Consider the following 53,720-nt stretch of genomic DNA (forward strand, 5'->3'; position numbering starts at 1 on the left):
TTGCCCGGGCCAACAGTCCCGCGCAACACCCCCTTGGCAGGGTGCGCCTACCCGGGTGCCCCTTGGGGGTTCGTTTGCGGCTGCGGGCCGGTGGGTGGGTTGTGCCCACCCTCCCCCAGCTACCGCTGGGCGGTGCCCCCTCACCATGCGGAACGCCTGCCCACAACGGTGGTGGCTGGGCTGGGCCCCTCGGGTGCGGCACGGGGCGGGCCCACAACAGTGGGGTGAGCCGTCGCCGTCGGCTTCCCGTGGCAGGGGTCGGCCTGTACCGCCAGGTGCGGGCACACAGCGTGGGAACAAGCGGAGGGGGCACCGGCCGGAGGTTGGCCACCGGGTGGGAGGGGGTGCGGTGGGGTGTCCCCGCAGGTCGAGCAAGTCACCGGCGGAGAGCCGTAAACGAGACCTTCACGCCGAGGAGACACCCCGGCGCGGCGCCGACCCCCACCACACAGGCACCCCATATCCACGGTCGCAACCAAGAATCACGCGGCGCCAGCCGCAAAGCACCGCACCACACGCCGCGCCGAAGCCACCGGCCCGCACCCGAAAACGGCGCCCAGCCCAGCGCAGCGCCCCGTGCAGCGGCACAAAAATGTTGTGGGCAATCGTCCCGCGGGCGGGACGGGTGGGCACAACCCGTGCCACCGGCCCGCAACACGCGAACGAAACCCCAGGGGGCACAGCGGGGCGCACCCCTGTGAGGCCGGGCACCCCGTGTGACCTTCACCCCGCACCCCGTGAAGCGGCGCGGACCAGTGAAGGGGCAACCCTGTGTTTCATACCGCAACACGCGAAGGGGCCGTCAGCGCTGCGGGGCCGGGAAGGCGACGGGGCTGCGGTTGCCCGCGTGGTTGACGGCGCGGACGCCGAAGAAGACGTTGTCCTTGGAGAGGTCAACGGTGTGCCGTGTCACGTCGCCCACCGCGATGACGTGCTCCCACTCGGGCGCCGTCGTCTCGCGCCACACCACCTCGTACCCGGCGAGGTCCGGCTCCGTGCCCCGGTCCCACACCAGCTCGGTGGAGTTGGTCAGCGCGGTGGTCACGATCTTCGCGCCGCGCGGGGTGCCGGGTGCCTGAGCGAGGGTCCACAGGGCCGCGCCGTTCACGCGGGCCACGCGGGTGATGTAACCGAAGTCGCAGAACTCGGGCAGGTCGCCGTACTGCTTGCCGTCCTCCACGCGCACGTCCTGGTGCTGGTGGGCGTAGTCCTCGGCGGGCTCGGTGAAGCGGGCCGCTGGAAAGCCCTGTTCGAGGAAGGGGATGTGGTCGCCGCCGCGCAGATAGCGGTCGCGACGGTAGATGACGCGGACGTTCATGCCCGTCGCGGTATTGGAGGCGACGTCCCGCACGAAGCGTGCCAACTGCCGGGACGGCGAGTCGTTCTCGCCGCCGACCGACCTGCGTATGTCGGCTTCCTCGGGTGTCTCGGAGGTGGGCACACCCTCGGCGAACAGCCGCAGGGTGCGCGGGTCGCGCGTGCCGTCGTCGGCCGTGGAGCTGCCGACGATGTCGTTGGTGAACATGCCCCGCACGTCCGTGTCCGCCGAGGCGAACAGCTCCGCCATGTGCCCGGCCCCGTACAGCCCCTGCTCCTCGCCCGCGACGGCGGCGAAGACGACCGTCGCCGCCGTGCGCCGCGTGGCCATCACGCGGGCCAGTTCCATGGCGACGGCCACCCCTGACGCGTCGTCGTCGGCGCCGGGCGCGTCGCTGGTGGCGTCCATGACGTCGGAGGCGCGGGAATCGTAGTGGCCCGAGACCACGTACACGCGCTCCGGCGCGACGGAACCGCGCAGTGTGGCGACCACGTTGGTGATCCGCGTCGCGACGGGGATGCGCGACGCGGGCTCCTGCACATAGGACTGCTTCTCGACGGTCATCCGGCCGCCGGAGGCCGCCGCGTAGCGCGTCATCTGTGCGTGTATCCAGTCGCGGGCCGCGCCGATGCCGCGCTCCGGGTCGTCCTGCGAGGAGAGGGTGTGGCGGGTGCCGAAGCTCGCGAGCTTGCGTACGGTCGCCTCGATCCGGTCCTGGTCGATCTCCCGCAGCAGCGCGCGCAGTTCCCTGCCGGGCGGCTGTGCGGTGGGCGGTGTTCCGCCGCCGTCTCCGCCCCCTGGCGCGGGGGCCGCGTGGGCGGTCTGCGCGGTGTGGCCCGCGAGGCCCGCGCCCGCCGCCGCGACGGCGACCGCGGAGAGGACCGTTCTTCGGTGCGTGCCCTCGGGCTGCTGCGACATGGAACGTCCCTCCCACGGCCGACGGTGCGGAGCGGTGGCGTCGTGACGCAGCAATGGTCATGTACATCGCCATCCCTGGCAAGGTCACACGCGGTCACGCCTGACAAGGCCGCGCGCGACGGCCCCGCGCGTCCCCTCGGCCCCACATCTCGGGGCTCGGGGCTACGGCGTGATCGCGCCGAGCAGTGCCCGCGCGCACAGGTCCCGCACCTGCTCCCTGCTCAGCTCGGACCCGGACCCGGACCCGGATTCAGATCCGGGTCCGGACCCGGACTCCGGCTCGTCCAGCCACTCCAGGCAGACGGAGACGAGGAAGGCGAGCCACCCGCGCACGGCCAGCCGGAGCGTGGGCAGATCGGGGGCACCGCGGGCGGTCTCCGGGTCGGCGGCCAGCGCGTCCATGATCTGCCGCTCCTGCGCTGCCAGCCCCTGCCGGTAGACCTCGCGCACGACGGGGTCGCCCGCCGCCTCCGCGCGGTGGAAGGCGCGGAACCCCTCCGCGTGCGCCTCCACGTAGCCGAGGAAGGCGTCCAGACCGAGACCGAGCTGCTCGCGCACCGGCACCCCGGGCACCGCGGCGGTCAGCCGCAGCATGCGTGCGCTCTCGCGCCGTACGACGGCGGCGAAGAAGTCCCGTTTCGTGGGGAAGTAGTGGTAGAGCAGCCCTCGCGAGACCCCCGCGATCTCGGCGACCCGCTCGATCCACACGTCGTCGTACGGGCTCTGCGCGAAGAGCCGGGCCCCCACCGAGAGCAACTGCTCCCTGCGCTCCTCCGTGCTCAGCCGACGGCGCGTGCGCTGTCCCTCCCTGGCGGCCATGCGCCACACCGTACTTGACGTGAGTTCAACAGCCGACCCACACTGAGGAGCGCTATTGAATCGATGTCCAATAACTTCACGTGGCACGTAGCGCGTGGCGCACAGCACGCGGCTTCACGGCAGCTTCAACGAACGGGCGGGGCGGGCGAGATGGCGGAGACGGGGCAGAGCCAGAGCACGGGACCGGGTGGCGAGGCGATACCCAAGGGCTTCCGCAGCGCGGAACAGGGCTGGCCCGAGCTGCACCGCATCCCGCACCCGCCGTACCGGGTGCCGCTGCTCGGCGATGTGCTCGGGGCCGGGGTGCGCACCCCCGTCCAGGACTCGATGCGGGTGGCGCGCCGCCTGGGCCCGGTCTTCCGGCGCAAGGGCTTCGGCAAGGAGATCGTCTTCGTCTGGGGAGCCGAGCAGGTCGCCGAGCTGTCCGACGAGTCGCGGTTCGCCAAGCACGTCGGCCTCGGCGTGGCCAATCTGCGCCCGGTGGCCAGGGACGGCCTGTTCACCGCGTACAACCACGAGCCCAACTGGCAGCTCGCGCACGACGTCCTGGCCCCCGGCTTCAGCCGCTCCGCCATGCAGGGCTACCACCCGCTGATGCTCGATGTGGCCCGCGGCCTCATGGAGCGGTGGGACGCGGGCGAGGCGGCGGGCGATCCCGTCGACGTGCCGGGGGACATGACCAAGCTGACCCTGGAGACCATCGCCCGCACCGGCTTCGGCTACGACTTCGGCTCCTTCGAGAGGTCGCGGCCGCACCCCTTCGTCACGGCCATGGTCGGCACCCTCTCCTTCGCGCAGCGCCGCAACGTCGTGCCGCCGCCGCTGACACCGCTGCTGCTGCGCGGCGCGACGAAGCGGAACGCCGCCGACACCGCGTACCTCAACCGCACCGTGGACGAGGTCATCGCGCGCCGCCGCGAGGGCGGGGGAGGGGACGAAGGCGCGGGCGCGGGCGGCACGGGAGACCTGCTGGACCGGATGCTGGAGACGGCGCATCCCGAGACCGGCGAGCGTCTGACCAGCGACAACATCCGCCGCCAGATCATCACCTTCCTCATCGCAGGGCACGAGACCACCTCGGGCGCGCTCTCGTTCGCGCTCTACTACCTTGCCCGCAACCCCCAGATCCTCGCCCGTGCGCGCGAAGAGGTGGACCGGGTGTGGGGCGCGGCGCCCGAGCCCGCCTATGAGCAGGTGGCCAAGCTGCGATACGTGCGGCGCGTGCTCGACGAGTCGCTGCGCCTGTGGCCCACCGCGCCCGCCTTCGCGCGCGAGGCCGTCCGGGACACCACACTCGGCGGCGAGCACCCCATGCGCCGGGGCGCCTGGGCCCTCGTGCTGGGCCTGATGCTGCACCGCGACCCCGCGGCCTGGGGGCAGGACGCGGAGGAGTTCGACCCGGACCGTTTCGAGCCCGCCGCCGTACGGGCCCGTCCCGCGCACGTCTACAAGCCCTTCGGCACGGGCGCCCGCGCCTGCATCGGGCGCCAGTTCGCGCTGCACGAGGCCACACTCGTGCTGGGCCTGCTGCTGCGCCGCTACGACCTGCACGCAGAGCCCGGCTACAGGCTGCGCGTCGCCGAACGCCTCACCCTGATGCCCGAGGGGTTCACGCTGCGGCTGACCCGCCGGAGCGGCCCCGGCCCGGCGGCGTCGGCATCGGCTCCGACTCCGGCCTCGGAACCGGAATCAGCACCGGCACCGGCACCGGCCTCGGACGACGCCGAGCCGCCCGGTCAAGGGCAGTGCCCGCACAGCGCGGTGCTCACGACGCCGCGCCGTGCCACACCGTCGTGACGTTGCAGAACTCGCGGATGCCGTGTCCGCCCAGCTCCCGCCCGTAGCCGGAGCGCTTCTCGCCGCCGAAGGGCATGCCGGGGTGCGAGGCGGTCATGCCGTTGAAGAAGACACCGCCCGCCTGGAGATCGGCGACACACCGCTCCTGTTCGGCGGGGTCCTCGGTCCACACGTTGGAACTCAGCCCGAACGGCGTGTCGTTGGCCAGCTCGACGGCCGCGTCCAGATCAGGGACGCGGTAGAGGGAGGCCACGGGGCCGAAGGTCTCCTCCTGGTGGATGCGCATCTGGGGGGTGATGCCGGCGAGGATCGTCGGCTCGTAGAACCAGCCCGCCGTGCGGTCGGCCGGCCTGTGGCCACCGCACAGCACGGTGGCGCCCAGCTTCTTCGCGTCCTCGACGAGTTCCTCCAGATCGGACCTGCCCTGCTCGGAGGAGAGCGGCCCGACGTCCGTCGCCTCCTCCAGCGGGTCGCCGACGGTCAGCGCCTCCATGCCCTCCTGGAAGCGGCGCGCGAACTCGTCGTAGACGTCCGTGTGCACGATGAAGCGCTTGGCCGCGATGCAGGACTGCCCGTTGTTCTGCACGCGCGCCGTCACCGCGGTCTTCGCGGCGCGGGCGATGTCGGCCGAGGGCAGTACGAGGTACGGGTCGCTGCCGCCCAGTTCCAGCACCGTCTTCTTGATCTCGTCGCCCGCCGTGGCGGCCACCGCGCGCCCCGCGGGCTCGCTGCCGGTGAGGGTGGCGGCGGCGACGCGGCGGTCGCGCAGGATCTTCTCGACGGCGCCCGAGCCGATCAGCAGCGTCTGGAAGCACCCCTCGGGGAACCCGGCCCTGCGGAACAGCTCTTCCAGATAGAGCGCCGTACGCGGCACGTTCGAGGCGTGCTTGAGCAGCCCGGTGTTGCCCGCCATCAGCGCGGGCGCCGCGAAGCGGACGACCTGCCAGAGCGGGAAGTTCCACGGCATGACGGCCAGGACGACGCCGAGCGGACGGTAGCGCACATACGCGGCCGAGCCGCCGCTGTCCTGCACATCGTCGGACGCCGGGTGCTCGTCCGCCAGCAGCTCCGCCGCGTGCCGCGCGTACCAGCGCATCGTCTTCGCGCACTTGGCGGCCTCGGCGCGCGCCGCCGCGACGGGCTTGCCCATCTCGGTGGTCATGGTGCGGGCGATCTCGGACCGGTCCTCGTCCAGCAGGTCAGCGGCCCGGCGCAGCAGTTCGGCGCGCTGCTCGAAGGTGGTGGCGCGGTGCTGTGCGAAGGCCGCGTGGGCGCGGGCGATCCGCTCCTCGACCTCCGCCTCGCCCAGGGCGTCGAAGGTCTGGAGCGTCTCTCCCGTCGCGGGGTTGACGGTGGCGATGGCCATCGGATTCCTCCTCGGAGCGGTGGTGCGGTTCCTGCTGTGGGTGTGGCTGTGGCTACTCGGCGGGCGCGGGGGCCCGTGCGGCCAGGGCCGGGATGATGCCGCCCGCGAGCACGTCCTCGCGCTGCCGGGGCGAGAGGCTGTGCCGTACGGGGTACTCCTCGTCCCTGGTCAGGTTCCGTACGCGCAACGAGGTGCCCTCCGCGCCGAGTGCCTTGCGCAGCCCCTCCAGCCGGAGGGTGTCGCCGCTCCCGACGCGCTCGTAGTCCTCACCGTTCTCGAACTCCAGCGGCAGCACGCCGAAGTTGGCGAGGTTCTGCCAGTGGATACGTGCGAAGGACTTCGCGATCACGGCGCGCAGGCCGAGGTGGCGCGGGGTGATCGCCGCGTGCTCACGGGAGGAGCCCTGCCCGTAGTTGTCCCCGCCGACGACGAAGTGCGGGCCTTCGGTCTCCCGCCCCCTGCCCGGGTACTCCGGGTCGATACGGGTGAAGGTGAACTCCGCCAGCTTCGGGATGTTCGAGCGGTACGGCAGCGCCCGCGCCCCGGCCGGGGAGATGTCGTCCGTGGAGACGTTGTCCCCGGCCTTGAGCAGTACGGGTCCCTCCAGCGTGCCGGGGAGCGCGTCCAGCTCGGGCAGCGCGGAGACGTTCGGGCCGCGCTCCAGCTCCACGGCGGCGGCCTCGTCCGGGGCGGGCGGCGCCTCCAGCATGGCGGTGTTGACGCTGGCCCGCTCGGGCAGCTCCAGCCGCGGCGGCGCGCAGCCGGTGTCGGCGGCCCAGTCGCGGGGGTCGGTGATGACGCCGGTCAGCGCCGAGGCCGCGGCCGTCTCGGGCGAGCAGAGCCATACGGCGTCGCCCTCGGTACCGGAGCGGCCCCGGAAGTTGCGCGGGAACGTGCGCAGCGAGTTGCGCCCGGCGGCAGGGGCCTGGCCCATGCCGATGCAGCCCAGACAGCCGCTCTGGTGCAGCCGGGCACCGGCGCCGATGAGGTCGAAGGTGCCGCCCGAACGGGTGAGGTCCTGGAGGATCTCCCGCGAGGTCGGGTTGACGTCGAAGCTGACGCCGTGCGCCGTGCTCCGCCCCCGCACCATGGCGGCGGCGACGGCGAAGTCCCGCAGCCCCGGGTTGGCCGAGGAGCCGATCACGGCCTGCCCGACGGGCTCGCCCGCCACCTCCCGCACCGGGACCACATCGCCGGGCGAGGAGGGCCGGGCGATGAGGGGCTGGAGGGAGGAGAGGTCGATCTCCTCGTCGAGGTCGTACACCGCGCCGTCCTCGGCCGCGAGCGGCGTGTAGTCCTCCTCGCGGCCCTCGGCACGCAGGAAGGCGCGCACTGCCTCGTCGGAGGGGAAGACGCTGGCCGTGGCGCCCAGCTCGGCGCCCATGTTGGCGATGACATGCCGGTCCATCGCCGTCAGCGAGGCCAGCCCCGGACCGTGGTACTCCAGGATCCGGTTGACGCCGCCCTTCACCCCGTGGCGGCGCAGCAGCTCCAGGATCACGTCCTTCGCACTCACCCAGGGCGGCAGCTCCCCGGTCAGCCGTACCCCCCAGACGTGCGGCATCCGCACGTACAGCGGGCGGCCCGCCATGGCGAGCGCCACCTCCAGGCCGCCCACGCCGATGGCGAGCATGCCGAGCGAGCCCGCCGCGCAGGTGTGCGAGTCGGATCCGGCGAGGGTCTTGCCCGGGACGCCGAAGCGCTGCATGTGCGTGGGGTGCGAGACGCCGTTGCCAGGCTGCGAGTACCAGACGCCGAAGCGGCGCGCGGCGGAGCGCAGGAAGGCGTGGTCCTCGGCGTTGCGCTCGTCGGTCTGGAGGATGTTGTGGTCCACGTACTGCACGCTGACCTCGGTACGCACCCGGTCCAGGCCCAGCGCCTCCAGCTCCTGCATGACGAGGGTGCCGGTGGCGTCCTGTGTGAGGGTCTGGTCGACGCGCAGGCCGATCTCCTCACCGGGCTCGGCCCTCCCCTCGACGAGGTGGTCGGCGATGAGCCGCTGCGCGAGTGTGCCGTGTGCGGGTGTTTCCGGGGCTGCTGTTTCCCGGGTGCGCCCGGTCTCGCCGTCCCGCCTGTCCGGGCCCGCAGCGTTCATGGGAGGTCTCCCTTCGCGGTCCGCGTCCACGTCCGTGTGCACGTCTCCGGCCGACTGGCTCCGTCGGCCGTGCGACGTCTTCGGCGGGCCACGACGCCTCACGGCACTGCGGCTCCGCGCGCTCGCGCTGTCCCCCATCTTCGGCCCGTTTCCGCGGGCCCGCGCGTTCGCGGCGGGTACCCAGGGGCGCGCCGCGAATGCGTGGCTCTTCGCGCACGGGGACGTGCGGGGAGTGCGAGGGCGCACGGGGTGCCTGGGCCGTACGGGACGGGCGCGCTCGGGCCCGCACGCGCCAGGACGGGTCCGCACGGGCGCACGCGAAAGCCCCCGCCGCGCGCCACGGGGTGGCGGGCGGCGGGGGCTCGGCCCGGAGCGGCGGCCCCTGCTGGGACCCGCGCGCTACGAGCGGTGGTACTGGACCGGCGTGGCGACCTCGCCGCCCAGCTCCTTCGCGGCCCGGCGCGCCCAGTACGGGTCACGCAGCAGCTCGCGCCCGATCAGCACCGCGTCCGCCTTGCCCGAGGTGAGGACCTCCTCGGCCTGCCGGGGCTCGGTGATGAGGCCGACGGCCGCCACGGGCAGGCCCGTCTCGTTCTTGACGCGCTCGGCGAAGGGGACCTGGAAGCCGGGGGCCGCCGGGATCTTCGCGTCCGGCGCGTTGCCGCCGGTGGAGACGTCCAGCAGATCGACGCCGCGGGCGAGCAGTTCCTTGGCGAACCGCACGGTCTCGTCCGCCGTCCAGCCCTCGCGGGGGTCCTCGTCGTTCTCGCTGAGCCAGTCCGTGGCCGAGATGCGGAAGAGGAGCGGCAGCTCCTCGGGCCACGCGGCGCGCACCGCGTCGACGACCTCCAGCGCGAAGCGTGTGCGTCCCTCGAAGGAGCCGCCGTACTCGTCGGTGCGGTGGTTGGTGTGCGGGGAGAGGAACTCGCCGATCAGGTAGCCGTGGGCGCCGTGCAGCTCGACGACCTCGAAGCCCGCCTCCAGGGACCGGCGCGCGGCGTCGGCGAACTGTCCGACGATCTCGGCTATCGCCTCGGTGCTCAGCTCGTCCGGCGTGGTGGACGCCCCGTCGAACGGGAGGGGGCTCGGGCCCACCGGGGTCCAGCCGTGCTCCTCGCCGGGGGCGATGGGGGCGCCGCGGTCGACCCAGGTGCGCTCGGTCGACGCCTTGCGCCCGGCGTGGGCGATCTGGATGCCGGGGGTGCTTCCCTGCGCCTTCAGGAAGGCGGTGATCCGCTTGTATCCCTCGGTCTGCGCGTCGTTCCAGATGCCCAGGTCGTAGGGGCTGATGCGGCCCTCGGGGCTGACAGCCGCCGCCTCGGTGAGGATGAGCCCTGTCCCGCCGGTGGCGCGGGCGGCGAGGTGGGTGAAGTGCCAGTCGTTGGGGACTCCCGCCTCCGGGCCGTCCGGGGCGGCGGAGTACTGGCACATCGGCGCCATCCACACGCGGTTCGGCACGGTCAGCGACCGAAGTGTGAGGGGCTCGAACAGTGCGCTCACGGCGCTCTCCAATCCAGGGTCCTGGGCTGCGGAACTGGAAGTACGATAACGCTCGTAGTACGGCGGATGTCAAACTACGATGGTTCTCGTAAGATGGAGGCCGGTGAGAGGTTCGGTGAGCGCCCGGAGAAGCGGGCGGCGAGCCGCCTAGACAGTCAGGGAGAGTGGGCCGCAGCCATGCCGACGACGACATCCGCTGTACGTGAACTCCCGCACCCCGCGCGGGAGGAGATCCGCCTAGAGGCGGTGCTGCACGCGCTGGCCGATCCGATGCGGCTGTGGGCCGTGCGGAATCTCTCCGCGTTCGGCGAGGGGGAGGGGCAGGGGGCCACCTGCTCCCAGGTGGACATGCCCGTTTCGCCCTCCACCAGCACCCACCACTTCCGTGTGCTGCGCGAGGCGGGCGTCATCAACCAGTGCTACCGGGGCACCGCCAAGATCAACTGCCTCCGCCGCGCCGACCTCGACGCGCTCTTCCCCGGCCTGCTGGACGCGGTCCTGGCGGGCTCGGCCCGCGAGGAGGGGGAGCGGTCCGCGTAGCGGTTCGCATTGCGGTTTGCCGTTTTTCGGGTGGGGCCGCGTGGGTGGGCGCGGCGTGTGGGGGTCGTTAGGCTGCGGCGATGGAACGGGTGAATGACTACGACAGCTTCGCCGAGGCGTACTCGGCGGAGAACGAGAACAGCCTCGTCAACGCGTACTACGCGCGGCCCGCGATGCTGGCCCTCGCCGGAGACGTGACCGGGCGTCGGATCCTGGACGCGGGCTGCGGCTCGGGCCCCTTGTCCGAGGCGCTGCGCGATCGCGGCGGCGTCGTCACCGGCATCGACTCCAGCGCCAACATGCTGGCGCTGGCCGAGCGTCGGCTCGGCGCCGACGCGGACCTGCACCTGGCAGACCTTCGCGACAGCTTGCCGTTCGACGACGGCGCCTTCGACGACGTGGTCTCGTCGCTCGTCCTGCACTACCTGGAGGACTGGGGGCCGACGCTGGCCGAATTGCGGCGCGTGCTCAGGCCCGGCGGCAGGCTGATCGCGTCCGTCGACCACCCTTTCGTGGCCTACACGATCCAGGACCCTCGGCCCGACTATTTCGCGACCACCAGCTATACCTTCGACTGGACGTTCGGCGGGCGGACTGTCCCGATGAGGTTCTGGCGCAAGCCGTTGCACGCGATGACCGATGCCTTCATCGCCGCCGGCTTCCGCCTGTGCACCATCAGCGAGCCACAGCCCGACCCGGCCGCCCGCGAACTCTTCCCCGACGGCTTCCGTGACCTCTCGACCAAGACGTGTTTCCTGTTCTTCGTCGTCGAGGTACCGCCTTCGGCCACCGGTTCCGACGGCTAGCTCTCCTGCTGGGCCGCGTCCATGTCCATGTGCACGACCTCCCACAGGTGGCCGTCGGGGTCCTGGAAGCTGCGGCCGTACATGAAGCCGTGGTCCTGGGTCTCGTTGGAGGCGCTGCCGCCGGAGGCGAGGGCCTTGTCGACCAGGTCGTCGACGCGCTCCCTGCTCTCGACGCCCAGACACAGGATGGCCTCGGTGCTCTTGGTGGCGTCGGCCACCTCCTTCTGGGTGAAGCTCTGGAAGAAGGGCTCCACCAGCAGCATGGCGTAGATGTCCTCGCTGATGACCAGGCAGCCCGCGTTGTCGTCGGAGAACTGCGGGTCGAAGGAGAAGCCCAGTGCGGTGAAGAAGCTCTTCGACTTCGGAAGGTCCTTCACCGGCAGGTTGACGAAGATCTTCGTGGACATGGGCGGTGGCCTCTTCTCTCAGCAGGTGTGTGGTGTCGCTGTTGAAGGAGTAGACCGGGGCCCGTCGCGAAAGTCATCGGTGTCTCGACGGGAAATCCAGAAACTTCACCGGGCCTCCCCGCAGGGCCCCGTCGAACCTGAAGTTCGCCTGTTGTTTCCGGCGTCAACTGCAAGCCGTATGCCGGTAGTTCACCGAAACGTGTGGCTTGTCGGGTAGCCGAAACGTTTTCCTGGCCTACGCCCCGTGCCCCCGGCTTAGCGTGTTGCGGGCGTCGCCCCGGACCCCGGTGACCCGAGCCGCTGTCACGAGGGAATGGGCCGCCCGAGAGTCCGGGCGCCGAGGGAGGGTTGTGGCCATGCGTCCGGAACATCGTCGCACTGGGGGCCTGTCGGGAGCCGGGAGCGAAAGGATCGCGTCGGGCATCCACTTCTCCGCACGTGTCGTCCAAGCGGGCCGCGTCACCACGATGCGCCTCCAGGGGGAGATCGACATCGTCGCGGTCCTCGAACTCCACCCCGTGCTGCGGGAGTTCACGTCGCGCCCCGCGCCCGCGCTGGCCATCGACCTGCGCCCCGTCACCTTCATCGACTGCACGGGCCTCACGATGCTGGTGGAGATCCGCCGGTACGCCTCCGTGCGCGGGGCCCGGGTGGGGGTCGTCTGCGACGATCCGCGTGCTCTGCGGACCATGGCGGTGGTCGGCCTGAGCACCGTCCTGTGCCCCGGGCCCACGCCGGAGGCGGCCCTGGCGGCCGAGCGTGCCGGCGCCCCGCTCCCGGCCGGGACCGGCGCCCTCCGTGACACCGCCCGGGACGCGGGGCCCGCCGCCAAGAGGCCCGGTACGGCGTCGTCCACCGACACGAAATCCACCGCGAGGCGCGTCACGGAGTGACGCGGAAGGGGGGGCGGTGCCCCGGCCGCGCCCCCGCACCTGGGGCCGGGCGCGACCGGGGCACCGGAGCGTGGGGCGAGTGGCCCAACCGCGTAGCCCGGGCAGGGGGCCTGCCCGCGTGGGCCGACGGTTTCGGCCGGTGCGTGGGGGTACTCCGGGGGACTGTGTCCACTCTCCTTGGAGGTCACCCCAGATGAAGGCCGTCGCCGTCCGGTTCCCCCGCGAGGAGAGCGCCGGGGAGGAATCCGGGGCCCTCGCCGCGACCGCCGACGCCGCCTACGCGCGCTGAGGGCCGCCGTGGACCGGAACCGGGACCGGAAGGGGCTCAGGTGGCGGCGGACGGCGGGTGCCGCGTCCGAGGTGCTGCTGTGGTGGCTGGCGCTGACCGGGCTGTGGCTGGTGCTGATCACCACCGTCGACGCGCTGGAGACGGCCGTGGGCGCGGCCTGCGCCCTGCTCGCCGCCGTGGCCGCGCGCGCCGCACGCAGGGCGGCGCGCGGGTGAGCGCGGCCCAGGCCGTGACGGCCGCCTCGGACGGCTGGCTCGGCGCCGCGCTGGTGCCGCTCCTCGCGATGGCACCCGTGCTGTGGCGGGTCGCGACGGGCGGGCCGCGGGAACGGCTCGTCGCGCAGAACCTGGCGGCGCTGGCCGCGGCCCTCACCCTGCTGCTGGCGGCCCAGGGCTTCGGGCGCCCCGCCTACGTGGACCTGGCGCTGGTGCTGTCCCTGCTCGGGCCTGCGGGGACCCTGGTGTACGCGCGTTTCCTCGGCGGCGTGCCGCCCGCGCGGCCGGTGTACTGGGCCGCGGTCGTCGCGGTGCCGCTGACCGTGGTGCCGCTGTGCGTCGCCGCAGGGCCCGGCAGGCAGTTGGTGAAACTGCTGGTCGTCGGCGCGCTGCTGGTGGCGGGCGGCGTGGTGACGAGCGCGGGCTCGCGCATCCCCGCCGACGGAGCGGGCGACGGGACGACCGCCCCTGGAACGGCCGACGGGCGGGGGAGCGCGGGATGACCGATGTGCTGATCGCCGTCGCGCTCGTCCTCGTGGCCGCAGCGGCCACCGCCGCCGTCCTCAACCGCGACCCCGTGCGCCAGGCGCTGGTGCTCTCCTTCCTCGGCATGGCCCTCGCCCTGCTGTTCACCTTCGTGCAGGCGCCCGATGTGGCCCTCTCCCAGCTCGCCGTGGGCTCCGCCGTGACCCCGCTGATGATCCTGCTGACGGTGCGCAAGGTGAAGCGCGGCGAGAGAGAAGGAGAGGAAGAGGAAGAGGACGTAGCGGAACGGGAAGCGGAAGGGGGCGGGGGACGGTGAGCAGGAAGGGGCGGCTGTGGCTGTTCCTCGCCGGTGCCGCCGTCGTGGCGGTGCTGCTGGGCGCCGCCGCGTTCGCGCTGCCGCCCTTCGGCGGCGACCACCACCCGTACGGCGACCGTGCCGTACGCGCCGCGCTGGCCCACCGCACCGCCAACGCCGTCGCGGCCGTGAACTTCGACCAGCGCGCGTTCGACACGCTCGGCGAGGAGAGCATCCTCTTCTCCGCCGTCCTCGGCACCGTCGTCCTGCTGCGGCAGACCACGGGCGAGCGGCGCCGGCGTCCGCGCCCCGCACGGGTGCCCGGCACCGTGCGACGGTTCGGCCTCGCGCTGCTCCCGGTGACGCTGCTGACCGGCCTGTACGTGGTGGCGCACGGGCAGCTCAGCCCCGGCGGCGGCTTCCAGGGAGGCGTCGTCGTCGCGACCGCGCTGCACCTGCTCTACATCGCCGTCGACTACCGGGCCCTGGAGCGCATCCGTCCCATCGGCCTGTACGCGGTGGGGGACGCCGTCGGCGAGGCGGCCTACGTGCTCACCGGGCTGGCCGCCGTGCTGGCGGGGTCGGCGTTCCTCGCGAACGTGCTGCCGCTGGGCACGTTCAACACCCTCTCCTCCGGCGGGACGGTGCCGCTGCTCAACGCCGCCGTCGGCATGGAGGTGACCTGCGGGATCGTCGTGCTGCTCGCCCGCTTCCTGGACCAGGCGGTCGAGATCGAGGGGGCCTCCGGAACCACCACAGGCCCAGCAAGCCCTGCCGACCCCGCCGAGCCAGCCGCGACGGAGCGGAAAGGAGACCCCGCGTGACCGTACTGCCGTACCTCGTCGCCGGATGGATCTTCCTCGTGGGCGTGTACGGGCTGGTGACCAGCCGCGACCTCATCCACGCGGTCGGCTGTCTGGCCGTGACCCAGTCCTCCACGTACGTCCTGCTGCTCGCCGTCGGCTACCGCGACGGCGGCACCGCGCCCGTCTACTCCGACGCGCCCACCGGGGCACGCGTCGTCGATCCCGTCGTGCAGGCGCTCACGCTCACCGACGTCGTCGTCGGCGCGACCGTGACCGCGCTGCTCCTCTCTCTCGTCATCCAGTTGCGCAAGCGCCACGGAACCGTCGACCCCGACGGCCTCTCGGCGCTGAAGGGGTGACGGGCCGCACGTGATCCCGCCCGGGCCCGCCGCGGCCTCCTCCGCAGCCCTGCCCCTGCCCCCGGTCTCCTCCGTGCCGTCGCTGACCGGCGACGCGGCGGGGCTGCTGCCGCTCGTCGTCGCGCTGCCGCTGCTCGGTGCGGCGCTGCTCGTCGCGGTCGGCAGACGGCTGCCGCGGATCGCGACGGACGCGCTCGGCAGCGTCTTCGCCGTCGCCACGGCCCTCGTCGCCGTCCGCGCGCTCGCGGGGGTGGCGCACACCTCGCCGTACGCCGTCGAGTGGCTCGGCGGCTGGCGCCCCACCGGGCAGGGCGATGGCGGAGTCGGCATCGCGCTCGTCGGCGACCCCGTCTCGCTGGGGCTCGCCGCGCTCACCTCGCTGCTCGTCGTCGCCGTACTCGTCTACTCCTGGCGGTACTTCGAGGAACCGCCCCGCCGCCAGTCCGGCTCCTTCCCCGCGCTGATCCTGCTCTTCCAGGCCGGGATGTGCGGCTTCTGCCTCACAGGCGACCTGTTCAACGCCTTCGTCTTCTTCGAGCTGATGGGCGTCGTCGCCTACGCGCTCACCGGGTTCCGCGTCGAGGAACGGCGCCCGCTCCAGGGCGCCCTCGCCTTCGGTGTCGTCGGCTCCCTCGGCGGCTACGCCATGCTCCTCGGCATCGGCCTGCTGTACGCGCGCACGGGAGAGCTGGGGCTCGCGCGGATCGGGCGGCAGCTCGACGAGGGGCGGCCCGACGCGCTCGTACTGGCCGCGTTCGTGCTGGTCACGACCGGGATGCTGGTCAAGGCGGCGGCCGTGCCCTTCCACTTCTGGCTCCCCGACGCGCACGCCGTGGCGCCCACCCCCGTCTGCCTGCTGCTCTCCGGCGTCATGGTGGAACTCGGCGTCTACGGCGCGGCGCGCGTCTACTGGACCGTGTTCGCGGGGCCAGGGGGCGTACCGGCCGGGACCCTCACCCGTACGTTCCTGGCCGTCGGCGTCATGACGGCGCTGCTCGGCGCGGTCATGTGCTGGCAGCAGCGGCATCTGAAGCGGCTGCTGGCCTTCTCCACCGTCGCGCACACCGGGCTGTTCCTCGTCGGACTCGGTGTGCTGACGCCCGAGGGCACCTCGGGCACCGTCCTCTACGCGCTCGCCCACGCGGGTGTGAAGGCGGCCCTGTTCGCGTGTGCGGGCATCCTCCTCGACCGCTACGCCTCCGTCGACGAGCACCAGCTCTACGGGCGCGCCCGCGAACTGCGCCTCACCGGCGGCCTGTTCCTGCTCGGCGGGCTCGCGCTGTGCGGGCTGCCGCCGTTCGGCACCTCGCTGGGCAAGGCCGTCGCGGAGGAGGCCGCGGGACACACGGCGCACTGGCTCGTCGTGCTGTTCGTCCTGGTCTCCGCGGTCATGGGCGGCGCGGTGCTCAGGGCAGGGCTGCGGATCTTCGCCGGGGCGGGGGCACGCGCCCGTGGCGAGGAACCGGCGGGCAGCGCGCGCACGCAGGGCGACGAGGACCCGGAGACCCGTACGAGGCTGCGCCGGATCCCCGCGACGATGCTCGCCGTCCCGGCCGTCCTGCTGGCCGCGTCCCTCGCGATCGGGCTGGTCCCGGAACTGGCCGCGTTCGCGGGGCGCGCCGGGCACCTGTTCGCCTCGCACGAGATCTACGCGGCGGCCGTACTGGACGGGCGCCCCGCACCCCAGCACGCCGTCTCCCCGGCGTCCCCGCCCCACTGGAACCTGTCCGGTGTGCTGCTCGGGCTGCTCTCGGCGGGGCTCGCCGTCGCGGGCGCGCTCATCGGCCTCCGGCGCGGCGCGCCGGGCGGGCACCGGGACGAGGGCGGCCCGCTGCCGTGGCTGCGGCGCCTCCAGTCGGGGCACATCGGCGACTACGTGGCCTGGACGGTGGCGGGCATGGCACTGCTCACGGTCTTGGCGGCGTGGTGACGGTGCGGGGTGCTTTGCGGGGTGCGGGTGCGGGGCGCGTCGGTGGTTGCGGCCGTCAGGTGCGGGTGTGTCCCGGCCCGTCCGTCAGCGCCTGGTGCCGGGACCCGGATCCGGGCCGTCCGCGTCGGCGGTCCGTGCGTCGAGCGCGCCCGGGGTGCCAGGGGCGCCGGACGCGCCCAGTGCCCGGAGGCGTTCCAGCTCGCGCCGGTCGCGCTTGGTGGGGCGGCCAGCGCCGCGTTCGCGCTGGGGGACCGCCAGCACCTCCTCGCGCGGGGGCGGCGGCGGGCTGTTGTCGACGAAGCACTCGGCCGCCACGGGCGCGCCGACCCGCTTGCGCACGAGCCGCGACACGACCACGACCCGCTCCCGCCCCGCGTGCCGCAGCCGCACCTCGTCCCCTGGCCGCACGGGGTGCGCGGCCTTGACCCGCTCGCCGTTGACGCGCACGTGCCCCGCGCGGCACGCCGAGGCGGCCAGCGAACGGGTCTTCGTGAGCCGCACGGACCAGATCCAACTGTCGACCCGGACGGTCCCGGTCCCCTCGTCTGAAGCCATGCCCCGACTCTAGAACGACTGCCCGCCGTATGGCGGGTGCGGCTGGCGGAGCGCTGCGGGGGTTTCAACGCGTTCAACACCCTCACGGCCTGCGGGACCGCCCGTGACGGTCACCGGGATATAAACTCTTATATGCCAGATGAGTGATTTTTCGGCGGTCTTCAATGAACGAGAATAAGGGATACTCCGTCCACTGGGAGTGGTATGTACGTTCAGTTACTCGGGCCTATACGACTGGTGGACGATGAGGGCGTTTCCGTCCGTGTTCCGGGTGAGAAACTGCGGGTGATCCTGGCGTCGCTGGCTCTCTCTCCGAAAACGCCGGTAGCGGCCGTGGACCTGCTCGACGAACTCTGGGGGGCAAGGCCGCCCCGTACCGCCGAGAATTCACTCCAGTCGCACATCGCAAGATTGCGACGCATTCTCGCAGAGGAAACAGGGCGACCGGAAGCCCGTGACATCATCCGGACCGCGGGGCCCGGCTACATGCTCGCCATCGACCCCGATGACGTCGATGCCTTCCGGTTTACTCGTGCCGTCGATCTTTCCGCGCAGTATGTCCGAAGCGACCCCTCCCGAATCACCGGAGTCCTCGATCACGCACTGGCGATGTGGCGCGGCCCGGCCCTGCTGGATGCGGGGCATGGGATTATCTGCCGCACCGCGTATGCCCGTCTGGAAGAGGCCAGGCTCATCGCGCGTGAAATGGTCGTCGAGGCTTACTTACGGCTCGGCATGCATCAACGGGTCATCCCCGACCTGAAACAGCTCCTCTCGCAGCACCCGCTGAGAGAGCGCTTCTGCGAGCAACTCATGATCGCGCTGTACCGCGCCGGCTGCCAGGCTGATGCCATCAGCACCTACCACCGCATCCGGCGGCACCTCTCCGCGGAACTCGGCCTGGAGCCGGGGCCGGGTATGCAGAACACGCTGCGGGAGATCCTTTGCCAGGAGGAGGGGGCCAGTCTCTGACCGGGGGTACGACCGGGGGTACCGGAAGGCTCGTGCCGCCCGGTACCTCACACGGTGTTCGTCACTCGTAGAAGCTGCCAGATGGCGCCGGGCCGGGCCCTGCCCTCGAAGGCCAGGTACTCCGGCGTGACCAGGTGAGGGTGCCACTTCTTCTTGTAGCTCAACTGGCTGGCGGCCGGATAGAGCGCCTCTCCTCTTTCGGCCAGAAGGCGCATGAAGGCTCCCGTCAGTGGACTGCTCGGCGCGATCATGTGTGCCGCATCCAGGCCCGTGAAGGGCGTGAAGCCGAAGTGCAGCCACTCGGCCCGCTCCCGCATGAACAGTTCCAGCGCCGTGGCATTGATCGCCTCAGCGGCTCCTGGCCGGGCGTCGTGGCGGCGGCGGCTCAGATCGTGCAGCCAGCCGGGCCGCTCGCCGAAGACGGGGGAGTAGGAGATGTAGGCGGTCGGACGCCTTCCGTCGGTCGCCATGAACAGCCGACGGTGCTTCTGCGCGGGACCTCCGACCTCGCCGACGAGGAATCGGATCTCCTTGGTGTGCTTTCCCTTGCTCCGCAGCCAGAACCTGTCTATCTCTTCGATATGGCCGACGTGTTCGTCGTACGACACCTCTTCGACCTGAAGGCCGCTCCTTCGTGCCTGGGATATTTTATTGCGCAGTTTCATGAAGCGGGACCCGCGCAGTGTGAAGTCCGGCAGATGCACCGAGTAGGAAGAGCCCACCTGGTTGATGGTGAAGCCCTCCGACGCATACAACTCCGCTTCCCTGGACTGTAGTTGCACACACGCGATGCGACGCTTGCCTGCGCGCGCATAATCCTTGAACTCTCGTAGGGCCTGTGCCTTTCGCTCCCACGGTCCCAACACCCCCGCGAACTGGACGAGGTAACGTCCCGACTCCCGGTAGGCGATGACATCGCCCGTCGAGGCCGTGAAGAGCTGATTCCCCCTGTTCAACGCCAAATAGGAGCTGGGGTTCTCTCCATACCCCTGCACCGCACGCAGGGCGTACTCCGCGGTTTCGGCTTGTGAGCCGCTTAACTGTCCCATCACGCAACCACCTTCCTCGGAAGAGCCTAACGAGGGGACGGCAAATCCTGCTGAAACCGCGGTTTCAGCGGACTTCAGGCCGTCTACCAGGGGCCACTGGAAGGATGGACTACATGGATTCCCAGTCCACCGACGCGTACGACAGCGCAATCGAGGAGTAGATATGGGAAGTGCTCAGTTGGCTCATCCGCTTTCACAGGGCCGGTCCTTTCCTTCTGAGAGGACGGGATCGATGTACACGTACCATTCCTATGTGGGGGGAAGGCAGGTGGAGAGCGAGGAGTGGGTTTATGTGCTGGACGCGGACTGCCTGCTAGAGGATGTGTTCTCAAGCCTGACGCTGAAGCGGAAACTGGAGAAGGGCCGCATATCTCCCGATGACCGGTCGGCAGCGGTCGTGGGCCGCGTGGCTAAGGCCGACAGCGACACCGTGGAGATGGCGGTGGACGCGGCGTCCCAAGCCACCGTGGCCTGGAGCACGTTCCCCCTGGAGACCCGCATCGAGGAGCTCGGCAGGCTGCTGCGCACAAGGATCATGGAACGCGCCGAGGAAATCGTCGCCGTCCTTGTGCTGGAGGGGCATCCGCTCGCCCTGGCGCAGTGGCAGGTATCCGGGATGCTAGAGGTATTCAGTCCGGAAACCCTCGGTTTCTACAAGTCCCAGATGTGCCAGGAATTCCAGAGCGGAGCACGGCGCTTGCTGGTCCGGCGCCAGCCGGACGGAGTGGTGTGCCTCAACCCGCCGCAGAATGCGCCGCTTTCCAGCGCGCTACTGGGCGTGGCGTCTGTGATGGGCGGCAACGGGCTTGTGGTGCGGGCCCCCCGCAGCGCCCCGCTGGGCGTGATGTACGCCATGCAGGAAATCGTCGCTCCAGCGCTGGAGGAAATCGGCGCTCCCGCAGGGGTCTTGAACGTGGTCTGTGGGAATCCCGCGCCGATGCTGAACTCGTGGCTGCGGCATCCTGCGGTGGACGACATCTTCTATTTCGGGAGCAGCGAGGGCGGTCTGAAGTTCGAGGCGCGCTGTGTGGCCGAACGGAAGAAACCCATTCTGGAGCTTGCTGGAAACGACACCGTCACGGTGTGGAAGGACGCCGATGTCGGTCTTGTCGCGGAGGCTCTCACCGAGAGCTTCTACGGTTCGGGACAGCTGTGCATGGTTCCCAATCAGGTCCTGGTGCACCCCGATGTCTTCGAGCCGCTGCTGGAGAGCCTGCTGCGGGAGGTCGGCCGCATTCGACCCGGGCATCCGTGGGAGCCCGACGTCCTGCTGACACCGGTGCTGCGCAACGAGAAGTTCTTCAGGTGCCTTGAGGACGCGCGCGCCAAGGGCGCCGAAGTGGCGTGCGGCGGGCACGCCATACGGCTCGACGGGACACCGGATCCTACCGGCATCTTTCTGGAGCCGACCGTCGTGATCGTGCGCGGCCTGGACCGTGCGCGCCAGGTCGATGCCGTCCGGCACGAGACCTTCTTTCCCCTGCTGCCCCTCGTAGTCGGAGACCAGGCTGCGGATGCGGAATTGCTGGATTCCTTCATCGGCTTCGTCAACTCCAATGAGTACGGGCTGCGCAATTCGCTGTGGGCGCAGGACCCAGATGTTATCGAGCGGTTCACCGCCAGGACCACGACCGGCGGATTGCTGAAGGTCAACGATTCCCACATCGGATTTCTTCCCTATCTGCCCACCCATGGAGGGACAGGGCTCACCGGCGGCAGCTTCGGAGAAGCCAACTACCCCATCTTGCGCACCTCTCATATCCAGGGCGTGAGCATCAGTCCCGGATCCCGCCCCAGGAACGCAGTCTTCGGAGCCTGGCAGGAACTGGTGAATCAGCGCCCGTGAGCGCGCACTTACTAAGGAGATGACGCCATGCGCTCATTGAAAGCGGCGCGGCAGACATGCGAGGAGTTCCTGCCCGGTCTCCTCGGCGAACTCGACGGAATTCCGCTGAGCGATCTGGAGCAACCGGGCAGCCCGGCCATCGAGTCCTTTCGCCAGCACGGAGGAACCGGCCTGGTCATCCCCACGGCTTACGAGGGCAGCGGCGCCGATCCCCTTCAGGCAGTCGCCGTCACGCGCGCACTCGGGGCGGCTGCTCCCTCGCTGGCTGTGGCGACCACCATGCACCACTTCTCCGTCGCCACCTTGTTCTCGCTCGCGGACAGTCTCAAGAGCAGCGGTGTGGAGTGGGGCTTGCTGGAGGGAATCGTCGATCAGAAGCTGCTGGTCGCATCCGGGTTCGCGGAGGGCCGGCCGGGCAACGGCATCCTGAGCCCGACGGTGGAGGCCAGGGCCGGGGAGAAGGGCTACTACATCAACGGCTCGAAGAAGCCGTGCAGCCTCTCCCGGTCCATGGACCTGCTCACCGCCAGCACCGCCCTGCCGAACCCGGACGGCAGCCGCGACATGGCCGTCCTGCTCGTGTCCCCGCAGACCGAAGGGCTGAGTATCCACCCCTTCTGGACGAGCTGGGCGCTGGCCGGGGCCGAGAGCGACGAGGTGCGCCTGACCGAAGTGTATGTGGAGGAAGCGCAGGTCATGCGCACCGAACCTGGGGAGAAGGGCGAGCTGGATGAGCTCCAGACCGTAGGGCTCCTCTGGTTCGAGTTGCTGATCACGGCGTCATATCTGGGCGTGGCCAGCGCGTTGGCGGAGCGTGTGCTCGCTGCCGCGCGAGGCACCGACACCGAGCGGGCGCAACTCCTCACCCGGCTGGAGACGGCCACACTCCTGACCGAGGGCACCGCCCGCATGATCGCGTCCGGGGCTGTGGGAGACGAGGCGCTCGGCAAGGCACTTATGGCGCGGTACGGAGTCCAGGACGCCCTGCGGGAAGCCGTCGGCTGTGCGGTGGAGCTGCTTGGCGGGATGGCGTTCATCGGCACTGGCGACATCGCCTACCTGGCGGCTGCCGTGCATGGCCTGTCCTTCCATCCGCCGTCGCGCTCCAGCGCCACCGAACCCCTGCTTGAGCACGCGGCGGGTGAACCGCTGCGCCTGACGTAAGGAGTTGTGATGACCACCCTGGCGAATCCGCCGGCCGCCGACGGTGAAGAGGTCGCTGATCTTTGCCGCAGGCACCTGAGCAAGGGACGAGCCACACTCGGCGAGCTGTTCGGCGGACACCTGGAGACCGACTCCCGGGGCGCGTGGGTGACCAGCGCCACCGGCAGGCGGTTCCTGAACTGCGGCGGTTACGGCGTACTGCTCATGGGAGCTCGCCACCCTGCGGTGGTGCGACGTGTGGAAGCGCAGTTGCACCGACACCCGGTGGCGACCCGCCTGTTTCTCGAACCCCAGGGGGCCCACGCGGCCGAAGCACTGGTGCGCACGGCACCGGCCGGTTTGGAGCGGGTCCACTTCGCGTGCTCCGGCGCCGAGGCGGTGGAGGCCGCCATCAAGATCGCCCGTACTCGGGGCAAGGATCAACTGATCGCCGCACACGAGGGGTACCACGGCAAGACCATGGGCGCCCTGAGTCTCACGGGGAAAGAGGTCTTCCAAAAGCCTTTCCGGCCGCTGCTGCCCGGCGTCCACCACACACCGTACGGGGACGTCGAGGCGCTGGAAGAACTCCTCAAGACGATGCCCGGTCGCGCATGCCTGATCCTTGAGCCGGTCCAGGGGGAGGCCGGGGTGGTCCTGCCGCCGCCCGGGTACCTGCGCGCGGCCCAGGAACTGTGCCGCGCCTACGACGCGCTGTTCGTACTGGACGAGATCCAGACGGGGCTCGGTCGGCTGGGATCTTGGTGGGGAGCGGACGTGGAAGGTCTGGAGCCGGACGTGCTGTTGTCCGGCAAGGGCCTGGGAGGCGGTGTTCTGCCCGTCTCCGCGGTACTCGCGACCCCGAGGGCGTTCGCCGCCTTCGACATGGACCCCTACCTGCACACCTCCACCTTCTCCGGTACCCCCCTCGCCATGGCCGCCGTGCAGGGGGCGCTCGCCGCGATCGAGGAAGACGATCTCGTCACCCGGGCCCGCGACCTGGGAGCCGGCCTCCTGCCCGAGCTGAACCGCATCGCCCGGGCGCACTTCGGCACGCTCGTACGGGAGGTGCGGGGCCAAGGGCTGCTCATCGGCGTCGAATTCACCGAGCCGGGCCCGGCAGGAGACCTGCTCATCGAACTCGTCCACCAGGGCGTCGTCGCCAACCACTCGCTCAACTCGCACCTGGTGCTGCGCTTCACCCCGCCCGCGATCCTCACCCCCGCGGAGACGCAGCACCTTTGCCAGGCATTCGACAGCGCCTGTCGCGTGCAGGCCGCACGCTACAACCCGACCCGCGAAGGTGGCACCGCCCATGCGCAGCGTTGACGTCGCTCTCAGCCTTCCCGAAGCCGATCCGGAAGAGGTGTACGAGCGGGTGAAGCAGTTCGCCCGATATCCCGATCTGGTGCCCGAGGTCCGATCCGTCGTCACCCATGAGATCACCGAGGGGAGGGCGACCAGTGACTGGGAGGTGTACTTCCGCAACGGCATCCTGCGCTGGAGCGAGGCGGACGAGTTCGACCGGAATGCGCTGACCATCGACTTCGCACAACTCGACGGAGACTTCGAGCTGTTCACCGGCACCTGGCGGATCTCCGCGACAGAACGGGGGGCCCGGGTGGATTTCCAGGCCGACTTCGATTTCGGCATGCCCAGCTTGCAGGGCATTCTCGACCCGGTCGCCGAACGGGTCATCAGGGAGACCATCGCCCGCATCGTGCTCGGCCTCTTCGGGACCGGCACCGTGCTGGACGACGCGGCCCTGGCACGGGCCGTCGAGGCGGCCTCGCCCGAGACACGGGCAACCGCCTAGGGGCCCGTGATGGATACCCGGAACTTGTTCATGACCCCCGTAACCTCAAGGCTGCTACGTGCCGAGTGGGGCCTTGGCCTGCTCGTTTCCGCCGCGCTCTTCATCGGCCACCTGGACGAGGTCCGCTGGCTGCCGGCCGTTGTCCTGTTCGTCTACATCGACCTCATCGGCTACTTGCCCGGCGCCATCCGGTTCCGCCGCGCCGGCGGACGGGTCCCCAAGGTCTATTACCTCCTCTACAACGTGATGCATTCCCTGGTCACCCAGGGGCTGGTGGCCCTGGCATGGACCTGGGTGTGGGGTTTCGAGTGGGCGTTACTGGCGCTGCCCCTCCACCTGTTCGGTGACCGGGCGCTGTTCGGCAACTACCTGAAGCCTTTCGGGGTGAAGTTCGAGCCCTATGCTCACCCCGTCTACGTGCGCTTCCAAAACGAATTCGCCGCCCTGCCCGGGGCAGGCGAGGAAAAGGAATCCGGGACGGTGGCATGTCCCTGACGAAGAAGCGTCGCACGGTAACCACCGCACCCGCGCCCTCCGACTCCGCCCGCGCCGCCATGCGCAGCTTCGTCACCGGAGTGTCGGTGCTGACCTGCGGCACGGCGGAGGAGGTGGAAGGGGTCACGGTCAGCACGCTCTCCGTGATCCCCGGCGAGCCCCCGATGGTGTGCGCGGCGCTGCGTGGCGGCAGCCGCGGGCTCTACGCCCTGCTGCACGCCCAGACGTTCGTGGCCAATGGACTGGCCGCGGATCAGGAGCCGCTGGCCCGGCACTTCGCCCAGCGGCGGCGCCCCAGGGGCCTGGGGCAACTGCCACCGGAATCGTGGACGGCGCGTGCGCCGGAGGAGGTGCCGCGGTTGAGCGGCGCAGTGGCCTGGCTGGAGTGCCGTCCCGAAACCGCTGTTCCCGCGGGGGACCACGAGCTGATCGTCGCCCGCGTTCTCTCTGCGGTTCATACCAGCGGCGCCCCGCTGGTGAATTTCGCCGGCGTGCTGCACTGCGGCCCGCTCATCGCTTCCGACATGGAGAGGAATCCCTGATGGCATCCACGAACATCCCGGTCGAGGCGGACTGGGAACACGCGCCCTCACTCCTGGAAGGCGCTGTGAATCTCGAACTGTCCCCCGCCGCATGCGGGGTGGAGTACTGGCTCGGCGCGGTCCCCAGCGGCACCTTGCAGGGCAACGTGCTCGGCCACGCCGATGATGTGCGGCCCCTGGAGGTGGTGAGCAGCCCGGGGCCCTTGAACAGCGCCCTCGTGCAGGAGCTGGCCTATCGCTCGATCGCGGAGGCGAAGGTCACGGGGGCGATCGGCCACATGGTGGCCCTGGCACCGGACAACGCCTGCATGGAGTTCTATGCGACCCAGCTCATCGACGAGGCCAGGCACGCCATGGTCTTCCGTAACCATCTGCTGCAACTGGGCGTGCCCGAGGAGGAGCTGTTCTCCGCTGTCGAACGCGCGGCCGCTCAGGACCGGGACCGGATTCTGGAGCCGCTGGAGGAGTTCGGGCTGCGTATTCTGCGCGATCAGCGGGACTTCCTCGGCGGCGTTCTGGTCCTGACCGTCCTCCTGGAGGGCGTACTCGCTCCGGCCGCCGAGCTGAGCGAGCGTAAGTGGCGGGTCTTCGATCCGGCAGCGGCGGACATCGAACACGGCGCCGGAATCGATGAGATCCGGCACCTGACCGTCGGCAGCTTCATCGTGCGCGAGCACCTGCTCAAGAACCCGCAGGACAAGCAGCGCTCCCTGCAACTACTGGAGGAGGGGTACGCGCTGTGGGACAAGTTGCCCACGACCCAGCAGCTACTGCGCCGTGAGGAGCTCTTTCAGCGGGGGATCGAGGAGCACGGTCATCTGCTGGGCGATTACCAGGTCTGGCCCGGGCGCCGCCTGGTGGACACCACCGCGCAAGAACGAGTGGAAACCGGGCAGCAGTGGGCCCGGCACATGCAACAGACCCGGCTTTCCTACATGGGTCTGGACGAGGCCCTGTGAGCCTTCTACGCACCGATCCTGCTGGAGGGCGAGGCGGCCACACGGTGTGTGGAGGGGGCCGGCCCCTGAACGTAGCCGCGCGGGTCGGCCAACAGTGTTCGGCTATCGAGGAATCTAGGAGTGTGGAATGAACAGCACGTACGACCGTCTCACGGGCCTGCTCGCCACGGGATTCGGCATCGAGGCGGGGGAAGTGACCCCGGAGAGCACCTTTGAGGACCTGGAACTCGACTCACTGGCGCTGGTGGAGCTGGCTCTGGCCACCCAGGAGAAGTTCGGCGTCTCCCTCAGCGAAGACGACCTGCGAACGCAGAGCACGCTGGCCGAGGCTGCCGAGGTCGTCGACGCCAAGCAGGCGAGCGCCTGATGGCCTCCGTCGACGCCCCCTTCGACGCAGCCGTCACCGGAATCGGCATGATCACGCCAGCCGGTGGGGACACCGCAGCGACCTGGGAACGCGTACGGGCCGCGGCGGGCACGGCTGCCCTGCCCGTGCCGGCCCTGGCAGGCAGCCGTGCCGACTTCGGCTGCTGGATGCCCGGCTTCGACGCGGCAGCCGCCCTCGGGCGGCGCAAGGCGTGGCGCCTGGACCGCAGCAGCCAGCTTGCGGTCGCCGCCGCTGACGAAGCGCTCGCGGCCTCGGGCCTGGACCCGGCCTCCTGGGACGGCGATCGTGTGGGCGTCGTCCTCGGCTGCGGTGTCGGAGGTGCAGGCACCTGGGAGAAGCAGCACAACGTGTTCTTGGAGCAGGGGCCGCAGCAGGTCTCCGCCATGCTGGTCCCGATGTTGGTCGTCAACATGTCGGCGGGCTATGTCGCCATGCGCATCGGGGCCCGGGGCCCCAACTTCGTGACTGCCACGGCCTGCGCTTCCGGTACTACGGCGGTGGGTGCGGCCCGTGAGCTGCTGCGCAACGGAACCTGCGATGTCGTGATCACAGGGGGCGCCGAGTCCTGTCTCGTCCAGCCCATCATCTGCGGATTCCAGCAGATGGGCGCACTCTCTGGCCGCCGCGACGAACCGACGGCCGCTTCACGGCCGTTCGACGTGCACCGCGATGGCTTCGTACCCGCCGAGGGAGCCGCCGTTCTGGTCCTGGAACGCCCCCGAAGCGCCCGCGAGCGGGGGGCCCGCATTCACGCCTACATCAGCGGATACGGAGCATCGGCCGATGCCCATAACGCCACCGCACCCGACCCTGAGGGGGCCGGAGCGGAACTGGCGCTGCGTGCGGCGCTGCGCGACGCGGACTTGGCACCGAGCGCGGTCGACCATGTCAATGCGCACGGCACGTCCACGCGGCTCAACGACGAGATCGAGGCCCGGATGATACGCCGGGTGCTGGGCGAGGGGCCCGTCGTGACGTCCGTCAAAGGAGTGGTGGGCCATTCTCTCGGCGCCGCGGGTGCGATCGAGGCCGCATTGACGGCGCTGGCGATGGAACAGCAGGTCATCCCGCCTACGGCCAATCTCGAAAGCCAGGACCCGAGGATCGACTTGGACGTCTGTACCAAGGCGGAGCGGTCCACCCGTGTGGAGGCCGCGGTCAGCAACTCCTTCGGCTTCGGCGGGCAGAACGCGGTATTGGTCTTCACCAGAGCTTGATCGACAGTGCAGGGCCGTGGGGGTGGCGCGTACTGGGACGGCCGAAGGCCGAGTCGATCTCGTCGGATGAGGAGCGGGCTGCGCCGAAGGGGCGGGTACGGCGCCGTTCCGCTCCGCAGGCAGCAGGCATGGGCCCTGCGGTAAGGCAAAAGCAAAAGGCTAGGCCCACATCTCCCTCAGCACGCAGGCCAGTTCGTTGGCGGAAAGCTCCTCCAGGTGCCCCAGCGCGTCCGCGCCGGCTTCCGTGGCTCCGGTGCGCAGCAGCTTTCGCCGTACGAGTTCCCGGTGCCGTAGCCAGGACGACGAGCCGACCGCCCCCAACCCGTTCCTGCGTTCTGCTGTGAGTTCACGCCCGTCATCCAGGTGGACGGTGATGCGGCAGCCGATGTTCTTCGATGCGTGCTCAAAGGTCCTGGCGGGCGCACCGGCGTCCTTGAGCAACCGCTTGACCGGCGCGTCGGCCAGCCGTGGGTCCCACGCCCGCGCGCGCTCCCCGGCCTGGCGGAGGGCTTCGCCCACGGGAGCTGTCGAGAGCATGGCTGCCCGGCTGAGGTCCTCGTCGTGGTGCAGACGGACCCTTCGCGCCAGTCGCCATCGACGCGGTTCGTGCACCGCTTCGCCACTGAGATCCTCGACGGTGACCGCGCCGGTCAACAGCGCCGTGGCCACGTTGTAGGCGAGGCTCATGTTCAGCGCCGCGATCGGCGAGTTCCCCTCCCGCAGATAGCGGGCCGCGTGGCGGTCCATTTCCAGGACCAGGCTCGGAGCGTGTACGTGGATCTCCGTGATCTGCTGTGTCGCGTCGTCCAGCTGACGGTGCAGGTGCGCCGCGCAGTCGATGGGCGCGTCCACGGTGACGGCGGCCGGGTGCACCTTGAAGGACACCGTCTCTGTGTGCCACCGCTCCCCGAGCCCGGCCACCACCGCCTCTGGGATCGGAGCGTGCGCGAAGGTGTGGAGAAACCCTTCCGGGTGTTCGAGCAGTTCCGGGAGACCGCGCAGCCCCGCCACCGCGGCCGAGGCGGCGTCCAGCGCCGTGCGTACAGGCGTCGCGGCCGACAGCACCTTCGCATCGCTGCCGAGGTACGCGGGCAGCATCGACCAGGGCGGCGCGGACAAGGCGAGCGCCCAGGCGTGGCACAGGATGTTCTCGTGGCAGTGCCCGGTGGCGAGCAAGCGGGCCGTCGCGGCACCGGACAGATGGGCCTGCGCGGCGGTCTGACCGCGGAAGCGGCCCAGCGTGGTGGCCGCCGTGATGCGAGCGGCACACTCGTTGGCCACGATGACCGCCTCAAGGAGCGCGCGGCCGTCCAGCCGTGCGGCCTCCTGAAAGGCGAGGGGGACGCTGACCGTGGAGTGGGAGAGGTGGCCAGCGTAGAAAGTGTCCTCCATGTAGAGGCTGGAGGAGAGCGCGGCCAACACGGCTGCGGTGCGCTCTGGCTCGGCAGGTGAGGGAGAGCCGAACGCGGTGGTGAGTTTCGCGCCGAGAGGATGCCCGGCGGCTGCGCGTACGGCTGCGATGTGGGAGATGACCTGGCTCACCGCGAGCTCCCTCACGCGCGGAGGAATCAGCGGGAGGCTCGGGCGGCTGGCCCAGTGGGCCAGAGTGCGCAAGAGGGGTGTGTTGTCACCCTGTTGGGTCTCGTGCGGCTTCACGACGTCCTTCCTGATGGCGTGCGTGTGATCCATGGCGCCGCAGGGCGGGTGTCAGGTGACCGCGAGGGGGGACAAGAGCGGGAGCGCTCCTGGAAGGACCCGGAGCGAATAGCGCGGGTGGCCCGAGCGCACCAGCTCACCGTCCCGTTCGAAGGTGAGCGGCTTTCCGTCAAGACGCTCGATCTCGACCCGTCGGCCCCGCCCGTAGACTGCGCCGGGCCATTCGGTGTCGCTGTCGATCTGGCCGGTACGGCCGCCGTCTTGGACCAGCCTCATCAGTTGAGCGTTCTCGAAGCGCCCGGTCAGCACGCACACGTCGAGCAGTCCATCGTCGAGAACCGACCTGGGCAGCAACAGGAACCGGCCGGCCCGGTAGCGTCCTCCGCCCACGTTCGCCAGTACCACGCTGCCCTCGTGGATGACCTCTCCGTCGACGGTGATCCGGCTTGGGTGTGGCGCGAAGGTGCGCAGCGTGATGGCCGTGGCCTCCTGGTAGCGGTCACGTCCGGAACACCCGTTCACCGCGGCGGCGGTCTCCAGGGCCTCCGCCGCCAGCCCGGAGCAGGCGCCGAGGAGGACGGTTTCGCCGGTCTCCTCGATGCGGGCCATGTCCACAAGACGGATGTGCGGTTCCGCGACGTCGAGAGCGGACCGCATCGCCTCTTGCCACGGACGGTCCTGCCAGACTTCCCGGTAGAAGGAGTTACCTGTCCCGGCCGGCACGATGAGCAGCGCAGGGCGACGTGAGAGGCTGCGCCGGGAGTCCAGCAGACCGCCGGCTGCCTCGCTTGAGGTGCCGTCGCCGCCGACGGCGACGACGACGTCAACTCCCTCGGCTCCCGCCTCTGCCGCGATTTCGCGCGCGTGTCCGGCATGGGCGGTGCGGGTGTGACGCACGGTACCGGCCAGTTCGCCGCACAGATCCTCGACTTCGTCGAGCAGCGACCGGGAGGCACTGCCCGCCTGTTCGTTCGCCACGATCACTGCGCTCCGTGCCCACCGGTTCATGGCTGCGCGTCCCTTCGGCTGAGATGGCCGACGGGCCGGCGGCACGCATCTGGCGGAGAGAGCAGGATTTGAACCTGCGAGGGGTCAGACCCCAAGCTGGAGCAGAGCCCAGCTCCCGTTAGGCCGCTTCGGGTATCTCTCCTTGCCGGACACCGCCGGGGCCCGCCTGGATGGCCCGGCGAGAACAACGTTGGCACGAGAGCCTTGTAGGCCGCTGAAAGCGGTCTTTCAGCGGGATCCGCGCAGCCGAGGGCGGCCGTAGCGGGGGTGTACGGGGGCATTGAGGGGTGGTGAAGGCGCCCAGCGGTGCCGCCCCGGCCTCCGCAGTGAGACGTTTCCCGCGATCGGCATTCAACACCACGATGATCGAAGGCGCGTGGGAACCGCCCCTTGGCGCGCTGATGCCCCGCCCCCCCCACAACGCGGAGAGCCGTATGGACGGCAGGCTCGTCACCGAAGAGAACGATCCGCACTGCATAACTGCGATCAAGGCAAGGGAAATGCTCGCCGGAGCCCCGTGGAGAAGACTGGTGGTGCTCGGAGACGAGGTGGCCGCCGGGCACAGCGACCCGTGCGATGGATATGCCGCCTCTTCCTGGGCCGACCGCCTGGCCGCCGCGCTGCGGTCCACGCAACCGTGCCTCGCCTACCGCAATCTCGGCCGACGCGGTCTGTCCGTGTCCGAGATCCGCGCCGGACAGGTGGCGAAGGCGCTGGCGTTCAAGGGCGACCTCGCCGCGGCCGTCGTCGGAGTCGACCATGTGCTGGGCCAGTCCTTCGACGCCGACTCCACCGAGACCGAGCTGAGCAGGATCATCGGCCCGCTCCGCGACGCCCGTGCGGATGTGATCGTCATAGGACCGTTCGACATCAGCAGGTCAGGGCTGATATCGGAGACACGCAGGCCCGAAATCAACCAGTGTCTGCGGCAGTTGGCGCATCGCACCCACGAACTCGCCGTGCAGCGTGGGGCGATGCACGTGGACCTGGCGTCGCACCCGGCCAGCGCGGACCCGGGAATCTACAGCCGGGACGGTCGGCACTTCAGCGCACGCGGCCACGCCGTCGCGGCGGCGACAGTCATCCGGCATCTGGCCGACCGCCTCTCCGGCCGCGGGACCAGCGTGTGAGCGTCGAGCGCGGTCGTGAGTGGGGGAGTGGGCGCGTGCGCGGGCGATGGCGCGATGCCTTTGTGGGTGCCCCTTGGAATTCCCTTTCCTGTGAACCAGGGGCCGGATTCACAGGAAAGCACCGGAAAACACAGGTGTCGCACAGCGAAGTCTTATCCGCCTCCTGTTTACGGGGGGCGCGACGTGCGTTAGGGGGAGCGTAGAAGGTGCTGTGACCAGGGAATGTGTGGTCGTCGAGCGGTTCCTTGTAGCGCATGAGAAAAGGCTCAGCGCCAATTCATGGGAAGCTCATCGGAATCGGTTCGACGGTGCTGAATGGTGCGGTAGCGTTTTTCTTGTCGCAGCCGGAAGGCGCGGCAGGAAAACACTCTTCCGAGAAAAGGAGAAATCCATGAGCTTCCGTAAGATCACCCCGGCCAAGCCCGCCCACAAGCGTCCGGCCCACCGTGACGAGAAGCCCGGCAAGAAGCAGCAGAGGAAGCAGCCGCGTCGCCGTCCGGTCGGCCGTCGCTGACGTCACCGCACGAGGCGGGCCCGCGCACGGCGCGGGCCCGCCTCGGCCGCGTCCGGCCCATGAGCCGGTGCCGCCAGGGACGACCACACGAAGAGGAGGCAGAGCAGTGACGGCGTACGAGACGGACATCGGTGCCCCGCACCCGCACCCGCACCGCGAGGACGCCCCGGCGGACAATCCGCACCCCTCCACGTCGCACCCCTCCGCGCCGCGCGTGTCCGTGCGGGTCGCCTTCCGCCGCTTCTGGCCCCTCACCCGTGGTGACCGCGGCTGGCTGCTGGTGATCTGCGCGTGCGTCATCCTCGCGGCGCTCGCCGAGACCGCCTCGATCCTCCTCTTCAGCAGCCTCACCGACGACGCACTCCAGCAGGGCTCCCTCAGCGCCTTCTGGGGCCCGGCCGCGAAGTGGCTCGCCCTCGCGGTGTGCGGCGCCGTCGTCGGCTACCTCGGCAACTCACTGGCCGCGTGGACGGCGGAGCGCTTCGTGATGCGTCTGCGCGCCCGCGTCTTCGCGCACGTACAGACGCTGCCGCCGCACTTCTTCCAGCGGCACCGGCAGGGCGACCTGGTGGAACGGCTGACCGGCGACGTGGAGGCGATCGAGCGGATGGCCGTCTCCGGTGTCGTGGAGACCGTCGCCGCGCTCTTCAGCGCCCTCTTCTACGCGGCGGCAGCGCTCTGGCTCCGCTGGGACCTGGCCCTGGTCACCTTCGCGCTGGCGCCCCTTTTCTGGCTGGCGGCCAAGCGGTTCTCCGGGCGGCTCAAGGCCGTCTCGCGCAGGGAGCGGGAGGCGGACGGCGCGATCACCTCCGTCGTCGAGGAGTCGCTGGGCAACGTGCTGCTCACGCAGGCGTACAACCGGCAGGCGGCGGAGGAGAAGCGGCTGCGGCGCGAGGCGCGCCGCTGGATGCGCGCCACCGTCTCCAGCGCGCGGATGAACGAGCTGTACGAGCAGCTCGTCGAGGTCATCGAGACCGTGTGCGTGCTCGCCGTCATCGGCCTGGGCGCGTGGGAGATCTCCGAGGACAGGATGACGCTCGGTCAGCTCCTCGCCTTCGCCGCCTTCATCGGCTACCTCTACCCGCCGATCCGCTCGCTCGGCCAGCTCGGCCTGACCGTCACGGCGGCGACGGCGGGCGCCGAACGCCTGCTGGAGATCCTCGACTCGTCCCCCTCGGTCACCGATCCGGCCCCCTCGCTCACCGACCCGGCCATGCGCCACCCGTCGGCCGCCACCGCCCCGTACCGCCGCGCCCACGGCGTCGTCGAGTTGCGCGACGTCGGCTTCCGCTACCCGGACGCCGACCGGGACGCGCTCACCGGCGTCTCCCTCACCGCCGCACCCGGCGAACTGCTCGTCATCACGGGACCCAGCGGCGCGGGCAAGTCCACGGTGTCGCAACTCCTGCCGCGGCTCTACGACCCCCACTCGGGCTCCGTACGGCTCGACGGCGCACCCCTGGACACCCTGTCGCTGGCCTGGGTGCGCGAGAACATCACTCTGCTGCCGCAGCGCACCCTCGTCCTGCACGACACCATCGCGGGGAACATCGCGTGCGGCCGTCCCGGCGCCACCGAGGAGGAGGTGGTGCGTGCGGCGCGGGCCGCCGACGCGCACGACTTCGTCATGGCGCTTCCCGACGGCTACGGCACCCGTATCGACCCGCACACCGCGCGGCTCTCCGGCGGCCAGTTGCAACGTGTCGCCATCGCTCGAGCCATGCTGCGCGACGCGCCCGTCCTCGTCCTGGACGAGCCCACCACCGGGCTCGACGCGCTCGCGGCGCGACGTGTCATCAAGCCGCTGCGGCGCCTCATGGAGGGGCGGACCACCATCGTCATCACCCATGACCTGGGCCTGGCGCCCGACGCCGACCGCATCCTCGTCCTCGACCACGGCCGGGTCACCGAGAGCGGCACCCACGCCCAGCTCCTGGCACGCGACGGCACCTATGCGCGCCTGCGCGACTCGCAGCACGCACCCGCGCCCCTTGCCGCCACCCTCACCCCGCACCCGTGACACACGTGTGCCCCCTCCCACCGGACGGCGGGGGAGGGGACACACGGGGAACGGGGTGAGCGTCAGCGGTTGACGCAGGTGTTGCCCGCGGACGGGTTGAGAAGCCCGATCACGTTGATGCTGTTACCGCAGACGTTGGCACCGATGTGGATCGGCACCTGCACGGCGTTGCCGGACAGGACACCCGGCGAGTGCTTCACGCGCGCCCAGGCGTCCGCGTCGGCGGAGGCGGCACCGGCACCGCCCAGAATCCCGGCGGCAGCGAGGGCGCTGGCCGCGATCACGGTACGGATCCGCATGTTCTCTCCCATCGTGGGGTTGGGCTGACGTCCTGCATCAGAACCCGGCGGCGGAGTCCCGACGGGGCATTGGTCCGGCCGTGGGCGTGGCCGCACAGCCCCTGTCGGCCCCCTCCGTGACGCCCCGCGCTCCGATGGAGCAACGGTGTTTAGGAGAGGGGGACGCGGTGGTACTGGGGCCGGGTGATAGCTCACATCAGTTTGCGGGTGGACGGTGCGGACCGGTCGCTGACCGTCGACACACGTACCACGCTGCTCGACGCGCTCAGGGAACGGCTCGCGGTCACCTCACCGAAGAAGGGGTGCGACCACGGCCAGTGCGGCTCGTGCACCGTCCTGCTGGACGGCAGGCGGGTGGTCAGTTGTCTGGCACTCGCCGTCGCACACGACGGCGCGGAGGTGACCACGGCCGCCGGACTCGTCGACGGGGACGGCGAGCCGCACCCCGTGCAGCGCGCCTTCCTCGACCACGACGGCTACCAGTGCGGTTACTGCACCCCGGGCCAGATCTGCTCCGCCGTCGGCGCGCTGGAGGAGGCCGCTGCCGGACACCCCAGCCACGCGACGCCCGCCGGGGACCTGGCAGCGGAAGGCCCCCGCGCCCTGGACGACGAGGAGATCCGCGAGCGCATGAGCGGCAACCTGTGCCGCTGCGGTGCCTACGTCAACATCGTCGCGGCTGTCAGGGAGGTGGCGGACCGGTGATCCCCTTCGAGTACAGCAGGGCGACGGACCCCCACGCCGCCGTCGCCGCCGTCAGGGAACGCGCCGACGCCGTCTTCCTCGCGGGCGGCACCAACCTCGTCGACCACATGAAGCTGGGTGTGGCCGGTCCTGGCATGCTCGTCGACGTGTCGCGGCTGCCGTTGGACCGCGTCGAGGAGCTGCCCGACGGCGGGCTGCGCGTCGGCGCGACCGTACGCAACAGCGACCTGGCGGCGCACCCGCTCGTACGGCGGCGCTACCCCGTACTCTCGCAGGCACTGCTCGCGGGCGCCTCCGGGCAGCTGCGCAACGCGGCGACCACGGCGGGCAACCTGTTGCAGCGCACCCGGTGCGACTACTTCCAGGACGTCACCACGCCCTGCAACAAGCGCGAGCCCGGCTCCGGCTGTTCCGCGCTCACGGGGCACAGCCGCAACCATGCCATCCTCGGCGCCTCGGAGCTGTGCGTGGCGGTCCACCCCTCCGACATGGCGGTGGCCATGGCCGCGCTCGACGCCACCGTCGTCGTACTCGGCGCGGACGGCGAGCGCCGCATCTCGCTGGCGGACTTCCACCGGCTGCCCGGCGACGCGCCGGAGCGGGACACGGTGCTCGGGCACGGCGAACTGATCACGGCGGTGGAACTGCCGCCACTGCCGTACGCGGCGGCGCACTCCGCCTACCGGAAGGTGCGCGAGCGGGCCTCGTTCGCCTTCGCGCTGGTCTCCGTGGCCGCCGCGCTCGACATCGACCGCGAGGTCGCGGGCGCTGACGGGATCGGAACGGTACGGGACGTGCGGATCGCGCTGGGCGGCGTCGCGCACAAGCCGTGGCGCGCCACCCGCGCCGAGGAGGCGCTGCGCGGGACCAGGCCCACGGAGGAGAGCTTCCGGCGAGCGGCCGACGCCGAACTGGCGGCGGCGCGCCCGCTGGCGGACAACGGGTTCAAGGACCGGATGGCACGCAACACGATGGTGTCCGTGCTGCGCGGACTGGCCATGGAAGGCGGCTCTGGCATGGAGGAGCGAGCATGACCAGCACCGGCATCGGCACGGGTACGGGCATCGGCACGGGTGCCGGCACCGGCGTCAGCACCGGCGCCGCGAGCCCGGAGGCCGGGGCCGCCGTCGGCGCGCCGCTGAGGCGGCGCGAGGGCCGCGCGAAGGTGACGGGCACGGCTCCGTACGCCTTCGAGCACCCCGTCGAAGGACCGGCCTACGCGCACGCGCTCCAGTCCACCGTCGCGCGCGGGCGGGTGACGTCGGTGGACAGCGCGGCGGCCGAGGCGCTCGACGGCGTCGTGGCCGTGCTCACCCACCTCAACGCGGCCCGGCTCGCCGACTCCCAGGATCGGGAGCTGGCCATCCTCCAGTCGGACGAGGTCCACTTCCGCGGCCAGCTCATCGGCGCCGTGGTCGCCGACACCCCCGAGACCGCCAGGCACGCCGCCTCCCTCGTACGGGTCGGCTACGAACAGTGGCCCCACTCGACCGAGATGCGCGCCGACGACCCCGGCCTCTACACACCCGACCAGGTCAACCCCGCCTTCGACACGGAGAGCGACGCGGGCGACCTGGCGGCGGCCCTGGCCACGGCCGCTGTCACCGTCGACGCGACGTACTCCACGCCCATGGAGCACAACAACCCGATGGAGCCGCACGCCAGCATCGCCGTGTGGGACACGGGCGAGGGGGAGGCCGGGGCCGGGGTCGGAGACGGGGACGGGGCGCGGCTGACGCTCTACGACTCCACCCAGGCGGCGCACGGCGTCCGTCAGACCCTCGCCCCCGTCCTCGGCCTCCCCGCGGAGCGGGTGCGGGTCATCTCCCCGCACGTGGGCGGCGGCTTCGGCTCCAAGGGCATGCCGCACGCGCACAACGTGCTGGCGGCGCTGGCGGCCCGGTGCGTGCCAGGCAGGCCCGTCAAGCTCGCGCTCACCCGGCAGCAGATGTTCTCCCTCGTCGGCTACCGCACCCCCACCCTCCAGCGGCTCCGGCTCGGCGCCGACCGGGACGGGCGGCTGACGGCGCTGTGCCACGAGGTGGTCGAACAGACCTCGCGCATCAAGGAGTTCGCCGAGCAGACGGCGGTGGCCTCGCGGCTGATGTACGCGACGGACAACCGCCGCACCAGCCACCGCCTCGCGGCACTCGACGTCCCCGTCCCCTCGTGGATGCGAGCCCCTGGCGAGGCGCCCGGCATGTTCGCGGCCGAGGTCGCCATGGACGAACTCGCCCACGCCTGCGGACTCGACCCGGTCGAGCTGCGCGTGCTCAACGAGCCGGAGACCGAGCCGGGTTCGGGCAAGCCCTTCTCGTCCCGGCACCTCGTCGAGTGCCTGCGCACGGGTGCCGAGCGCTTCGGCTGGGGCGACCGGCGCGCGGAGGCGGGGACGCGGCGGGAGGGCGACTGGCTCGTGGGCCTCGGCGTCGCCAGCGCCACCTACCCCGGCTACGCCAACGCGGGCTCCGAGGCCGAGATCGAGCACACGGGCGGCGGCCGGTACGTCGTCCGCATCGGCGCCGCCGACATCGGCACCGGCGCCTGGACCGTGCTCGCGCAGATCGCCGCCGACGCGCTCGGTGTCGCCGTGGACGACGTGCGCACCGAACTGGGCGACACCTCGCTGCCCACCGCGACCGTCGCGGGCGGCTCCTCGGGCACCACGTCCTGGGGCTCGACGATCGTCGGCGCCGCGAAGGCGTTCCGCGAACAGCACGGCACAGAACCGGCCGAGGGCGCCCGTGCCCGCGCCGGGATGCCCGAGAACCCGGAGCGTGAGGGCTACGCCGTGCACTCCTTCGGCGCCCACTTCGCGGAGGTGCGGGTGCACGCGGACACGGGAGAGGTGCGGGTCCCGCGCATGCTCGGCGTCTTCTCGGCCGGGCGGATCGTCAACCCCGTGCTGGCACGCTCCCAGTTCCTCGGCGGCATGGTGATGGGGCTGTCGATGGCACTGCACGAGGCGAGCGTGGTGGACCACGCCTTCGGGCACGTCGTCAACCACGACTTCGCGGGCTACCACATCGCCAGCAACGCCGACGTCGGCGACCTCGACGCGATCTGGCTCGACGAGGAGGACCCCCGCTCCAACCCCATGGGCTCACGGGGCATCGGCGAGATCGGCATCGTCGGCTCGCCCGCCGCCATCGCCAACGCGGTCCACAACGCGACGGCGATCCGCGTCCGCGACCTGCCCATCACCCCGGACAAGCTGCTGCGCTGAACACCTGCCAGTGCGGCGGCGGGCGCGCGGCGGCGGGCGCGTCACGCCGCCGCGCGGATATCGCGTTGCGCGGGCCGGGGACACGTGCGAGGTTGCCGGGATGATCGACGCTGAGCTGACCGGCCGCACCGTCCTCGTCACCGGCGCCGACGGCGGCATCGGCGCGGCCGTCGCCACCGGGTTCGCGGCGCAAGGCGCCCGGATCGCGCTGCACTGCCTCACCGGCGAGAAGCCGCTCCCCGACGGCGTCACCCGCGAGCACAGCGCGGGGGACAGGGAGCGCGCCGAGCGGCTGGCGCGGTGGCTGACGGAACACGGTGGCGCCGAGGCCGCGCACGTCGTGACAGGCGACCTCTCGCTGCCCGGCGCGGCCACCGGGCTGTTCGACGCGGCCGAGGCGGCGCTCGGGCCCGTGAGCGTCGTGGTGAACAACGCCGCGCACTGCGAGTCCCCCGACGACACCCTCTCCCTCACCCACGACGGGCTGCACCGCACATACGCCGTCAACGTCTTCGCGCCCGCGCTGCTCACGGCCGAACTGGCCCGTCGCCGACGGGAGTTGAGCGCCGCAGATGCGAGTGCGCGGGACGCCGCCGTCGTCGGCATCTCCACCGACGCGGCCCGCGCCTTCCCGGGCCAGGTGGGATACGGCACCTCGAAGGCGGCACTGGAGGCGTTCACCCGTGCAGCGGCCATCGAACTCGGCCCGCTCGGCATCCGCGTCAACGCGGTGGCACCCGGGCCCGTGCAGACGGGCTGGATGCCGGAATCCCTCGTGCGCGAGGTGACCCCCGCCATCCCGCTGCGCCGGGTCGGGGAGCCCCGCGACATCGCGGACGCCGTCGTCTTCCTCGCCTCGGCCCAGGCGCGCTGGATCACGGGCCAGGTGCTCCAGGCCGCCGGGGGCCACGCGCTGTGACCGTCGCCGCGGGCACGGAGCACCGGCCCGTGCTCTGACGTATCGTCAATCGAAGGCGCCGCTGTAGGCGTTGAGCGCGGGTTGGCCGCCCAGGTGTGCGTAGAGCACCTGGGAGTCACGGGGGATGTCACCGCCGCGTACGAGGTCGATGAGCCCCGCCATGGACTTGCCCTCGTACACCGGGTCCAGGATCACGCCCTCCAGGCTGCCCGTGAGCCGGATGGCGTCGAGGGTGGAGGCGACGGGAACGCCGTAGCGGTCCCCGGCCCACCCCTCCAGCAGGACGATCTCCTCGTCCCGCAACTCCCGTCCCAGGCCGATCCGTTCGGCCGTCCCACGGGCGATCTTCTCGACCTGGGCGCGGGTCTCCGCCGCCTTCGCCGAGGCGTCGATGCCCAGGACCCGACGGGGCCGCTCCTGCGCGGCGAAGCCCGCGATCATCCCCGCGAGGGTGCTGCCGGTGACGCCGCAGACCACCACCGTGTCGAAGAAGACGCCCAACTCCCGCTCCTGGGCTTGGACTTCCTCGGCCCAGCGGGCGAATCCGAGCCCGCCCAGCGGGTGGTCCGAGGCCCCGGCGGGAATGGCGTACGGGGTGCCGCCCGCCTCCCGCACGTCCTCCAGGGCCCGGTTCCAGCTCTCTTTGAAGCCGATGCCGAAGCCCGCCTGCACCAGCTCCACCCTGGCGCCCATGATCCGCGAGAGCAGGATGTTGCCGACCTTGTCGTTGACGGGGTCGGGCCAGTCCACCCAGCTCTCCTGGACGAGCACGGCCTTCAGACCCAGCTTGGCGGCCACGGCGGCGACCTGACGGGTGTGGTTGGACTGCACTCCGCCGATGCTGACGAGCGTGTCGGCGCCCTGCCGCAGTGCGTCGGGCACCAGATACTCCAGCTTGCGGGTCTTGTTGCCCCCGAACGCCAGGCCGCTGTTGCAGTCCTCCCGCTTGGCCCATATCCGCGCCCCGCCGAGATGACTGCTGAGCCGGTCCAGCGGATGCACCGGACTGGGCCCGAACAGCAGGGGGTAGCGGTCGAAGTCGTCCAGGGACATGGGGCCTCCTCTTTCTCGATGACGGCGGTGACGGTGAGGGCGCCGCCTCCGGTCCAGCTTGCAAGGTGCGGACACCTACCGGCGCCGGGGGATCCGTCCCATCGCCGCGTACATGTTGACGTCCGTGTCGACGATGGCGGGCTCTTCCGAGGAGTCCGCTCGTCCCTTGACGATGGCCGGGCCCATTTCCGGATGCCACCGGTGCATGGGCACCACCCCCGGCTCCAGCAGTGTGAGCCCCGCCCCGGTCATGAGCCGGGCCACCTCGTCCCGGCTCCGCAGGAACATCGGGGTTCCGCGGCGGGTGTACTCCTCCGCCATCGCCGTGACCTCGTCCGGCGTGATGTCGGCCGTCGCGGTCGTGAGCGCCACATAGCTGCCTGCGGGCAGCCCACGCGCGAGTCCGGCCATCAGCGAGGCCGCGTCCTCCACGAACTGGAGCATGGCGATGACCGTGACGCCGACCGGCCGTGACAGGTCCAGCGTGGTCCGCAGCTCCGCCGAGTCCAGCACCGCCGACGGGTTCCGCATGTCGGCGTCGAGGTAGGCCGTCCGGCCCTCCGGCGTGCTGGTCAGCAGCGCGCGGGCCCGCGCGAGCACGATCGGATCGTTGTCCACGTACACCACCCGCGACGTCGGGTCCACGGACTGCGCGATCTCGTGCGGGGTGGGTGAGGTGGGTATTCCGGTCCCGATGTCGAGGAACTGGCGGACACCCGCCTCCGCCGCCAGCCACCGCACCATCCGGTGCATGGTCGCCCGGTTGATCCGCATGCTCACCGGCAGCCGGGGCCACGCCCGCACCAGGGCCCGCGCGGCATCCTCGTCGACCGGGTAGTTGTCCTTTCCGCCCAGGATGAAGTCGTAGACCCGGGCGGAATGCGCATGGGTCGTGTCGATCTCTTCGCTCGGTTCCTCGGACATTCCAGGCCCTCCGTAATGATCTTGACCGCTCACTCCGACGCTGATCGGCCGTGCTCACCCACTGCCTCCGGAACCAGTCGGCAAACGTCCCGCCTCCGGACCGCCTCCGGACCGCCTGCGGACCGCCGCACCGGGCGGGCGGGGGAGAAAAGCGGCCAACTCGCGGAGGCCCGGGTTCCGGGCATTGCCGCCCGGTGGGACCGCGCCTACGTTGGGAGCGCTCCCAAACCGCCCTGGCCCATGCCGGGCCACGGTGGACAGCGGGAGAGGCATTCCTCACGTCGTAGTCCGGCGCACTTCCCACCGTCTGGCGTGCACCGGCGCGTACATGACTCCACCCTCGGCAGGGGGCCATTGCCGTCGATGCGCGTCTTCCTATGGAGGTCCCCACATGCGCATTCACCGACATCGGCCCCGGGCGTGGGCAGCCGCGGTCTTCGTGGCCGTGGCGAGCCTGAGCGCCACCACCCTCAGCACACAGGCAGGGCGCCACCGGAAGCCCCGGCGCCGCCGCACACCTCGCCCCTGCCGGGGAGGACGACGGTGCCGACTGCGTCGTGCCCGACCCGGGCTCCCTGACGTCCGACTCCCGGCTCCCCGACCCCTTCACGAAGATCGACGGGACGCGCGTCTCCACCAAGTCCGACTGGCGGTGCCGACGGGCGGAGATCAAGAAGCTGGCGGAGCGCTACGTCTACGGCGAGAAGCACACGAAGCCCGCGACGGTCACGGGTTCGGTCTCGAACTCCAGCATCACGGTGAACGTGTCGGATCAGGGAAGGAACGCCAGCTTCTCGGCGGGGGTCCAACTGCCGAGTGGCTCGGGCCCGTTCCCTGCCGTCGTCGTCCTGGGCGGGTTCGGCGCGGACACCGCCACCATCAAGGCGTCCGGTGCCGCCGTCATCACCTTCGACCCGCTCGCTGTCGGCCGGGAGGGCACACCGCGCAGCAACAAGCAGGGCGCCTTCTACAGCCTCTACGGTTCATCGAGCCCCACCGGGCTGCTCATGGCCTGGGCGTGGGGAGTGAGCCGGATCATCGACGTCATCGAGCAGTCGAACGGCAGCATCCTCCAGGCGGACGGGATGGGCGTCACGGGATGCTCGCGCTACGGGAAGGGCGCCTTCACGGCCGGCGCCTTCGACCAGCGGATCGCCCTGACCATGCCGATCGAGTCGGGTACGGCGGGTGCTCCCATCCTCCGCGGGGTCGCGGGGGAGAGCGGTGCGCAGCCGCTCAGCAGCGCCTACTCGGAACAGCCGTGGACGGGTGACGCGTTCGGCTCGTTCACGGGCAACCCGGCCACGCTGCCGGTCGACACGCACGAGATCGCGGCCATGGTCGCGCCGCGCGGGCTGTTGATCATGGAGAACCCGCACATCGACTGGCTGGGCGCGAAGTCGGGAAGCGTGGCGGCACTGGGTGCGGCGGAGGTCTACAAGGCGCTCGGCGCGGGGAGCAACATCTCCTACTGGTCCGACGTCCAGGACGGTAACCACTGCGCTTCCAGATCCGAGTGGCGGACCCCGCTCCAGCAGCACATCCAGAAGTTCCTGCGGAAGACGGGCAACGAACCCGGCGTGTTCAGGGTCTCGGGCAAGAAGTCCGGCAACCTGTCCGAATGGAGGAACTGGCAGACCCCGGTACTCACCGATTAGGCGGTTCCCGCTGGCTCTTGGCGGTCCGGGCGGGGCCGGGCAGGTCCCGTACCCGCCCGGACCGTCCCGTCGGAAACCTGGGGAAACCTAGGCGGACGCCGCCGAGCCGTCATCTGCCATGTTCTGCCCTCCCCTGTCCGGAGGACGCCAGGCGGAGCGGCCTTGACGGGCCCAACTGCGCGCCTGCATCCCGTAGATGGGCGAATCGAGCCAGTACGCGTCGGTCAACTGGGCGAAGTGCTGTTCAGGGACGTGGAGAGGTTGCTCGTCGCGAGAACGGGCCGGTGCGTTGTCCATGACCTGAGCAAACGGCGCCCAGGAGAGCGGGACACCCGTGGCCAGGGGGTTTCACCGTACGGCAGTGTGTTCGGTCGCCCCGCGCCTCACCTCATCCTTCCGGGTGCTTCGGCGCGAGCGCGGCCCGTACGGCCTCCAGCGGGTGTATCGCGCCGCGCCCGGTGCCGTGGGCGATCTGCTGGCGGCAGGACGTGCCGGTCGCGACGACCACCGTCTCGGCGTCCGCCGCCTTCACCGCGGGGAACAGCCGGTCCTCGCCGACGGTCATGGACAGCTCGTAGTGCTCCGCCTCGTAGCCGAAGGAACCGGCCATGCCGCAGCAGCCCGCGTCCAGCTCCCGCACCCGCGCGCCGGGGATGCGCCGCAGCAGGGCGACCGTCGCGGCCGTGCCGACCTCCGCCTTCTGGTGGCAGTGGCCGTGGTAGAGCAGCTCGCGCCCCGAGGGCCAGGCGTCCTCGCTCAGCCGCAGCCTGCCGTCGTCGACGGCCTCCAGGATCAGCTCCTCCGCCTGCCGCACCCGCCCGGCCAGGTCCCGCACGGTGGCCTCCTCGGGCAGCAGCCGCACATGCTCGTCCTTGAGCGTCATCAGACAGGACGGCTCGCACCCGGTGACGGGCGAGCCGGGCGGCGCGGCCGAGGAGACGGCGCGCGCGAGGCCGCGCGCCGCGCTCTTCGCGTCCTCCAGCAGCCCCTTCGAGAGCGCCGCGCGCCCGCAGCAGCCGCCGGATTCCAGCCGTACGTCCCAGCCAGCGCGCTCCAGCAGCTCGATCGCGGCGCGGCCGACGCCCGGCTCGGTGTAGGAGGTGAACGAGTCGGCGAGGAAGACCAGCGTGCCCTGGCGCTTGCGGGCCGTGGCATCGCTGCCGACGCGCCGACGGGTGCGGAACCAGCGCACAAGGTTGCGCCGGACGAAGCGGGGCAGCGGGCGCCGCGCGCTCACGCCCACGGTGCGGTCGGCCAGGAGCCGCAGGGGGCGCAGCCCCGACAGCAGGTTGGCGACCGGTGCCGTGGCCGAGCCCATGCGGTTGAGCCGTCGGATCGCGCCGAAGATCCGGGAGCGCAGCGGCACCCCGCGCTCCTCGTGCCGGTGCGCGAGGGCCTCGGCCTTCAGCGTCGCCATGTCGACACCGAGCGGGCACTCGCTGGCGCACGCCTTGCACATCAGGCACAGGTCCAGCACCTCGTGCAGCCGGTCGCCGCCCAGCGCCGCGTGCGGGTCGGGCGAGGACAGCGCCTGGACGAGGGCGCCCGCGCGGCCACGGGTGGAGTCCTCCTCGTTGCGGGTGGCCATGTAGGAGGGGCACATGACGCCCGCGTCCGTCTTGCGGCACAGCCCGATGTTCATGCACCGGTCGGCCGCCGCGCGCATGGCGCCTCCGCCGTTCCCGCTGTCCCCGCCGCCCCCGCTCGCGCCTCCCGGCCCGATCACCTCGAAGTCCAGATGGGTGCGGAGTGGCGCCGGGGGCGTCAGCGTGGCGTCCCGCAGATGCTCCGTCATCGCGGGCGCGTCCACGATCTTGCCGGGGTTCATCCGGTCCTCCGGGTCGAAGACCCGCTTGACCTGGCGCATCGCCTCGTACAGCTCGGGCCCGAAGATCTCCCGGTTGAACTCGCTGCGGGCGAGCCCGTCGCCGTGCTCGCTGGAGTTCACCCCGCCGAACTCCGCGACCAGCTCCTTGACCTCCTCGGCGACAGCCCGCATCGTCTCCACCTGGCCGGGGTCCGCGACGTCCACGAACGGGCGGATGTGCAGACAGCCCACCGAGCAGTGCCCGTAGAAGCCCGCCTCCAGACCGTGCCGGTCCAGCACGCCCTTGAACCGCTCGGTGTACGCGGCGAGGTCGGCCGGAGCGACGGCCGTGTCCTCGACGAAGGCCAGCGGGCGCCGCGTGCCCTCGCTGGCCGCCATCAGCAGCCCCAGGCTCGACTTGCGCACCTTCAGCAGCGCGGACTGCTCGGCGGGCGTGACGGCCTTGAGCGTGTGATAGCCGTGCCCGTGCCGCCGCCACAGCGCGGTGAGCCGCTCCAGCTTCCCCGTCAGCTCCCGCTCGTCCTCGTCGCCCCCGGTGAAGCTGACGAACAGCAGCGCGCCGGGGTCGCCCGTGAGAATGGTGCCGAGTGAGGCGTACTCCAGGCGCTGCCGGGAGAGTTCGAGGATCGTACGGTCCATCAGCTCGACGGCCGACGGGTCGCAGGCGAGCGCGTCCTCGGTCGCGGCGATGGCGGCGGGCACCGAGGTGAAGTGGCCGACGGCGATGACGGTACGGCTCGGCCGTGGCACCAGACCGACCAGCGCGCTCGCCACCGTCACGAGGGTGCCCTCGGAGCCGACGACGAACGTGGCGGGGTCGAAGGGCACACCGTCCTGGCCCGGCGCCGGAAGCCGGTCGAGCCGGTAGCCGCAGGCGCGACGGGTATGTGCGGGGAAGCCCGTGGCGATGGCGTCGGCGAACGTGGCCGCGATGGCGGGCAGTTCGCGGTGGATGCGGCCCTCCAGGGTGGCGGCCGAGGCCCGTCGCGCACGCGCTGCCTCGTCGAGCGGGGCGAGGTGGGCCGGGGTGCCGTCGGAGAGGACGACGTCGAGGGCGCGGACGTGGTCGATGGTCATGCCGTAGCGCACGGAGCCGCTGCCGGCCGAGTTGTTGCCGATCATCCCGCCCAGCGTGGCCCGGTTGCTGGTGGAGGTGTCGGGGCCGAACATCAGCCCGTGCGCCGCGGCCTCGCGGTTGAGCTGGTCCTGCACGACGCCCGCCTCGACGTGCGCGGTGCGCGCCTCGGGGTCGATGTCCAGCACGCGCCGCATGTGCCGCGACAGGTCCAGCACGAGCCCCGGACCCACGGTCTGCCCGGCGAGGCTGGTGCCGGCGCCGCGCGGCAGCACGGGCACACCGTGCTCGGCCGCCGCGCGCACGGCGGCCGTGATGTCGCCGGTGTGCCGGGGGAAGACCACCCCGAGCGGGGTGATCGCGTACATGCTGGCGTCGCGGGAGAACAGTTGCCGGGTCACGTCGTCGAAGGCGGTGTCGCCGTCGAGTTCGCGGCTCAGCGTGGCGTCGAGGGCCCGCCGGGTCTCCTCGCGGGCGGCGTCGATGCCGGTACGGGGGGTGTGCGTGGTCAAGGATCCGCTCCAGGGTCTCGGGGCACGCGACGGGGACGGCGCGGTACGGCGCCGTAGCGCTAAGGAGACAGGGGGGCTCAGCGCTCCCCGAGGACGTCGAGGGCCGCTTCGAGACCGCCGGAGGCGACCGGCACCCCGGCGAGCCGCAGCCCCATCTGGACCCCCGACAAGGTGCCCGCGAGGGCGAGTTCGCCGAGCTGTCCGAGGTGGCCGATGCGGAAGACGCGCCCCGCGAGCTTGCCGAGGCCCGTGCCGAGCGACATGTCGAACCGCTCCAGCACCACCTTGCGCACCGCGTCCGCGTCGTGCTCGGGCGGCAGCAGGACGCCGGTCAGGGTCGCGGAGTGCTCGCGCTCGTCGGCGCACACCACCTCAAGACCCCAGCCCCGCACCGCCGCACGGGTCGCCGCCGCCAGCTTCTGATGCCGCGCGAACACGGCGGGCAGGCCCTCCGCCGTCAGCAACCGCAGGGCCTCTTCCAGCCCGTACAGCAGATTCGTGGCCGGTGTGTACGGGAAGAAGCCACGCTCGTTGGCCTCGAGGACCGGCCGCCAGTCCCAGTAGGCGCGCGGCGAGCGCGCGGTGCGCGACGCCTCCAGCGCCTTGTCGCTCACGGCGTTGAAGCCCAGGCCCGGGGGCAGCATCAGGCCCTTCTGCGAGCCCGCGACGGTGACGTCGACGCCCCACTCCTCGTGCCGGTAGTCGATGGAGCCCAGCGAGGACACCGTGTCGACGAGCAGCAGCGCGGGGTGCCCCGCCTCGTCGAGTGCGCGCCGGATCTCGGGGATCCTGCTGGTCACGCCCGTGGATGTCTCGTTGTGGACCACGCACACGGCCTTGATGCGGTGCTCCGTGTCGGCGGCGAGACGGGCCGCCGCCTCCTCGGGGGACGCGCCGTGGCGCCAGTCGCCGGGGACGGTCTCGGGGTCCAGACCCAGTTGCTCCGCCATGGACTGCCACAGCGTCGAGAAGTGCCCCGTCTCGAAGCACAGCACCCGGTCGCCCGGCGACAGGGTGTTCAGCAGCGCGGCCTCCCAGGCGCCGGTCCCGGATGACGGATAGATCAGCACCGGGCCCGAGGTGCCGAACACGGGCTTGAGCGCGTCGAGGAGACGGTGCGTCAGCTCGGCGAACTCGGGCCCTCGGTGGTCGATGGTCGGTGCGGCCATGGCGCGCAGCACCGGGTCGGGGACGTTCGTCGGTCCGGGTATCTGGAGGAAGTGACGTCCAGGGCGAACACTCACGTGGGCCAACTCCCGTCGTCTATTGTGCCGTTAGACGGCACAGTGTTTCTTGAGATGGCACGAGTGAGCGTAGAAGCACCGCTCGGAAGGAGTCAACGATGCGGAACGTACTGAACGCGCTCCGGGCGCTGGAGGAGATCGCGACCCGGCAGCCCATCGGCGTCGGCGAACTGGCGCGGGCCATGGACCTGCCCAAGAGCACGCTCCAGCGCACCCTGCACACCCTCCGCGAGGCCGGATGGATACGCCCGGCCGACGGCGCCGGCACCCGCTGGGTGATCACCGGCAGGGCGCTCTACGTGGGCCGCCGCGCCACCGGTGACCTGGGGCTCCGGGACGCGGCCGTGCCCGTGATGGAGCAACTGCGGCGCGACACGGGCGAGACCGTCCACCTGACCGTGCCGGAGGGGGACGCGGCGGTGCTGGTGGAGCGGCTGGAGACCGCGCAGCCCGTCCGCATCGTGCTCCCCCTCGGCACCCGGCTGCCGCTGCACGCCTCCGCCAACGGCAAGGCGTATCTCGCGGCGCTGCCCGTCGAGCGGGCCGGGCAACTCCTGGACGCGGCGCTGTCCGAACTGCCCGGCTACACCGGCACCACCATCACCAGCCGCTCAGGGCTGCTGGACGAACTGGCGGCAGTCCGCGAGCGCGGCTGGTCCGACAACAGGGGCGAGTGGCGCGCCGACGTGTGCGCCGTCGCGGCGCCGGTGCGGGACGCGTCGGGAGCGCCCGTCGCGAGCCTGAGCGTCAACGTCCCCGCGAGCCGGATGACGCCCGAGGCACGCTCCGCGCACGGCCCACGGGTGCGGGACGCTGCGCGGCAGCTCAGCGGCGTGCTGGGCCATGTCGAGGACTGATGCATCGTCATGAAATGTCCCTCGCGGGGGCGTTGGGCTCGGGCGCACGGGCCGGTGGCGGTCGATTGTCAGCCCCCTTGACGAAGCCCAACGGTGCTTCCACACTCGCCCGGAGCGGAAGCCGGATTCCGCCATGGCACATCCGGATGTGCGCGTGACCCGGCTCCGCCCTTTCCCACGTGATGTCACGACCGCAGCTCACGTCCTTCCACCGAAGGTGAGGGAGCACTGTGTCGGAACACCTCATAGCCATCGCTGCCCTGGTGCTCGTCTTTCTCCTCGCGACGGTCTTCTCCGCGCATATGGGAGTGCTCGCTCTCGTCGCGGCATTCGTCATCGGAACGGCCGTTGCCGGAGAATCCGCCGACGATATTTTCGGGGGTTTTCCCGGCGACCTCTTCGTCGTTCTGGTCGGGGTGACCTACCTCTTCGCGCTCGCCAAGAACAACGGCACGGTCGACTGGCTGCTGCACGTCACCATCCGTGCCGTCGGCGGCCGGATCGCCCTGATCCCCTGGGTCATGTTCGTCATCACCGCGCTGCTCACGGCGTCGGGAGCCGTCGTGCCGGCGGCCGTCGGCATCATCGCGCCCGTCGCCCTCGGATTCGCGCTGCGGCACCGTATCAATCCGCTGATGATGGGCCTTCTCGTCATCAACGGGGCTGCGGCGGGCGGATTCTCGCCGATCAGCGTCTACGGCACCATCACGAACGGCGTCGTCTCCCGGAACGACCTTCCGGTGAATCCGCCCGTACTCTTTCTGTGCACGTTCCTCTTCAACGCCCTGCTGTGCGTCGCGGTGTTCTTCCTCTTCGGCGGAAAGGAACTCGTGGGGCGCCGCATTCCCGTCGAAGGACATTCCGCCGACGGGGAGGAAAAGCCGGAGGGCGACGGCGTGTCCGGCACCGAGGGATCGGGCGGTGCGGGCGGCGCGGGTGGCGGAAGCAGTGCGGGGGCCGGTGGTGGTGGCGCGGCCGTGGCGATCGAGCCACGCGCTTCGCGCGCCGGACCGGACAGCGGCGCCGACGTCGCCCTGGACCCCGTGCGTGTGCTGACGCTGGTGGGCCTGGCCTGCGTGATCGCCGGGTCCGTCCTCTTCGACCTCGACGTCGGGATGATGGCGCTGTCCGTCTCGGCCGTGCTCGCCCTCGTCGCACCCGCCTCCGCGAAGGGCGCCCTGGACCAGTGCGCGTGGACCACGGTGCTGCTGGTGTGCGGCATCGTCACCTTCGTCAGCCTCATGGAACGCATGGGCACGATCGAGTGGCTCGGCGACGGCGTCGCGGGCATCGACGCGCCGCTGCTGGGCGCCCTGCTCATCTGCCTCATCGGCGCCGTCGTCTCCGCTTTCGCCTCCACGACGGGCATCCTCGGCGCCCTCATCCCGCTCGCCGTCCCCTTCCTCCACGACGGACACGTCAGCACCCTCGGCATGGTCATCGCCCTGGCGCTCTCGTCCTCGGTCGTGGACTCCTCGCCGTTCTCCACCAGCGGCGCGCTCGTCGTCGCCAACGCACCGCAGGAGCAGCGGCAGACCGTCTTCCGGCGCCTCATGGCCTGGGGCATGTCCATGGCCGTGGTCGCCCCGGTGCTGAGCTGGGGGGTGTTCGTGCTCCCGCTGTGAGGGGCGGGAGGGAGTGAGGGGGCGCGGGGTGACCGAAAAGCTTCGCTCTTGATCTTCGCTTGGGTTTTCTTCTCCTCAGCCGGGCAGATCCGCCCGGCACGTAGTCACAGAGCGAACGGTAAGGAGAGAACGCCACGATGGTGTTCAAGAAGCTGCTCGGAGCCCTGGGCGTGGGCGGCCCGTCCGTCGACACGGTGCTGGACGGGGGAGCGGTGCGGCCTGGCGGTCCGCTGACGGGACGCGTCCACCTGGAGGGCGGGCAGAGCGACGCCGAGATCGAGGCGATCACCCTCGAACTCGTCGCCCGCGTCGAGACCGAGGGCCCGGACGGCGAGCACGACGGCGCCCTCGTCTTCGAGCGCTTCACGGTCGGCGGCGGCTTCCGGCTGGCCGAGGGCGAGCGGCGCGAAGAGCGCTTCTCGGTCACTCTTCCGTGGGAGACGCCGGTGACCGAGCTGCACGGTCAGCCGCTGGGCGTGGTCCTCGGCGTGCGGACCGAGGTGTCCGTCGCGGGCGCGAAGGACAAGGGCGACCTCGATCCGCTGACGGTCGGCCCGCTGCCCGTCCAGGAACGGATCCTGGGCGCGTTCGGCGAGCTGGGCTTCGGCTTCGTCTCCGCCGACCTGGAGACGGGCCACATCAACGGCACAGGGCAGCGGCTCCCCTTCTACCAGGAGATCGAGCTGTCCCCGCCGGCCCACCTCGCCCACGCCGTGAACGAGATCGAGGTCACCTTCCTCGCCACCCCCGGCGGCATGGAGGTCGTCCTGGAGGCCGACAAGCGCGGCGGCCTCTTCTCCGGCGGCCACGACGCGCTCCAGCGCGTCACCGTCACCCACGAGGACGCCGACAGCACCGACTGGAACGCCGAGGCCGACGCGTGGGTGCGGCGCCTCGTCGAGTCACGCGGCGACGGGCACGCGTACGGCGACGGCCACCCGGCCCCATACCACGACGCGCACGGCGGGCACGGCGGGCACGAGGGCAGGCACCAGCGCTCGGGGCCCGGTGTGGGGACGGCGGTCGCCGCGGGCGCGGCGGGGCTGGCCGTCGGCGTGGCGGGCGGTCTGGTCGCGGCCGAGGTCGTCGACGAGATCGGTGACGCCTTCGAGGACGAGGAGAGTGAGGAAGAGGGCTGAGCACCTGATCGCTGAGCGGGGAGTCGGCCTGATCGGAACCCCGCGCACACGCGACCTGTTAACTTCTACACAGGTGTAGAAAAATGGCGGGCCCGGCACCCCGGCCGGTCCGGGCCCGCCCCTCGTAGATGGAGTGCTCATGGCCCTGTGGGATCGCATCAAGGAATCGGCGCAGACGATGCAGACCCAGCTCGACGCGAAGAAGAACGAGCTGAAGAGCGGGGGATTCCGGGACGCGAGCATGGCCATGTGCGCCCTGGTCGCGGCGGCCGACGGGAGCATCGACCCCGCGGAACGCACGAGGGTCGCCCAGCTCATCGCCGCCAACGACGTGCTCCAGAACTTCTCCGCCGACGACCTCCAGAAGCGTTTCGACGGCTATCTGGACAAGCTCGTCGCGGACTTCGACTTCGGCAAGGTCAGCATCCTCCAGGAGATCGCCAAGGTGAAGAAGAAGCCGACCGAGGCCCGCGCGGTCATCCAGATCGGCATCGTCATCGGCGGCGCCGACGGCGACTTCGACGCGACGGAGCGCGCGGTCGTGCGCGAGGCATGCTTCACCCTGGAGGTGCCGCCCGCGGAGTTCGACGTCTGACCCGCGCCACCCCGCCCGTCACCCGCCCCTGAAGGGAAGTCCGTGTTCGGAATCGGCGAAGTCGCCATCCTCATCATCGTCGCCGTCCTGGTGTTCGGCGCCAAGAAGCTGCCCGAGCTGGCCCGCTCGGCGGGGAAGTCGGCCCGCATCCTCAAGAGCGAGGTCCGGGCCATGAAGGGGGACAAGGGGCAGGACAAGGGGCCGGGCAAGGATCCCGGCGCTGAGGCGGCCGACAGGCGCACGGTCGAGGTCACGCCCGACGACGTGATCACGCGGCGCGAGGGCGGCGCAGCGGGCGGCAAGCCCTGACCGTCCCCGCGTGCGAGGGGCGGGCCACGGCCGCCACGGCCCCGCCGGAAAAGAAATTCTCCGGCGGGGCCGTTGCACGGCCGAGATGTGTGCTAGGTTGGTTTCAGTTGCAGTTTTGGTACCCATGAAACTTAGTGTGCGCCTGACGGGATGTAACCCTTTCAGGCGCATTTTTTGTGAGGTCCGGTTCGCCGGACAGGGTCATAGCGGCGACTGGAATTCCGCGAGGTGCGGTATTCCACACTGACCCTTCTTAGAGGAGATTTTTATGGCTACTGGCACTGTGAAGTGGTTCAACTCGGAAAAGGGCTTCGGCTTCATCGAGCAGGAGGGTGGCGGCGCCGACGTCTTCGCCCACTACTCGAACATCGCCGCCTCCGGCTTCCGTGAGCTGCACGAGGGCCAGAAGGTCAGCTTCGACGTCACGCAGGGCCAGAAGGGCCCGCAGGCCGAGAACATCGTCCCCGCCTGATTTCGGGACGCGCCTTATGCGGTGAGGCCCGCACCCCTCGGGGTGCGGGCCTCGCTCGCGTTTTACGGAGAAAAGGCCGCGCACGGATTCAGCCGATGGGCGAGCCGAACCACTTTTCCAGCTCGCCGCGCAGCTCGGCCTGGCCGTCACCGCCGTCCTCGCCGACCCACGCCACATGGCCGTCGGGGCGCAGCAGCACGGCGGGTGCGTCCAGTTCCTCGCTGACGTCGACGATGTGGTCGACGCGGTCGGCCCACCCGTCGGCCGAGAGGCTGCCGGTCTGGTCCAGCAGCAGTCCGCGACCGCGGTGCGTGAGCCCGTAGAGGCGTCCCCCCTCTTCGCGCTTCAGCTCCACGTCCCGCAGCCGCCGGCCGAGGAGTGCGTGGCCCTCGCCGAGGTCGTAGCGGATGCCGATCGCGGTGATCTTCTCGATCAGATGACGGTTCACCTCTTCAAAGCCCATCAGCTCCGTCACCAGCCTGCGCACCGCACGGGGTCCGGGCTCGGGGGAGAGCAGCTCGGTCTGTGCGCGGGTGTTGTCCAGTACGGCGGCGGCGACGGGGTGGCGTTCGGCGTGGTAGCTGTCCAGGAGCCCTTCCGGTGCCCAGCCGTTGACCTCTGCGGCGAGTTTCCAGCCGAGGTTGAACGCGTCCTGGATGCCGAGATTGAGCCCTTGCCCGCCGGTCGGCGGGTGGATGTGTGCGGCGTCGCCTGCCAGCAGTACCCGGCCGACGCGGTAGCGCTCGGCCTGCCGGGTGGCGTCGCCGAAGCGGGAGAGCCAGCGCGGTGAGTGCGTGCCGAAGTCGGTTCCGGCGATCTCCCGCACGCGCTGCTTCAGCTCCTCCAGGGTCGGCGGAACCGCCCGCTCCCCGCCCGCGCCCTCCCCGCTCACGCCCTCGGCGGGCACGATGAGCCGGTAGACACCGTCGCCGAGGGGCATGGTGCCGAACCGCACCTGCGTCCTGCGGACCTCCGACACCACGGCGGCCAGCGTCTCCGGCGGCACCGCCACCTCCACCTCGCCCAGCAGCGTCTCTGTCCTGGCGGGCTCGCCGGGGAAGCCGACGCCCAGCAGCTTGCGCACCGTGCTGCGTCCACCGTCGCAGCCGACGAGATGACGCGCGCGCAGCC

Annotated in this window: 51 protein-coding genes and 1 tRNA gene; 34 read left to right on the forward strand and 18 right to left on the reverse strand. The window is 71.0% G+C overall.

Annotation, left to right across the window (positions count from 1 at the left end):
* Positions 1–802: 802 nt before the first annotated feature.
* Together ACYVOO_RS29185 and ACYVOO_RS29190 are read right to left on the reverse strand one after the other, a co-directional pair.
* On the reverse strand, positions 803–2,236 hold the full coding sequence (locus tag ACYVOO_RS29185) for a M20/M25/M40 family metallo-hydrolase (RefSeq protein ID WP_461018697.1): 1,434 nt from the start codon (positions 2,234–2,236) through the stop codon (positions 803–805).
* 162 nt (positions 2,237–2,398) lie between these two features.
* On the reverse strand, positions 2,399–3,055 hold the full coding sequence (locus tag ACYVOO_RS29190; RefSeq protein WP_461018698.1) for a TetR/AcrR family transcriptional regulator: 657 nt from the start codon (positions 3,053–3,055) through the stop codon (positions 2,399–2,401).
* Positions 3,056–3,205: 150 nt separating this feature from the next.
* On the opposite strand from ACYVOO_RS29190, the gene ACYVOO_RS29195 reads away from it, so the two are divergent.
* A complete protein-coding gene (locus ACYVOO_RS29195) occupies positions 3,206–4,852 on the forward strand; it encodes a cytochrome P450 (RefSeq protein ID WP_461018699.1) in 1,647 nt (548 codons plus the stop codon).
* Here the strand turns inward: ACYVOO_RS29195 and ACYVOO_RS29200 are convergent.
* The 3 genes from ACYVOO_RS29200 to ACYVOO_RS29210 form a co-directional block, all read right to left on the reverse strand.
* On the reverse strand, positions 4,821–6,218 hold the full coding sequence (locus ACYVOO_RS29200; RefSeq protein WP_461018700.1) for an NADP-dependent succinic semialdehyde dehydrogenase: 1,398 nt from the start codon (positions 6,216–6,218) through the stop codon (positions 4,821–4,823). The two genes, ACYVOO_RS29195 and ACYVOO_RS29200, sit on opposite strands and share 32 nt — an antisense overlap.
* A gap of 52 nt (positions 6,219–6,270) precedes the next feature.
* A complete protein-coding gene (locus tag ACYVOO_RS29205) occupies positions 6,271–8,313 on the reverse strand; it encodes an aconitate hydratase (protein ID WP_461018701.1) in 2,043 nt (680 codons plus the stop codon).
* Between the two features lie 399 nt (positions 8,314–8,712).
* The gene (locus ACYVOO_RS29210) at positions 8,713–9,813 is read right to left on the reverse strand and encodes an NADH:flavin oxidoreductase/NADH oxidase (RefSeq protein WP_461018702.1); all 1,101 of its coding nucleotides are present in this window, start codon (positions 9,811–9,813) and stop codon (positions 8,713–8,715) included.
* A gap of 177 nt (positions 9,814–9,990) precedes the next feature.
* Here ACYVOO_RS29210 and ACYVOO_RS29215 point away from each other — a divergent pair, with 177 nt between their 5' ends.
* A complete protein-coding gene (locus ACYVOO_RS29215; RefSeq protein WP_453346958.1) occupies positions 9,991–10,353 on the forward strand; it encodes an ArsR/SmtB family transcription factor in 363 nt (120 codons plus the stop codon).
* Positions 10,354–10,433: 80 nt separating this feature from the next.
* Positions 10,434–11,159, forward strand: a complete 726-nt coding sequence (locus ACYVOO_RS29220; RefSeq protein WP_461018703.1) for a class I SAM-dependent methyltransferase — start codon at positions 10,434–10,436, stop codon at positions 11,157–11,159.
* Here ACYVOO_RS29220 and ACYVOO_RS29225 read toward each other — a convergent pair.
* A complete protein-coding gene (locus ACYVOO_RS29225; protein WP_461018704.1) occupies positions 11,156–11,566 on the reverse strand; it encodes a VOC family protein in 411 nt (136 codons plus the stop codon). The genes ACYVOO_RS29220 and ACYVOO_RS29225 overlap by 4 nt on opposite strands.
* 356 nt (positions 11,567–11,922) lie before the next feature.
* On the opposite strand from ACYVOO_RS29225, the gene ACYVOO_RS29230 reads away from it, so the two are divergent.
* From ACYVOO_RS29230 to ACYVOO_RS29260, 7 genes are all read left to right on the forward strand, one after another.
* On the forward strand, positions 11,923–12,459 hold the full coding sequence (locus ACYVOO_RS29230) for an STAS domain-containing protein (protein WP_461018705.1): 537 nt from the start codon (positions 11,923–11,925) through the stop codon (positions 12,457–12,459).
* 297 nt (positions 12,460–12,756) lie between these two features.
* Positions 12,757–12,963, forward strand: a complete 207-nt coding sequence (locus tag ACYVOO_RS29235; RefSeq protein ID WP_461018706.1) for a hypothetical protein — start codon at positions 12,757–12,759, stop codon at positions 12,961–12,963.
* On the forward strand, positions 12,960–13,466 hold the full coding sequence (locus ACYVOO_RS29240; protein ID WP_461018707.1) for a monovalent cation/H+ antiporter complex subunit F: 507 nt from the start codon (positions 12,960–12,962) through the stop codon (positions 13,464–13,466). Before ACYVOO_RS29235 ends, ACYVOO_RS29240 begins: the two co-directional genes overlap by 4 nt.
* The gene (locus ACYVOO_RS29245) at positions 13,463–13,765 is read left to right on the forward strand and encodes a Na(+)/H(+) antiporter subunit B (protein ID WP_461018708.1); all 303 of its coding nucleotides are present in this window, start codon (positions 13,463–13,465) and stop codon (positions 13,763–13,765) included. The genes ACYVOO_RS29240 and ACYVOO_RS29245 overlap by 4 nt, the downstream gene beginning before the upstream one ends.
* Positions 13,762–14,568 (forward strand): MnhB domain-containing protein, encoded by an 807-nt coding sequence (locus ACYVOO_RS29250; RefSeq protein ID WP_461018709.1) that lies wholly within the window; start codon positions 13,762–13,764, stop codon positions 14,566–14,568. Before ACYVOO_RS29245 ends, ACYVOO_RS29250 begins: the two co-directional genes overlap by 4 nt.
* Positions 14,565–14,909 carry a sodium:proton antiporter gene (locus ACYVOO_RS29255; protein WP_453346950.1) on the forward strand — a complete coding sequence of 115 codons (345 nt, stop codon included), beginning with the start codon at positions 14,565–14,567 and terminating at the stop codon, positions 14,907–14,909. Before ACYVOO_RS29250 ends, ACYVOO_RS29255 begins: the two co-directional genes overlap by 4 nt.
* A 103-nt stretch (positions 14,910–15,012) precedes the next feature.
* A complete protein-coding gene (locus ACYVOO_RS29260; protein WP_461018791.1) occupies positions 15,013–16,839 on the forward strand; it encodes a complex I subunit 5 family protein in 1,827 nt (608 codons plus the stop codon).
* Positions 16,840–16,923: 84 nt separating this feature from the next.
* Here the strand turns inward: ACYVOO_RS29260 and ACYVOO_RS29265 are convergent, their stop codons facing one another.
* Positions 16,924–17,394 carry an RNA-binding S4 domain-containing protein gene (locus ACYVOO_RS29265; protein ID WP_461018710.1) on the reverse strand — a complete coding sequence of 157 codons (471 nt, stop codon included), beginning with the start codon at positions 17,392–17,394 and terminating at the stop codon, positions 16,924–16,926.
* A gap of 237 nt (positions 17,395–17,631) precedes the next feature.
* Between ACYVOO_RS29265 and ACYVOO_RS29270 the strand changes: the two genes are divergently transcribed.
* Positions 17,632–18,366 (forward strand): AfsR/SARP family transcriptional regulator, encoded by a 735-nt coding sequence (locus ACYVOO_RS29270; RefSeq protein WP_461018711.1) that lies wholly within the window; start codon positions 17,632–17,634, stop codon positions 18,364–18,366.
* A gap of 47 nt (positions 18,367–18,413) precedes the next feature.
* Here the strand turns inward: ACYVOO_RS29270 and ACYVOO_RS29275 are convergent, their stop codons facing one another.
* Positions 18,414–19,415, reverse strand: a complete 1,002-nt coding sequence (locus ACYVOO_RS29275; RefSeq protein WP_461018792.1) for a bifunctional lysylphosphatidylglycerol flippase/synthetase MprF — start codon at positions 19,413–19,415, stop codon at positions 18,414–18,416.
* Between the two features lie 232 nt (positions 19,416–19,647).
* On the opposite strand from ACYVOO_RS29275, the gene ACYVOO_RS29280 reads away from it, so the two are divergent.
* The 9 genes from ACYVOO_RS29280 to ACYVOO_RS29320 all read left to right on the forward strand — a co-directional run bounded on the left by ACYVOO_RS29280 (position 19,648) and on the right by ACYVOO_RS29320 (position 27,821).
* On the forward strand, positions 19,648–21,261 hold the full coding sequence (locus tag ACYVOO_RS29280; RefSeq protein ID WP_461018712.1) for an aldehyde dehydrogenase family protein: 1,614 nt from the start codon (positions 19,648–19,650) through the stop codon (positions 21,259–21,261).
* A gap of 27 nt (positions 21,262–21,288) precedes the next feature.
* Entirely contained in the window at positions 21,289–22,425 is a 1,137-nt protein-coding gene (locus tag ACYVOO_RS29285; protein ID WP_461018713.1) for an acyl-CoA dehydrogenase family protein, read from the forward strand.
* A gap of 9 nt (positions 22,426–22,434) precedes the next feature.
* A complete protein-coding gene (locus ACYVOO_RS29290; RefSeq protein ID WP_461018714.1) occupies positions 22,435–23,733 on the forward strand; it encodes an aspartate aminotransferase family protein in 1,299 nt (432 codons plus the stop codon).
* Positions 23,720–24,220 carry a type II toxin-antitoxin system RatA family toxin gene (locus ACYVOO_RS29295; RefSeq protein ID WP_461018715.1) on the forward strand — a complete coding sequence of 167 codons (501 nt, stop codon included), beginning with the start codon at positions 23,720–23,722 and terminating at the stop codon, positions 24,218–24,220. Before ACYVOO_RS29290 ends, ACYVOO_RS29295 begins: the two co-directional genes overlap by 14 nt.
* 30 nt (positions 24,221–24,250) lie before the next feature.
* On the forward strand, positions 24,251–24,715 hold the full coding sequence (locus ACYVOO_RS29300) for a hypothetical protein (RefSeq protein WP_461018716.1): 465 nt from the start codon (positions 24,251–24,253) through the stop codon (positions 24,713–24,715).
* Positions 24,706–25,257: a flavin reductase family protein gene (locus ACYVOO_RS29305; protein ID WP_461018717.1), complete on the forward strand. Its 552-nt coding sequence runs from the start codon at positions 24,706–24,708 to the stop codon at positions 25,255–25,257. The genes ACYVOO_RS29300 and ACYVOO_RS29305 overlap by 10 nt, the downstream gene beginning before the upstream one ends.
* Positions 25,257–26,216 (forward strand): ferritin family protein, encoded by a 960-nt coding sequence (locus tag ACYVOO_RS29310; protein WP_461018718.1) that lies wholly within the window; start codon positions 25,257–25,259, stop codon positions 26,214–26,216. The genes ACYVOO_RS29305 and ACYVOO_RS29310 overlap by 1 nt, the downstream gene beginning before the upstream one ends.
* Before the next feature lie 127 nt (positions 26,217–26,343).
* Positions 26,344–26,583 (forward strand): acyl carrier protein, encoded by a 240-nt coding sequence (locus ACYVOO_RS29315; protein ID WP_461018719.1) that lies wholly within the window; start codon positions 26,344–26,346, stop codon positions 26,581–26,583.
* Complete coding sequence (locus ACYVOO_RS29320) at positions 26,583–27,821, forward strand: beta-ketoacyl-[acyl-carrier-protein] synthase family protein (RefSeq protein ID WP_461018720.1); 1,239 nt, start codon at positions 26,583–26,585, stop codon at positions 27,819–27,821. Before ACYVOO_RS29315 ends, ACYVOO_RS29320 begins: the two co-directional genes overlap by 1 nt.
* A gap of 159 nt (positions 27,822–27,980) precedes the next feature.
* Here the strand turns inward: ACYVOO_RS29320 and ACYVOO_RS29325 are convergent, their stop codons facing one another.
* The 3 genes from ACYVOO_RS29325 to ACYVOO_RS29335 all read right to left on the reverse strand — a co-directional run bounded on the left by ACYVOO_RS29325 (position 27,981) and on the right by ACYVOO_RS29335 (position 30,627).
* On the reverse strand, positions 27,981–29,363 hold the full coding sequence (locus ACYVOO_RS29325; protein ID WP_461018721.1) for an MmgE/PrpD family protein: 1,383 nt from the start codon (positions 29,361–29,363) through the stop codon (positions 27,981–27,983).
* 165 nt (positions 29,364–29,528) lie between these two features.
* On the reverse strand, positions 29,529–30,455 hold the full coding sequence (locus ACYVOO_RS29330) for a diacylglycerol/lipid kinase family protein (protein ID WP_461018722.1): 927 nt from the start codon (positions 30,453–30,455) through the stop codon (positions 29,529–29,531).
* A gap of 80 nt (positions 30,456–30,535) precedes the next feature.
* A tRNA-Gln gene (locus tag ACYVOO_RS29335) sits at positions 30,536–30,627 on the reverse strand.
* A 388-nt stretch (positions 30,628–31,015) separates the two neighbouring features.
* On the opposite strand from ACYVOO_RS29335, the gene ACYVOO_RS29340 reads away from it, so the two are divergent.
* The 3 genes from ACYVOO_RS29340 (at position 31,016) to ACYVOO_RS29350 (ending at position 34,149) form a co-directional block, all read left to right on the forward strand.
* The gene (locus ACYVOO_RS29340) at positions 31,016–31,615 is read left to right on the forward strand and encodes an SGNH/GDSL hydrolase family protein (protein WP_461018723.1); all 600 of its coding nucleotides are present in this window, start codon (positions 31,016–31,018) and stop codon (positions 31,613–31,615) included.
* Between the two features lie 391 nt (positions 31,616–32,006).
* Positions 32,007–32,129, forward strand: a complete 123-nt coding sequence (locus ACYVOO_RS29345) for a hypothetical protein (RefSeq protein WP_461018724.1) — start codon at positions 32,007–32,009, stop codon at positions 32,127–32,129.
* Positions 32,130–32,343: 214 nt separating this feature from the next.
* The gene (locus ACYVOO_RS29350) at positions 32,344–34,149 is read left to right on the forward strand and encodes an ABC transporter ATP-binding protein (protein ID WP_461018793.1); all 1,806 of its coding nucleotides are present in this window, start codon (positions 32,344–32,346) and stop codon (positions 34,147–34,149) included.
* A 62-nt stretch (positions 34,150–34,211) separates the two neighbouring features.
* Here ACYVOO_RS29350 and ACYVOO_RS29355 read toward each other — a convergent pair whose 3' ends face one another.
* Entirely contained in the window at positions 34,212–34,448 is a 237-nt protein-coding gene (locus tag ACYVOO_RS29355) for a chaplin (protein WP_461018725.1), read from the reverse strand.
* A gap of 183 nt (positions 34,449–34,631) precedes the next feature.
* Between ACYVOO_RS29355 and ACYVOO_RS29360 the strand changes: the two genes are divergently transcribed.
* From ACYVOO_RS29360 to ACYVOO_RS29375, 4 genes are all read left to right on the forward strand, one after another.
* The gene (locus tag ACYVOO_RS29360) at positions 34,632–35,153 is read left to right on the forward strand and encodes a 2Fe-2S iron-sulfur cluster-binding protein (protein ID WP_461018726.1); all 522 of its coding nucleotides are present in this window, start codon (positions 34,632–34,634) and stop codon (positions 35,151–35,153) included.
* Positions 35,150–36,187, forward strand: coding sequence for an FAD binding domain-containing protein (locus ACYVOO_RS29365; RefSeq protein WP_461018727.1), 1,038 nt, complete (start codon positions 35,150–35,152; stop codon positions 36,185–36,187). Before ACYVOO_RS29360 ends, ACYVOO_RS29365 begins: the two co-directional genes overlap by 4 nt.
* Complete coding sequence (locus tag ACYVOO_RS29370) at positions 36,184–38,379, forward strand: xanthine dehydrogenase family protein molybdopterin-binding subunit (protein WP_461018728.1); 2,196 nt, start codon at positions 36,184–36,186, stop codon at positions 38,377–38,379. Before ACYVOO_RS29365 ends, ACYVOO_RS29370 begins: the two co-directional genes overlap by 4 nt.
* A gap of 100 nt (positions 38,380–38,479) precedes the next feature.
* Positions 38,480–39,298 (forward strand): SDR family NAD(P)-dependent oxidoreductase, encoded by an 819-nt coding sequence (locus tag ACYVOO_RS29375; RefSeq protein ID WP_461018729.1) that lies wholly within the window; start codon positions 38,480–38,482, stop codon positions 39,296–39,298.
* 45 nt (positions 39,299–39,343) lie between these two features.
* Here the strand turns inward: ACYVOO_RS29375 and ACYVOO_RS29380 are convergent, their stop codons facing one another.
* Both ACYVOO_RS29380 and ACYVOO_RS29385 read right to left on the reverse strand, forming a co-directional pair.
* On the reverse strand, positions 39,344–40,351 hold the full coding sequence (locus ACYVOO_RS29380; RefSeq protein WP_461018730.1) for a 1-aminocyclopropane-1-carboxylate deaminase: 1,008 nt from the start codon (positions 40,349–40,351) through the stop codon (positions 39,344–39,346).
* Between the two features lie 75 nt (positions 40,352–40,426).
* On the reverse strand, positions 40,427–41,275 hold the full coding sequence (locus tag ACYVOO_RS29385) for an SAM-dependent methyltransferase (protein WP_461018731.1): 849 nt from the start codon (positions 41,273–41,275) through the stop codon (positions 40,427–40,429).
* Positions 41,276–41,832: 557 nt separating this feature from the next.
* Here ACYVOO_RS29385 and ACYVOO_RS29390 point away from each other — a divergent pair.
* Positions 41,833–42,933, forward strand: coding sequence for a glucuronyl esterase domain-containing protein (locus ACYVOO_RS29390; protein ID WP_461018732.1), 1,101 nt, complete (start codon positions 41,833–41,835; stop codon positions 42,931–42,933).
* Positions 42,934–43,020: 87 nt separating this feature from the next.
* Here the strand turns inward: ACYVOO_RS29390 and ACYVOO_RS29395 are convergent, their stop codons facing one another.
* From ACYVOO_RS29395 to ACYVOO_RS29405, 3 genes are all read right to left on the reverse strand, one after another.
* Positions 43,021–43,230 carry a hypothetical protein gene (locus ACYVOO_RS29395; protein ID WP_461018733.1) on the reverse strand — a complete coding sequence of 70 codons (210 nt, stop codon included), beginning with the start codon at positions 43,228–43,230 and terminating at the stop codon, positions 43,021–43,023.
* A gap of 91 nt (positions 43,231–43,321) precedes the next feature.
* Positions 43,322–46,348 carry an FAD-binding and (Fe-S)-binding domain-containing protein gene (locus ACYVOO_RS29400; RefSeq protein ID WP_461018734.1) on the reverse strand — a complete coding sequence of 1,009 codons (3,027 nt, stop codon included), beginning with the start codon at positions 46,346–46,348 and terminating at the stop codon, positions 43,322–43,324.
* A 77-nt stretch (positions 46,349–46,425) separates the two neighbouring features.
* Entirely contained in the window at positions 46,426–47,592 is a 1,167-nt protein-coding gene (locus tag ACYVOO_RS29405) for a pyridoxal-phosphate-dependent aminotransferase family protein (protein ID WP_461018735.1), read from the reverse strand.
* Positions 47,593–47,690: 98 nt separating this feature from the next.
* On the opposite strand from ACYVOO_RS29405, the gene ACYVOO_RS29410 reads away from it, so the two are divergent.
* From ACYVOO_RS29410 to ACYVOO_RS29435, 6 genes are all read left to right on the forward strand, one after another.
* Entirely contained in the window at positions 47,691–48,449 is a 759-nt protein-coding gene (locus ACYVOO_RS29410) for an IclR family transcriptional regulator (protein ID WP_461018736.1), read from the forward strand.
* 230 nt (positions 48,450–48,679) lie between these two features.
* A complete protein-coding gene (locus tag ACYVOO_RS29415; RefSeq protein WP_461018737.1) occupies positions 48,680–50,074 on the forward strand; it encodes an SLC13 family permease in 1,395 nt (464 codons plus the stop codon).
* Between the two features lie 137 nt (positions 50,075–50,211).
* Positions 50,212–51,213 (forward strand): sporulation protein, encoded by a 1,002-nt coding sequence (locus ACYVOO_RS29420; RefSeq protein WP_461018738.1) that lies wholly within the window; start codon positions 50,212–50,214, stop codon positions 51,211–51,213.
* 139 nt (positions 51,214–51,352) lie between these two features.
* Entirely contained in the window at positions 51,353–51,808 is a 456-nt protein-coding gene (locus ACYVOO_RS29425) for a tellurite resistance TerB family protein (protein ID WP_453346933.1), read from the forward strand.
* Positions 51,809–51,850: 42 nt separating this feature from the next.
* Positions 51,851–52,117 (forward strand): twin-arginine translocase TatA/TatE family subunit, encoded by a 267-nt coding sequence (locus ACYVOO_RS29430; protein ID WP_461018739.1) that lies wholly within the window; start codon positions 51,851–51,853, stop codon positions 52,115–52,117.
* A 268-nt stretch (positions 52,118–52,385) separates the two neighbouring features.
* Positions 52,386–52,589: a cold-shock protein gene (locus tag ACYVOO_RS29435; protein WP_453346931.1), complete on the forward strand. Its 204-nt coding sequence runs from the start codon at positions 52,386–52,388 to the stop codon at positions 52,587–52,589.
* A gap of 88 nt (positions 52,590–52,677) precedes the next feature.
* Here the strand turns inward: ACYVOO_RS29435 and ACYVOO_RS29440 are convergent.
* On the reverse strand, positions 52,678–53,720 hold a 1,043-nt coding region (locus ACYVOO_RS29440), incomplete at its 5' end, for an FAD-dependent monooxygenase (RefSeq protein WP_461018740.1).

Source organism: Streptomyces daliensis (assembly GCF_054782395.1).

Coding starts and splice junctions, on each gene's coding strand:
- ACYVOO_RS29285 (WP_461018713.1), top strand. CDS start 21,289: ATGCGCTCATTGAAAGCGGCGCGGCAGACATGCGAGGAGTTCCTGCCC.
- ACYVOO_RS29200 (WP_461018700.1), bottom strand. CDS start 6,218: ATGGCCATCGCCACCGTCAACCCCGCGACGGGAGAGACGCTCCAGACC.
- ACYVOO_RS29280 (WP_461018712.1), top strand. CDS start 19,648: ATGTACACGTACCATTCCTATGTGGGGGGAAGGCAGGTGGAGAGCGAG.
- ACYVOO_RS29205 (WP_461018701.1), bottom strand. CDS start 8,313: ATGAACGCTGCGGGCCCGGACAGGCGGGACGGCGAGACCGGGCGCACC.
- ACYVOO_RS29385 (WP_461018731.1), bottom strand. CDS start 41,275: ATGTCCGAGGAACCGAGCGAAGAGATCGACACGACCCATGCGCATTCC.
- ACYVOO_RS29185 (WP_461018697.1), bottom strand. CDS start 2,236: ATGTCGCAGCAGCCCGAGGGCACGCACCGAAGAACGGTCCTCTCCGCG.
- ACYVOO_RS29245 (WP_461018708.1), top strand. CDS start 13,463: ATGACCGATGTGCTGATCGCCGTCGCGCTCGTCCTCGTGGCCGCAGCG.
- ACYVOO_RS29290 (WP_461018714.1), top strand. CDS start 22,435: ATGACCACCCTGGCGAATCCGCCGGCCGCCGACGGTGAAGAGGTCGCT.
- ACYVOO_RS29195 (WP_461018699.1), top strand. CDS start 3,206: ATGGCGGAGACGGGGCAGAGCCAGAGCACGGGACCGGGTGGCGAGGCG.
- ACYVOO_RS29410 (WP_461018736.1), top strand. CDS start 47,691: ATGCGGAACGTACTGAACGCGCTCCGGGCGCTGGAGGAGATCGCGACC.
- ACYVOO_RS29190 (WP_461018698.1), bottom strand. CDS start 3,055: ATGGCCGCCAGGGAGGGACAGCGCACGCGCCGTCGGCTGAGCACGGAG.
- ACYVOO_RS29215 (WP_453346958.1), top strand. CDS start 9,991: ATGCCGACGACGACATCCGCTGTACGTGAACTCCCGCACCCCGCGCGG.
- ACYVOO_RS29295 (WP_461018715.1), top strand. CDS start 23,720: ATGCGCAGCGTTGACGTCGCTCTCAGCCTTCCCGAAGCCGATCCGGAA.
- ACYVOO_RS29320 (WP_461018720.1), top strand. CDS start 26,583: ATGGCCTCCGTCGACGCCCCCTTCGACGCAGCCGTCACCGGAATCGGC.
- ACYVOO_RS29220 (WP_461018703.1), top strand. CDS start 10,434: ATGGAACGGGTGAATGACTACGACAGCTTCGCCGAGGCGTACTCGGCG.
- ACYVOO_RS29300 (WP_461018716.1), top strand. CDS start 24,251: ATGACCCCCGTAACCTCAAGGCTGCTACGTGCCGAGTGGGGCCTTGGC.
- ACYVOO_RS29315 (WP_461018719.1), top strand. CDS start 26,344: ATGAACAGCACGTACGACCGTCTCACGGGCCTGCTCGCCACGGGATTC.
- ACYVOO_RS29420 (WP_461018738.1), top strand. CDS start 50,212: ATGGTGTTCAAGAAGCTGCTCGGAGCCCTGGGCGTGGGCGGCCCGTCC.
- ACYVOO_RS29370 (WP_461018728.1), top strand. CDS start 36,184: ATGACCAGCACCGGCATCGGCACGGGTACGGGCATCGGCACGGGTGCC.
- ACYVOO_RS29305 (WP_461018717.1), top strand. CDS start 24,706: ATGTCCCTGACGAAGAAGCGTCGCACGGTAACCACCGCACCCGCGCCC.
- ACYVOO_RS29355 (WP_461018725.1), bottom strand. CDS start 34,448: ATGCGGATCCGTACCGTGATCGCGGCCAGCGCCCTCGCTGCCGCCGGG.
- ACYVOO_RS29225 (WP_461018704.1), bottom strand. CDS start 11,566: ATGTCCACGAAGATCTTCGTCAACCTGCCGGTGAAGGACCTTCCGAAG.
- ACYVOO_RS29435 (WP_453346931.1), top strand. CDS start 52,386: ATGGCTACTGGCACTGTGAAGTGGTTCAACTCGGAAAAGGGCTTCGGC.
- ACYVOO_RS29345 (WP_461018724.1), top strand. CDS start 32,007: ATGAGCTTCCGTAAGATCACCCCGGCCAAGCCCGCCCACAAGCGTCCG.
- ACYVOO_RS29395 (WP_461018733.1), bottom strand. CDS start 43,230: ATGGACAACGCACCGGCCCGTTCTCGCGACGAGCAACCTCTCCACGTC.
- ACYVOO_RS29265 (WP_461018710.1), bottom strand. CDS start 17,394: ATGGCTTCAGACGAGGGGACCGGGACCGTCCGGGTCGACAGTTGGATC.
- ACYVOO_RS29425 (WP_453346933.1), top strand. CDS start 51,353: ATGGCCCTGTGGGATCGCATCAAGGAATCGGCGCAGACGATGCAGACC.
- ACYVOO_RS29380 (WP_461018730.1), bottom strand. CDS start 40,351: ATGTCCCTGGACGACTTCGACCGCTACCCCCTGCTGTTCGGGCCCAGT.
- ACYVOO_RS29275 (WP_461018792.1), bottom strand. CDS start 19,415: ATGGGACAGTTAAGCGGCTCACAAGCCGAAACCGCGGAGTACGCCCTG.
- ACYVOO_RS29375 (WP_461018729.1), top strand. CDS start 38,480: ATGATCGACGCTGAGCTGACCGGCCGCACCGTCCTCGTCACCGGCGCC.
- ACYVOO_RS29310 (WP_461018718.1), top strand. CDS start 25,257: ATGGCATCCACGAACATCCCGGTCGAGGCGGACTGGGAACACGCGCCC.
- ACYVOO_RS29230 (WP_461018705.1), top strand. CDS start 11,923: ATGCGTCCGGAACATCGTCGCACTGGGGGCCTGTCGGGAGCCGGGAGC.